We start from the raw sequence: 56,968 nt of genomic DNA, 5'->3' as shown, positions 1-56,968 counted from the left end.
GCACGACGTGTCGATCGCGACGGTGCGGCAGGGTTCGGCGAGTGGGTCGCCCGGCCGTGACGGCGACGCCGAGTTGGTCATCGTCACCCACGTCGCACCGGATGCCGCGCTCGCCGCGACAGTCGGAGAGCTGCGCGGTCTGGACATTGTCCGGTCCGTGACCAGTGTGTTGCGGGTCGAGGGCGGCGCCTGATTCGTTGACACCATGGGTGGGGCTGGCTCGCGCGTCCCGCCAGGTGGGTAAGCCGGGGTGTGCCCTTGACCACTCCGGCAGGCTGGTCCAAGGTGGCCCGATGCGCGGGTCGGCGCAGTGTCAGAGGCGAGGAGAACGACATGTGGCGGGGTCTGATCGAGGCGTACCGGGATCGGCTGCCGGTCACCGCGGCCACGCCGGTCGTCACGCTGCACGAGGGCAACACCCCGCTGTTGCCCGCGCCGGTGCTGTCCGCGCGGATCGGCTGCGACGTGCACCTCAAGGTGGAGGGTGCCAACCCGACCGGCTCCTTCAAGGACCGGGGGATGACCCTCGCGGTGTCCAAGGCGGTCGAGGCCGGCAACAAGGCCATCATCTGCGCCTCCACCGGCAACACCAGCGCCTCCGCCGCGGCGTACGCGGCGCGGGCCGGGCTGACCTGCGCGGTGCTGGTGCCGCAGGGCAAGATCGCGTTGGGCAAGCTGGCCCAGGCCCTGGTGCACGGCGCGAAGCTGCTCCAGGTCAGTGGCAACTTCGACGACTGCCTGTCGCTCGCCGCGAAGCTCGCTCAGGACCACCCGGTCGCGTTGGTCAACTCGGTCAACATCGACCGGCTGCACGGCCAGAAGACCGCCGCCTTCGAGATCGTCGAGGCGCTCGGTGATGCGCCCGACATCCACTGCCTGCCGGTCGGCAACGCCGGCAACATCTCCGCCTACTGGATGGGCTACGCGGAGGAGCGGGCCGCCGGCGCCACCACCCGCGCGCCGAAGATGTACGGCTTCCAGGCCTCCGGTGCGGCCCCGATCGTGACCGGCCAGGTGGTGCCGGAGCCGTCGACGATCGCCACCGCCATCCGGATCGGCAACCCGGCGAGCTGGACCAAGGCGTTGGACGCCCGGGAGGCCTCCGGTGGTCTGATCGCCGCGGTGACCGACCGGGAGATCCTCTCCGCGTACCGGCTGCTCGCCCGCGAGGTGGGTGTCTTCGTGGAGTTGGGCAGCGCGGCCAGCGTGGCCGGCCTGCTCCAGCAGGCCGCGGCGGGCGCGGTGCCGCCCGGGTCGACCGTGGTCTGCACGGTGACCGGTCACGGCCTGAAGGACCCGGAGTGGGCGATCTCCACGGCCCCGGCGCCGCTGACCATCGCGAACGACCCGATGGCCGCCGCCCGCGCCCTCGACCTGGCCTGAGCGCGCCACCGTCCGGCTGCTGATCGGCGGCGGGCCGGCGGCGGGACGGCCCGGGGGCGGCGGGGGTCGGGCTATGTGAGTCCGGCACACTTTCGGGTATCCCCGCCCGCATTCTCGTTCAGGAGTGAACCAGGCCGATGTCGCTGCTCGCCAGATTCAGCCTCGCCAACCGAGGGCTGATCGCCCTCATCGCGGTGGTGACCACGGCGTTCGGAGCGTTCGCCGTTCCGTCGCTGAAGCAGCAACTGCTGCCGTCGCTCGAGTTCCCGGCCGCGTTCATCGTGGCCGCCTATCCCGGTGCCGGCCCCGAGATCGTCGAGTCGCAGGTGACCGAGCCGATCGAGAACGCCCTCCAGGGCATCCCGGGGTTGGACGAGGTCACCTCCACGTCCCGCGAGGGGTCGGCCACCGTCCAGGTGACGTACGAGTTCGGCACCGACCTGGACGACGTGGTCAACAAGATGCAGACCGCGCTGAGCCGGATCGACGCCCAGCTGCCGTCGAGCGTCGACCCCCAGGTCATCGCGGGTAGCACCGACGACCTGCCGGCGGTGGTGCTGGCCGCGGCCGGCGCGGCGGACGAGCGGGCGCTGGCCGAGAAGCTGCGGGCGACAGTGGTGCCGGAGCTGGAGGGCATCGAGGGGGTCCGCACGGTCGAGGTGACCGGCGCCCGCGACGACCTCGTGGTGGTCACCCCGGACCCGGCGAAGCTGGCCGCGGCGCAGGTGCAGCCGACGGCGATCGGCGCGGCACTGAAGACGAACGGTGTGGCGGTTCCGGCCGGCGCGGTGACCGACGACGGGCTGACCCTTCCGGTGCAGGTCGGTACGCCGATCGCCAGCCTGGAGGATCTGCGCGGCATCGTCATCACCCCGGGCGCGTCACCGGTCCGCCTCGGTGATGTGGCGAGTGTCGAGCAGCAGCTCGCGCCGGCCACCGCGATCACCCGGACCAACGGCAGGGACAGCCTCGGCATCGCGGTCACCGCCGCGCCGGACGGCAACGCCGTGCAGATCTCGCACGAGATCCGCGACCGGCTCGCCGACCTGAGGGACGCCTCCGGCGCGGAGCTGACGGTGGTCTTCGACCAGGCGCCGTTCGTGGAGAAGTCGATCGAGTCGTTGACCACCGAGGGCCTGCTCGGCCTGGTGATGGCGGTCCTCGTCATCCTCGTCTTCCTGCTGTCGGTGCGGTCGACGGTGGTCACCGCGGTCTCCATCCCCCTCTCCGTGCTGGTGGCGTTGATCGCCCTGTGGATCGGCGACTACTCGCTCAACCTGCTCACCCTCGGCGCGCTGACCATCGCGGTGGGCCGGGTGGTGGACGACTCGATCGTGGTGTTGGAGAACATCAAACGACATCTGGAGTACGGCGAGGAGAAGCGGCACGCCATCGTCACCGCCGTCCGCGAGGTGGCCGGTGCCGTGACCGCGTCCACCCTCACCACGGTGGCGGTGTTCGCGCCGATCGCGCTGGTCGGCGGGTTCGTGGGTCAGCTCTTCGCACCGTTCGCGATCACCGTGACGGTGGCGCTGCTCGCCTCGCTGCTGGTGTCGCTGACCGTGATCCCGGTGCTCGCGTACTGGTTCCTCAAGCCGCGTGGCGGCACCGCGGACGACGAGGCGGTGCGACGTGTCGCGGAGGAGAAGGAGCTGCGCAGCCCGTTGCAGCGGGCGTACCTGCCGGTGGTCGGGTTCGCCACCCGCAAGCGGTCGACCCGGTGGATCACCGTGGGGCTCGGTCTGCTGGTGCTCTTCGGCACCTTCGGCCTGGCTCAGAAGCTGGAGACCAACTTCCTGGACGACTCCGGCCAGGACACCCTGAACATGAGTCAGGAGTTGCCGGCCGGCAGTGGCCTGGCGGCCACCGACGCGGCGGCCAAGCAGGTCGAGTCGGTGCTGTCGGCCACCAAGGGCGTCGAGACGTACCAGGTGAGCGTGGGCAGTGGGGACAACCCGTGGGCCGGCGGTGGCGGCAACAACGTCGCCAACTGGTCGTTGGCGCTCGACGGTGACACGGACGCGAAGCAGATGCGTGAGGTGCTGCGCAAGGAGTTCGACAGGCTCGGCGCCGGTGTGGGTGAGATCAGCTTCGGTGGCGGGCAGGAGGCGTCGACCAGCCAGCTGGAGGTGATCGTCCAGGCCGGCGACCCGGAGGCACTGACCAGGGCCACCGAGGAGGCTCGGGCGGCGATGGCCGGTGTCCCGGACGTCGAGGACGTCTCCACCAGCCTGGCCGAGCGGGTGCCGCGGGTCGACGTGACTGTCGACCGGGTCGCCGCCGGTCGGGCTGGGCTCACCGAGGCCGCCGTGGGGCAGCTCGTGTCGCAGGCGTTCCGGGGAGCGCCGCTGGGTGAGGTAGCGCTCGACGGCCAGCAGCAGAACGTCGTCCTGCGGCTGGGCTCGCAGCCGCCGCTGACGGTGGAGGAGTTGCGGGCGCTGCCGGTGGGTTCGGTCAAGCTGGACGACATCGCGGACGTCACCCAGAGCGAGGGGCCGCAGCAGGTCACCCGGATCGACGGTGAACGCAGCGTGTCGGTGACCGGTGCGGCGACCGGCTCGAACCTGGGCGCGACGAGCAAGGAGCTGCAGAAGCGGCTGGACGGCATCGACGTGCCGGGCGCGAGTTTCACGATCGGTGGCGTCAGCGCGGACCAGGCGGACGCCTTCGGTGATCTGGGCCTGGCGGTGCTGGTGGCGATCGCGATCGTCTTCCTGATCATGGTGGCCACGTTCCGCAGCCTCACCCAGGCGCTGATCCTGCTGATCTCCATCCCGTTCGCGTCGACAGGCGCGATCGGCCTGCTGCTGGTCACCGGGACGCCGCTCGGCGTGCCGGCGTTGATCGGTGTGCTGATGCTCGTCGGCATCGTGGTGACGAACGCGATCGTGCTGCTCGATCTGATCAACCAGTACCGGGCGCAGGGCATGGGGGTCGGCGAGGCGGTGGTCGAGGGCGGCCGGCGTCGACTGCGCCCGATCCTGATGACCGCCGTGGCGACCATCTTCGCGCTGCTGCCGATGGCCTTCGGGCTGACCGGCGAGGGCGGCTTCATCTCGCAGCCGCTGGCGGTGGTGGTGATCGGCGGTCTGCTCAGCTCCACGCTGCTCACCCTGATCCTGGTGCCGACGCTCTACACGATGGTGGAGCACACCAAGGAGTCGCTGCGGGCCCGACGCGACCGGCGGCGCTCCGGCGAGCCGGCGGTGACGGCTGCGGAGACCGACGAGGCGACGAGCCCGAACCAGGTGGCGGTGCCCGGTGACGTGTCCGCACCGGCGACGGCCGGGGCCGCACCGTCGGGTGCGCTGGTGGACGGCACGGACCAGTTCGAGGTGCTGCGGCTGCCCCGTAGCCGTACCTCGCCGCTGCCTCCGTCGGAGCCGACCGAGTAGGGCCTGACTCCGACAGGCACTGCGCAACGCCCCCGGTGGTCTCCGCCGGGGGCGTTGCGGCTACCCGGCTCGGGGGACACTCCGATGGGAGAATCCGGACCTGCACTTTGCGTCACATCTTGCATACTCCTAGTGGTCTGTTGGATGTGCTGTGCGGAGTGGGGCGGACGGATGAGCGAGGGCGCGCGCGGCTGGTCCCGGCGCGACCTGCTGCGCCGGAGCACCCTGGTGGTGGGCGGCGTGGCCGTCGGCGTGGGGGCAGCCGAGGCGTGGCGGAGCACCCGTCGGCGGTTGCCGCTCGCCGGAGGCCCGGCCAGCGCCACGCTCGGCAACGGGCGGGGAGTCGACTCCGGTGAGGTGGCGGTCATCTGGTCGGTGCCGACCGGGCAACGGCTTGTGGCACTCACCTTCGACGACGGCCCGGCGCCACAGTGGACCCCGATGGTCCTGGACGCCCTGGCCCAGCACCGGGTGCCGGCCACCTTCTTCCTGGTCGGGGCACAGGCCAAGCGGCACGCCGACGTCGTCCGCGGTCGGCTCGCCGACCACGAGGTGGGCAACCACAGCTGGAGACACCGCGATCTGGCCCAGATGGACGCCGCCGAGGTGTACGACGACCTGAGCCGCAGCCACGACGCGATCGTCGACGCGACCGGAAGCGCACCCCAACTGGTCCGCCCGCCGTACGGTCACCTGGGTGGGGCGGTGCTGCACGCCGCGGCGCGGCTCGACTATCGACTGGTGCTCTGGTCGTTACAGATGGTGGAGCGCGAGTTTCCGGACGACCCGGCCGGCCATGCCCGGCGGATCACGACCGAGGTCCGGCCGGGGACGATCGTGCTCGGGCACGACGTCGGTGACCGGCGACGTCTGGTCGCGCTCCGCGGCCTGCCGGACATGATCAACGGGCTGCGGGCGCGGGGTTTCACGTTCGTCACCGTCTCCGCGCTGCTCGCAGCGGGTGCGCGGCCGACACCCTCACCGGCCCGGTAGGGTCCCGCTCCGTGGCGTCCACCCTCTCGGTCCTGACCGGCAATCGAAGCTTCCGCAATCTCTTCCTGGCCGAACTGGTGGTCTTCGGCGCCGACTGGTTCGTCATGGTGCCGCTGCTGGTGCTGCTGCCGCAGCTGACCGGCAGCGGGGTCTGGGGCGCGCTGGTGTTGGCGGTGGACACCGGCATCGTGGCGCTGCTGCTGCCGTACACCGGCACCATCGCCGACCGCGTCGACCGCCGGAAGATCATGATCGGCGCCAACGTGGCCACCCTGGTGGGTGTGTTGTTGCTGCTCGGCGTGCGCAGCGCCGGAACGGCGTGGCTGGCGCTTGTCGCGATCGGGGTGGTCGCGGTGGCCAAGGCGTTCTACTCGCCGGCCGCCCAGGCCGCGCTGCCCAACGTGCTGGAGCCGCACGAGTTGGCCGCCGGCAACGCCGTGGCCGGCTCGGCCTGGGGCACCATGACCGTGGTCGGTGCCTCGCTCGGCGGCGTCCTCAGCACCGCTGCCGGCCCGTACGCCTGCTTCTGGGTGGCGGCGGTGGGCCTGGTGCTGGCCGCGGCCCTCGCCACGCGGATCCGCCGGCCGTTGCAGGCACCACGCGACACCGACCTGCCGCCCCAGCGGACCTGGGCCGCGGTCCGCGAGGCGCTCGGCTACATCGGTCACCGCCCCCGGGTGCTCGCGCTGGTCACGGTGAAGTCGGCGGTGGGCCTGGGCAACGGCGTGCTTACCGTGTTTCCGTTGCTGGCCGGCGTGTACGGCGTCGGCTCGCTCGGCGCCGGCCTGCTCTTCGCGGTGCGCGGCGCCGGGGCGCTGGTGGGGCCGATCCTGATGCGCCGGGTGCTCACCAGGCGGGCGTGGCTGCTGCCGGGGCTCGCGCTGTCGATGTCGCTCTACGGGCTGTCCTATCTGGGCGCATCGGTGGCGCGTTGGTTTCCGCTGGTGCTGCTGCTGGTCTTCGTGGCGCACTTCGCCGGCGGCAGCAACTGGGTGATGTCGAACTTCGCCCTCCAGGGCGAGGTTCCGGACCGCCTGCGGGGGCGTGTCTTCGCCACCGACATGATGCTCGCGACGTTGGCGATCTCGGTGAGTCAGCTGGCGGTGGCCCTGGTGGTGGACGTGGTGGACGAACGGGTGGTGCTCGCCGGCTGCGGGTTGATCACCCTCGTGTACGCGGTTGGCTGGCGGATCGCCACCCGCCGGCTCACGCTCAGCGATCCGGCTGCGGAGCAGGTGCCGAGCCCGGCCGGCTGAGTCTGTCGATCCCCGGGCCGCGGGCAGCCGACCTCGACCGAGGACCTTGACACACCTAGCATGAGCGCGTGCCGACGAACTTCACCGCCGGGCCGGTCCGTGTCCGGGTCCCCGCGACCAGCGCCAACCTGGGTCCGGGCTTCGACGCGTTGGGTCTCGCCCTCGGGCTCTACGACGACGTGGCCGCCGAGGTCGCGTCGGGCGGGGTCCGGGTGACGGTGAGCGGGCAGGGCGCCGGTGAGCTGCCGGCCGACGACCGACACCTGGTGGTGCGGGCCATGCGGGCCGCGTTCGACGTGCTCGGCGCCCACCCCGAGGGCCTGCGCGTGGAGTGCGTCAACCGGATCCCCCAGGCGCGCGGTCTGGGCTCCTCGTCCGCCGCGATCGTCGCCGGGGTGCTACTGGCCCGTGCCCTGGTCACCGACGGGGAGCACCGGCTGGACGACCCGGCCGCGCTCCGGCTGGCCGCCGAGATCGAGGGGCATCCCGACAACGTCGCACCGTGCCTGCTCGGCGGCTTCACGGTGGCCTGGTCCGAGCCGGAGGGCGCGCGGGCGGTCTCCCTGCCGGTCGCGGACGGGGTCCGGCCCACCGTTTTCGTTCCGGCGGAGCACGGGCTGACCGCGGTCGCGCGGGCCGCGTTGCCGGCCACCGTGCCGCATCAGGACGCCGCGTTGACCGCGGGGCGGGCGGCGCTGCTGGTGCACGCGCTCACCGCCGACCCGACCCTGTTGCTGCCGGCGACCGTCGACCGGCTCCACCAGGACTACCGCGCACCCGGGATGCCGGGCACATCGTCCCTGGTCAGAGCGTTGCGAGCGGCGGATGTGGCGGCTGTGGTCAGTGGTGCCGGGCCGACCGTGCTGGCGTTCAGCGAGCCTCCGGCGGGCTTCCCGGTGGGAACAGACTGGCAGATTTGGCAGTTACCGATAGACGTCAGCGGTGCGCGGGTTGCTCGGGGTAGACTGGGACACGCCGAGCGGGACCCTGTTGCCGCAGGTCGGAAGAGTTGATTACGCTCTAGACCTAGCACAGCCGCGAAGCACGCGATCTCCTGCGAGGCGGCGCACCCCCGAAGCTCTCGGCGGTCAGCCCGTCACACCCCTGCCAAAGGCCACGCCGCACCGCAGATTCCACAGGTCGCCGCAGACGGCGAGACCTGCTCACCGACGCTGGTGAGTCGGGATACCGACCGGCTGCTGTGTCACAGACTCCCGCGACGCGTCCTTGCGAGGCGGGTGCACCGAGGCCGCCCGGCCACCTGAGCTCCGACTCCGGGCAGTCCCGGCCTTTATCGAGGGAAGGAATCCATTGAGCGACACCACCGACGTGACGTCGGATGTTTCCAACGTCGCTGGCGATGCCACCGCCGCCGCTCCCGCCCGTCGGCGGCGTAGCGGCACCGGTCTGTCGGCGATGCTGCTGCCAGAGCTGCAGAGCCTGGCTGCGTCGCTCGGCATCTCCGGCACGGCTCGCATGCGCAAGGGCGAGCTGATCGCCGCGATCTCCGAGCGGCAGGGCGGCAACGCCGCCGGGACCCCTCGACCGCGGGCCGAGGTCGCGGCCGCGGCCGCCCCGACCCGCGAGGGGGTGCGTGCCGAGGTGCGGGAGACCGCCGACCGGCCGGCAGCCGAAGGGCGTAGCGCCGAGCCGGCGCCCGCCGAGCCGGCCGCCGAGACCGAGGGCCGCACTCGCACCCGGCGGAGCCGGACCGCGGCAGCGGAGACCCGTCCGACCGAGACGCGTCCCGCTGAGGCACGTCCGACCGAGGCACGTCCGACCGAGGTCCGTACCGAAGAGGCGCGTACCGAAGAGGCTGGCGCCGGCGAGCGGACCGACCGCGGCGAGAATCGCCGCGACCGGGCCGAGCGTCCGGAGCGTGCCGAGCGGGGCGAGCGCAACGACCGGGGCGAGCGTACCGAGCGGGGCGAGCGCAACGACCGGGGCGAGCGTGCCGAGCGGGGCGAGCGCAACGACCGGGGCGACCGCGCCGACCGGGGCGAGCGCAACGACCGCGCGGAGCGTTCCGACCGGGGCGAACGTGCCGAGCGCAACGATCGTCCGGAGCGCAACGACCGCGCTGACCGCAACGACCGCAACGACCGTGGTCAGCGTGTCGAGCGGGACAGCGACGGCGACGACGAGGAGGGCGGCGGCCGGCGCGGTCGGCGCAGCCGCTTCCGGGACCGTCGCCGCGGGCGCGGCGAGCGCACCGAGACCGGTGCCGACACCGGCGGCCGTGAGCCGCAGGTCAGCGAGGACGACGTGCTCGTCCCGGTGGCCGGCATCATCGACGTGCTCGACAACTACGCCTTCGTCCGGACCACCGGCTACCTGGCCGGCCCGAACGACGTGTACGTCTCGATGTCCCAGATCAAGAAGTACGGCCTGCGCCGCGGTGACGCGATCACCGGTGCGGTGCGGGCGGCCCGCGAGGGCGGCAACAGCGGCGACCAGCGGCGCGACAAGTACAACCCGCTGATGCGGCTGGACACCATCAACGGGATGGAGCCGGAGGAGGCGCGGCGCCGGCCGGAGTTCTACAAGCTCACCCCGCTCTACCCGCAGGAGCGCCTGCGCCTGGAGACCGAGCCGCACATCCTGACCACCCGGGTCATCGACCTGGTCATGCCGATCGGCAAGGGCCAGCGGGCACTCATCCAGTCACCGCCGAAGGCGGGTAAGACGATGGTGCTGCAGGCGATCGCGAACGCGATCACCCGCAACAACCCGGAGTGCCACCTCATGGTGGTGCTCGTGGACGAGCGGCCCGAAGAGGTCACCGACATGCAGCGGTCGATCAAGGGCGAGGTCATCGCGGCCACGTTCGACCGTCCGCCGCAGGACCACACCACCGTGGCCGAGCTGGCCATCGAGCGGGCCAAGCGCCTGGTCGAGCTTGGCCACGACGTGGTCGTGCTGCTCGACTCGGTGACCCGGCTGGGTCGGTCGTACAACCTGGCCGCTCCGGCCAGCGGTCGGATCATGTCGGGTGGTATCGACTCCACGGCGCTCTACCCGCCGAAGCGCTTCCTCGGCGCGGCCCGCAACATCGAGAACGGCGGGTCGCTGACCATCATCGCCACGGCGCTGGTGGAGACCGGGTCCATGGCGGACACGGTCATCTTCGAGGAGTTCAAGGGCACCGGCAACGCGGAGCTGAAGCTGGACCGGAAGATCGCCGACAAGCGGACCTTCCCGGCCATCGACATCAACCCGTCCGGTACGCGTAAGGAAGAGGTCCTGCTCGCACCCGAAGAGCTGGCCATCATCCACAAGCTCCGGAAGGTGCTGCACTCGCTGGACTCGCAGGCGGCGATGGATCTCCTGCTGGACCGGCTCAAGCAGTCCCGCACCAACATCGAGTTCCTGATGCAGATCGCGAAGTCGACGCCGGGGGAGTAACAGGTCCCGGGTGACCGACGACGAAGGGGCACGGCCGTCCGGGCCGTGCCCCTTCGTCGTACCCGAGAGGCCGCCCTCAGAAGTCGCCGTCGGCCACCTGGAAGACGGTGAGGCCGAGCTCTCGCCACATCTGGACCACCTGGACCCGGTCGTCGAAGACACCGACGACCCGGAACCGGTCCCGGATCTCCCGGTCGTAGATCTCCCGCTTCACGACCGAGTCCTTCCGGGAGTCGCCGACGGCACGCAGGTGCAGGCCGAGGTACGGGATCCGCACGTGCCGGGCCAGCCACGCCTCGGTGGCCGGGCGGGCGGAGGCGTCCCGCCCGGAGCAGAAGACCACCCCGTACCCGGCGGCGTGCATCGCCCGGACCGCCGCGATCACCGCCGTGTTCGGCTGGTCCTCGCCCACCCGCGTCATGTCGTACGGGCTGCGGGAGACGGCCAGCGCGACGGTGCCGTCGATGTCCACCAGGACGATCTCCGGTGGCTCACTCGACGGCGTGTGCACGGCGGCGGGGCTTCCGGTGCGGGCCTGCGGCACCGGCAGCGGCAGTGCGCGCCCCTTCAGGTAACGCTCGTGCAGCCGGAGGATCGCGTCCGCACCTACCTGCTCGGCGGACGGACGCGCGGCGTCGCGCCGGAGGCACTCGTCCAGCGGCACGTCGGTGAAGTCGTGCACCTCGAAATCAGCACCGTGCCGGGCGGCCAGGTCGGCCCAGCCCCGCAGCGTCCGCCCGCGCAGGTTGGTGTCGTCCACGCAGACGTCCGCCCGGGCCCGCAGCAGGGCCTCGACCTGGGCCCGCTGGACGACTGTCACCTGCGCCTCGGCCCACTGGGTGAAGAGCCGCTCGCCGTGCAACATCCGGCGCAGGTCGTCCCGGTTGACCCGGAGGACGGACGGCTGGAGCGTACGGGCGAAGGTCGTCTTGCCCGAGGCGGGCAGTCCTCGGGTGGCGATCAGTCGGGTCATCGGCGCCCCTCCGGGTCGGTGCGTCTTGCGGACGTGTCGGGCGAGTCGACACGTCCGGAACGCGCACTGTTGCGCGTACCCCCGGTGGGGCACGTGGCGGCGGTCCGCCGGGTGGGCGAATGCCCCGCCGGGCGGTGGGAATGCGGAGGGGGGAGCACGTGTTGACGATGCCGGACGAGGTGTGCGGCCCGATTACCGGGTCGGCTCAGGCCCATGGCACACTGGTCAATCGGCCACCGGTTCCGGTTCACGCCCGAGCCCGTCGTGTACGGCGCGACGAGTGTTGACGGCGACCCGGCGACCACCAACGAGAGGACCGAGGCGAGATGAAGGCAAACATCCACCCGGAGTACGTGACCACCGAGGTCAGCTGCTCCTGTGGCAACACGTTCACGACCCGCAGCACCGCCAAGGGCGGGGCGATCCACGTCGAGACCTGCAGCGCCTGCCACCCGTTCTACACCGGTAAGCAGCGCGTTCTCGACACCGCCGGCCGGGTCGCGAAGTTCCAGCAGAAGTACGCCAAGGTTCAGGCCAAGAAGGCCAAGTAACTCCTCGTTCGGCGCCCGCGTCCGGTTTTCCACCGGGCGCGGGCGCCGTCCGCGTTGTGCCCTGTTTCGCACCCGGCGGTCGGCCTTCGGCCCGACCATGCCGGCGTCACACCGTCGAAGGAGCATCCGCAGCATGAGCAGCGAGCGTCTGGCCGGCCTCCTCGACGAGTACGCCGAGTTGGAGAAGCGGTTGGCCGATCCGGCCATCCACGCCGACCAGGCCACCGCGCGCAGGGTGGGTCGCCGGTACGCGGCGCTGGTGCCGCTGCACAAAGCCGCCGACGAGTTGGAGCAGGCCCGTGCCGACCTGGCCGCGGCCCGTGAGTTGGCCGCCGAGGACCCGTCCTTCGCGGCCGAGACCGAGGCGATCGCGGCGTCCCTGCCGATGCTGGAGGAGCGCCTCGCCGAGTTGCTCATCCCGCGTGACCCGCACGACGCCAAGGACGTGATCGTCGAGATCAAGGCCGGTGAGGGTGGTGAGGAGTCGGCGCTCTTCGCCGCTGACCTGCTGCGGATGTACACCCGGTACGCCGAGCGGCACGGCTGGATCACCGAGGTGATCGACGCACAGGACTCCGACCTCGGCGGGGTCAAGGACGTCTCGCTGTCGATCAAGACCAAGGGTGTGCCGGAGGGTGGCAACGGCGTCTGGTCCCGACTCAAGTGGGAGGGCGGCGTGCACCGGGTGCAGCGGGTCCCGGTCACCGAGTCGCAGGGCCGCATCCACACCAGCGCCGCCGGGGTGCTGGTGCTGCCCGAGGCCGAGGACGTCGACGTCACCATCGACGCCAACGACCTGCGGATCGACGTGTTCCGGTCGTCCGGCCCGGGTGGTCAGTCGGTGAACACCACGGACTCGGCGGTGCGGATCACCCACCTGCCGACCGGCATCGTCGTCTCCTGCCAGAACGAGAAGTCCCAGTTGCAGAACCGGGAGCAGGCGATGCGGATCCTGCGGGCCCGGCTGCTCGCCGCCGCCCAGGAGCAGGCCGACGCCGCCGCCTCGGACGCCCGGAAGGCGCAGGTGCGCACCGTGGACCGTTCGGAGCGGATCCGCACCTACAACTTCCCGCAGAACCGGATCAGCGACCACCGGATCGGCTACACGGCGTACAACCTGGATCTGGCACTCGCCGGCGACCTGGACGGGGTGCTGGACGCGCTCGCCGAGGCCGACCGCGCGGCCCGGCTGGCCGGCGACACCGAACTGACCCGCCGCTGACGGCACCCGGCGGCCATCCGGCCGGACGCGCCGCCGTGGGCGGCGCGCGGGCGATCAGCTCGCGCGGGGGCGGGACTTGGCGCGGAGCATCTCCCGGTCGGCCTGCTCGAAGGCGACGCTGAGCGCGTCCCGCAGCCCGCCGCCGGAGACCTCCGCGAAGCCGATGCTCACCCCCACCGGGGTCCCCGGCACCAGCGACTCCCAGTCTTCGAGTCGGACGGCGGCCTCGATCCGGCGGGCCACCTCGGCGGCCTCGGTCATGCCGGTGTCCGGCAGCACCACCACGAACTCGTCACCGCCGTAGCGGGCCACGAAGTCGCCCCGGCGCATCACCCGGTTGATCACCCCGGAGATGCGTTGCAGCACGAGGTCACCGGAGTGGTGCCCGTGACGGGTGTTGACCGCCTTGAAGCCGTCCAGATCGCACACACCGATCACCACCCGCTCGCCCCGCCTGACCACGGCGGTGATGTAGCGCTCCAGCCGGCGTCGGTTGGGCAGCCCGGTGAGCGGGTCGGTCAACGCCTCGCCCTCGAACCGTGCCGCCTCGCGGCGCATCTCCTCGTGGTCGATCCGGGCGGCGATGCCGTCGATGTAGACGTCACGCAGCCGATCGTTGCGCTGGGCGGCGAGCCGGAACGCCAGCCGGTCGGCCCGGTGCGCCGCCGGGTGGTCTCCGGCACAGGCCAGCGCGATGCTGCGCAGACGGGCCGGCTCGGCCGCCCCGAGCGTCTCGTTGGACACGTGGATGGTGTCCAGTCGGGTGACCGCCTCGATCGGCCGCCCGTCGGCGACGGCGAGGCACACCTGCCCGAGCTGACGCATGTCACGGGCGCGGGCGCTGTCCCCACCGTGGCTGATCAGGCGGGCCGGCTCGGTCTTCCGGTCGGTCTCCAGTTGGTCGCCGAGCGCGGCCTGCCGGGCCGCCGCGTAGCCGTACGCGGCGAGGCTGCTCGGGCGTAGCCGTCCGGCCCGCCCGGAGCGGACGAAGCGGGCCAGGTCGGCGGCCACGTCCCGGAGCACCCGCAGGCAGCCGTCGCTGTCGCCGTTGTGGTCCAGTGCCACGGCGTTGCGCAGCCGGATGCCCGGCGCGGCGAACGTCTCCTCGGGGATCCCGGCGGTGAGCCCGAGTTGCCGGGCCCGCTCGATGGCCCCCAGGGCGTACCCGTGGAAGCTGAGGTAGCTGTACGCCATCGCCAGGTCGTGCCAACCCCAGGCGGTGTCCCGGTCCGGGTCCTCGACGGCGCCCAGCGCCCGGGCGGCTCGGACGAGGTGTGTGACGCAACGGTCCAGTGCGCCCTGGTGGTGTGCGGCGAGGGCGGCGAGTGCGTTGAGGTGCCCGTGCAGGTACGGCTCGGCGAGATCACGGACGGCCGCCGACGCCTCCTCGATGGCCCGGGTGTACTCCGCCGTCCGACCGAGATTGATCAGCGCGGAGAGGCGCTGCACCATCGCGTCCGCCCGCGCCGCCGGGTCGTTCGTGGTGCGGATCACACGCTCCAGCAGCACGTACGACTCCGCGGAGCGGCTGGCCTCCTGCAACGCGCGGGCGCGCGTGAGGGCATCAACCTGGTCATCGACCCGGTCGAGCCAGCCCACCCGCCAACCTCCTGTCGTGTGCGCCGTCCCGCGCACCCGTTGGTCGCGCCGCCCGCGACGCATCATGATTATCGCGTGACCACTCTGCCGCAACACCCCCCCGAAGGGACAGGTCCCGTCCGCCCGTCGGCCGCGGTGGCCCGAGCGGCCCGCGCGCTCGCCGCCGCCGGGGTCGGCTCGGCCCGGGTGGAGGCCGAGGTGCTGGCGGCGTACGTGCTGGGGGTGCCCCGCGGTCGGCTGGCGCTCGCCGACGACCTCAGCGGCGACCAGGTGGCGCGGCTCGACGGCCTGACACGTCGGCGTGCCGCGCGCGAGCCGTTGCAGCACCTGACCGGCCGGGCCGGGTTCCGGCACCTCGAACTGTCGGTCGGCCCGGGTGTCTTCGTGCCCCGGCCGGAGACCGAGTTGTTGGCCGGCTGGGGCATCGAGCAGGCCCGGGGGCGGGTCGACCCGGTGGTGGTCGACCTCTGCAGCGGCTCGGGCGCGATCGCGCTGGCGGTGGCGCAGGAGGTGCCGGGTGCGCGGGTGATCGCGGTGGAGCGGTCCCCGCAGGCGCTGGCCTGGCTGCGGCGCAACGCGGCGGAGCGGGCCGGGGCCGGGGACCGGCCGATCGAGGTGGTCGAGGCCGACGTGACCGCGCCGGACCTGCTGGCGGCTCTGGTGGGCTCGGTGGACGTGCTGCTCTGCAACCCGCCGTACGTGCCCGACGACGTCGTGGTCCCGCCGGAGGTGGCCGGGCACGACCCCGCCGAGGCGGTCTTCGGCGGCGCGGACGGCCTGGCGGTGATCCGTCCGGTCGTCGGCCGGGCGGCGGTGCTGCTGCGCGCGGGCGGCGTCTTCGGGGTCGAGCACGACGACACCCACGGCGCGGCGGTCCCCGGCCTGCTGGCCGAGGACTGCGGATTCACCGCCGTCACGGCACATCTGGACCTCACCGGACGCCCCCGTTACGCCACCGCGTCCCGACGGGCGGACGGCCAGCACGCCCCGCTCGGGGCGGCGTGGCAGACTGACTCCTCGTGATGCTCTACGACTGCCGGTCGCCCGCCGATCGGGACCGCGGCATCGCTGCGGCGATCGAGGCGGTCAAGAACGGCGAGCTTGTCGTCCTCCCCACCGACACCGTCTACGGGATCGGCGCGGACGCGTTCACCCCGTACGCGGTCAAGGCCCTGCTGGATGCCAAGGGCCGGGGTCGGCAGATGCCGCCGCCGGTGCTGATCGGCTCGCGGCACACCCTGGACGGGTTGGTCTTCTCGCTGCCCACCGCCGCCCGGGACCTGGTGGAGGCGTTCTGGCCGGGTGCGCTGACGATCGTGGTCGAGCACTCGCCGAGCCTGCAGTGGGATCTGGGCGACAAGACGGGCACGGTGGCGGTGCGGATGCCGCTGCACCCGGTGGCCCTGGAGGTGCTGCGCGAGACCGGCCCGATGGCGGTCTCGTCGGCCAACAAGACCGGCCAGCCCGCCGCGGTGACCGCCGAGGAGGCACGGGACCAGCTCAGCTACTCGGTGCGGGCCTACCTGGAGGCCGGGCCGTGCCCGGACCCGGTGCCCAGCACGATCGTGGATCTGACCGGTGAGGTGCCGCAACTGCTGCGGGCCGGTGCGATCCCGTTGGAGAAGCTGCGCGACGTCGTGCCGGACCTCGTCGACGGCCGGGGGGTCTGAGTGCCCCCGTTCACGGTCCTGCACGTCTGCATGGGCAACATCTGTCGCTCTCCGATGGCGGAGCGGCTGCTCGCCCTCGCGGTGCGGGAGCGGTTGACCCGGCGTGCGCAGGATCCGACCCAGGCCGACGGGCTGGTGCACAGCCACAGCGCCGGCACGGGTGGTTGGCACGCGGGTGAGGAGATGAACCCGCCGGCGGCCCGGCAGGTCACCGGCCGTGGTGGGGACGTGGAGGGGTTCGCCGCGCGCAAGCTGCGCTCGGACCACATCGACGCCGCCGACCTGGTCCTGACCGCCACTGCCGACCAGCAGGAGTACGTGGTGGCGCTGCGACCGGACGCGGCGGCCCGCACGTTCGTCCTGGGCGAGTTCGGCCGGCTGCTGGCCGCGGTGGACGCCGCCGCGTTGCCGCCGGGCGACGCGACCCCGGAGGCCGTGTACGCCCGGGGTGTGGCCCTGGTGGCCGCCGCTCACGATGCCCGGGTGGGCGCCTCGACGCTGCCGACGGACGATCTGGACGACCCGTGGGGTCGTGGTGACCAGTGCTTCAGCCGGGTCGCCGACGAGATCGAGGAGACGGTCCACCCGCTGGCCGGCGCGCTGCTGCCCTGAGCGCGGTGCGAGTTTCCTCCGGGTTTGGGGAAAACCCGGGGCGAAAGGGGCGTTGCGGGTCATTCTGAACGGGTCCTAGCGTGACCGGCTCCTGCGGGGAGAGCTGATGATCCGGGCCCATTTCCACAAACTGCTGACCGTGGTGATCGCCGGCGTACTCGCCGGGTTGGTCCTGGCCGCGGCCGCCCTGCCGGCGGCGCTGGTGTTCGGGATCGGCTTCAGTGCCCTGTCCACGCCGTACTCGGAGCTGCCGAACACGCTCCGCACGCCGCCCACCGCCCAGCGCTCCAACCTCTACGCCAACGACGGCACCACCCTGATCACCTCCTTCTACCAGGAGGACCGGGTGGACGTGCCGCTGCACGAGGTGGCCCCGGTGATGCGCCAGGCGATCGTGGCCGCCGAGGACGTCCGGTTCTACAAGCACAGCGGTGTGGACCTGCGGGGCGTGGTACGCGCGTTCACCGTCAACCGGCGCGACGGCCAGACCCGGCAGGGCGCCTCCACGCTGACCATGCAGTACGTCCGCAACGTGCTCAGCAGCGACCCCCGGCTGACCGAGGCGCAGCGCGTGGCGGCCACCGAGGTCACCACCGCCCGCAAACTCCAGGAGATGCGGTACGCGCTCGCGTTGGAGCGCGAACTCGACAAGGAGGAGATCCTCACCCGCTACCTCAACATCGCCTACTTCGGCGCCGGGGCGTACGGCATCGCGGCGGCCAGCAAGCGCTACTTCTCCCGGTCTCCGGCCGAGCTGACCCTGGCCCAGGCGGCACTGCTGGCCGGTCTGGTCCGCTCGCCGGACAGCGACGACCCGATCAACGGCGACGCCGACAGCGCGCTGGCGCGGCGGTCGTACGTGTTGGAGCGGCTGGTGGAGTCGGGGCAGGTGCCGGCGGACGCGGCGGCGGCGGCGCGGGCCGAGCCACTGCAGCTACGGCCCAGCGAGACCCCCAACGACTGCACCGCGGTTCCCGAGACACACAACGACTGGGGGTTCTTCTGCGACTGGTTCACCCGCTGGTGGAGCAGCCAGTCCGCGTTCGGGGCGACGGCCGACGAGCGGCAGCGGGCGCTGCGCCGGGGCGGCTTCTCCATCGTGTCGTCGCTGGACCCCGGGGTGCAGCGGGCCACCACCGAGCAGGTGCTCAAGATCTATCAGCCGAGCGATGCCGAGACGGTGCCGACCGTGGTGGTGCAACCGGGCACCGGGCGGGTGCTGGCGATGTCGGTGAACCGCGCCTACAGCGTGCGGGACAACCCGGTCGGGCAGAAGAACCGCCCCAACACCGTCAACCAGTTGATCGCCGGTGGCGGTGCGATCGAGGGGTACCAGGGCGGTTCGACGTTCAAGCTCTTCACCATGCTGGCCGCGCTGGAGGCGGGCCTGCCGCTGTCGACCGACTTCGTGGCCCCCACCCGGTTGCTCACCCGCTTCCCGGTGACCGGGGAGGCGAGCTGTGACGGCCACTGGTGCCCGGCGAACGCCAGCCCCTCCTCGATGGACGGCCCCCGCACCATGTGGAGCGCGTTCGGCCGGTCGGTGAACACGTACTTCGCCTGGCTCACCGAGAAGGTCGGCGCCGACCGGGTGGTGGAGATGGCCGAGCGACTCGGCATCGTGCTCCGGGCCGACGCCGACGCCCGACTGGCCCGCTACGGCGCGAAGGACTGGGGTCCGTTCACCCTGGGCGTGGCCGCGACGACGCCGCTGGACCTGGCCACCGCGTACGCCACGGTGGCGGCCGAGGGGATCCGGTGCGCGCCGCTGCCGGTGGTGTCGATCACCGACTCGGGCGGCCGACCGGTCGACGCCGCCAAGCCGGACTGCCGACAGGTGCTCGACGCCGACGTGGCGCGGGCGGCCACCGACGCGGCCCGCTGCCCGGTCGGCGACCAGTCGATGTACGGGCGTTGCGACGGTGCCACCGCACCCGGCCTGCGGGCGCGACTCGGCCGACCGGTGGCGGGCAAGACCGGCAGCTCGGAACGGTACGAGACGGAGACGGTCGTGGCGTTCACACCGCAACTCGCGGTCGCCTCGATGGCGGCGAACCCGGACGACCCCCGGGACGCGGTCGGTCAGGCCGTGCAGGCCCGAATGGTGGACGCGGTAGGCGAGGTGCTAGCCACTGCCCTGCGCGACCAACCGATCCGCGACTTCGTCCCCCCCAGCGAACGCACGGCCTACCAGGTAACCGAAGCCCGCACCGGCAACTGACTCGACAGCGAACCGTACGTAAGAGGCGACAGGGACCACCCTCCACCGTTCCCTTTGCTCTGCACCCGCGGATGCGACGGCTACGTTCCGTGGTCGGTGCATATCGGGGTGCAGAGCAAAGGGGTCAGGGGTGGGGGTGGCTGCCGTGCCCCTTCGCCGCGCGGCAGGGACCAACCCGACCCGACTGCCGATCAGGGAGTTTGTTCGGCGTTGCGGGCTATGTTGCGGGCCATTCCGCCGAAGACCAGCGCGTGGAAGGGAGCTACCGAGCCCCAGTAGGCGTGGCCGGCCAGGCCGCGGGGCAGGAAGACCGCGCGTTGCTGGTAGCGGCTGCGGCCACCCTCGGCCGGCAGCACCCGCATCTCCAGCCAGGCTCGGCCGGGCAGCCGCATCTCGGCGCGCAGGCGCAGCAGCTCGCCGGGGACGATCTCCTCGACCCGCCAGAAGTCCAGCGCCTCACCGACCTGGAGGCGGTGCGGGTCCCGTCGGCCTCGACGCAGCCCGACCCCGCCGACCAGGCGGTCCAGCCAGCCGCGCACCGACCAGGCGAGCGGGAACGAGTACCAGCCGTGTTCGCCGCCGACCCCCTCGATGACCCGCCAGAGCGCGGCGGCCGGCGCGTCCACAGTTCTTTCCCGGACGTCGGTGTAGGCGGTGCCGCCGGACCAGCCCGGGTCGCTGGGCAGTGGCTCGGCGGGCGCGTCCGGGCCGCTCGCGGTCGACCAGCGGGTCTCCACCTGGGCGTCCCGGACCTTGGCGAGCGCCAGCGCCACCGCGTCGTCGAAGCCGGTCAGCCCGCCGGACGGGTCGGGAACGTACCGGACGATGTCGTGTTCGTGGGCGACCGCCTCGTGGACCAGGCTCTCCACCAGGGGGCGGGCGATCGCGTTCGGCACCGGGGTGATCAGGCCGACCCAGTGTGCGGACAGCGACGGGGTGAGCGGGCGGACCGGCACGATGATCCGCCGGCGCAGCCCGGCAACCCGGGCGTAGCGCTGCATCATCTCGCGGAAGGTCAGCACGTCCGGGCCGGCGATGTCGAAGCCCCGGTTGACATCCGGCGGCAGGTCGACGCAGCCGGCCAGGTAGCGCAGCACGTCGCGGACCGCGATGGGTTGGATCCGGTTGCGCACCCAACGGGGGGTGACCATGGCGGGCAGCCGCTCGGTGAGGTACCGCAGCATCTCGAACGACGCCGAGCCGGAGCCGATGATCACCGCGGCCCGGAGCACCGCCGTGGGCACACCGCTGGTCAGCAGGATCCGGCCCACCTCGGCGCGGGACCGCAGGTGCGGGGAGGGGACCTCCGCGTCGGACGCCGGCTCCGGCCCACCCAGGTAGACGATCCGGCGTATGCCGGCCGCGCGGGCCGCCGCCGCGAAGTTCGTCGCCGCCGCCCGGTCGGCCGCCTCGAAGTCGGGCCGGCCGAGCGAGTGCACCAGGAAGTACGCGACGTCCACGTCGGCGAAGGCGGCGGGCAACGTGTCCGGCCGGCTCAGGTCCCCCTCGACGATCTGGGCCGCCGAGGCCCAGGGCACATCGCGCAGCCGGACCGCCTTGCGGGCCAGGCACCGCACGGTGTGACCCTCGGCGAGCAGCAGCGGCGTCAACCGCCCGCCGATGTATCCGGTGGCCCCGGTGACCAGGCATCTCACAGGTCCCAGTGTGCGGCCCCCTAGACTCGTTCGCTGTGGAGACCGAGACGAGCACCTTCTGGGGGCCGGATTTCGCCCAGCTCAGGGCCACCGACCCGGAGATCGCCGGGGTGGTCCTCGGCGAGCTGGACCGGTTGCGGGGTGGCCTGCAGCTCATCGCCAGCGAAAATCTGACCTCGCCGGCGGTGCTTGCCGCGCTCGGGTCGACGCTCACCAACAAGTACGCCGAGGGTTACCCCGGCCGGCGCTACTACGGCGGCTGCGCCGAGGTGGACCGGGCCGAGGAGATCGGCATCGCCCGGGCCAAGGAGCTCTTCGGGGCCGAGCACGCCAACCTCCAGCCGCACTCCGGGGCGAGCGCCAACCTGGCCGCGTACGCCGCGTTGGTGCAGCCGGGGGACACGGTGCTGGCGATGGACCTGCCGCACGGTGGGCACCTCACCCACGGCAGTCGGGTGAACTTCTCCGGCAAGTGGTTCCACCCGGTCGGTTACCCGGTCCGCCCGGACACCGAGCTGGTCGACTACGACGAGGTACGCGATCTGGCGCGGACGCACCGACCCAAGCTGATCATCTGTGGCGCGACCGCGTACCCCCGTCTGATCGACTTCGCCCGGTTCCGGGAGATCGCCGACGAGGTGGGGGCGTACCTGATGGTGGACGCCGCGCACTTCATCGGCCTGGTCGCCGGCCGGGCGATCCCGTCCCCGGTGCCCTACGCGGACGTCGTCTGCGCCACCACCCACAAGGTGTTGCGCGGCCCGCACGGCGGCATGATCCTCTGCCGGGAGTCGCTGGCCCAGCGGATCGACAAGGCGGTCTTCCCGTTCACCCAGGGTGGCCCGCTGATGCACGCCGTCGCGGCCAAGGCGGTCGCGCTGCGCGAGGCCGCCCAGCCCGAGTTCCAGACGTACGCCAAGCAGGTGGTCAGCAACGCCCAGGCGCTCGCGGCCGGGCTGGCCGACGAGGGGATGCGCCCGGTGTCCGGTGGCACGGACACCCACCTGGCCCTGATCGACCTGCGGGAGGTGGGGGTGACCGGCGCGGAGGCCGAGCGACGCTGCGACGCCGCGTCGATCACCCTGAACAAGAACGCCATCCCGTACGACCCGCAGCCGCCGATGGTGGCCTCCGGCCTGCGGGTGGGCACCCCGAGCGTGACCACCCAGGGCATGCGGGAGGGGGAGCTGCGCCAGGTGGCGACGCTGATCGCCCGTGCGGTGCGCACCGATCCCGCCGCTGCGGGCGGGGCCGACGAGTTGACCCGGATCGGTGCCGAGGTGGCCGAGCTGGTCGCGGCGTTCCCGGCGTACCCCCGTGGCTGAGCCCGGGGTGGCCGAGCCCGGCACCGACCGGCGGTGGCGGTTGCGACACCTGCCGGTGTTGCTGGCGGCGTCGGCGGCGCTGGCCGTGGTGGCCGCAGTGGTGGGCGGGGTGACAGGTGGTGCGACGGCCGCGCTCGGCGCGGCGGCCGGCGTGGGCGTCACGGTGTTCAGCTACACGCTCACCACCGTGGTGTTGGCCCGGGCCGACCAGGTCAACCCGCAGTTGCTGTTGCCGCTCGGCCTGGGCCTGTACGTGCTGAAGTTCAGCCTTCTGGGTGCGGTGCTGGTGGCGGTGGCGTCGACCGGTTGGGCCGGTTTGGTCCCTCTTTGCCTTGGCATCGTCGCCGGGGTGGCAGTGTGGACAGCGGTGCACCTCTGGTGGCTGACCACGGTGCACGCTCGCCGGTCGCGCGGCTGACCCGGCGGTCGTCCCAACCAGCGGACGCGCCGCAATGTGTCGGCCTCCGGTCATTTTCCGACGGGCGGAAGGGGAGTAGCGTGCCCACAGACGACGGCGCCCACGAGAAGCCCACACAACGATGGTTGTGCGGGGGGTGAGGCACAGCCTCGTCTTCCCGGCTGATATCGTTCGCCCCGTCATGGCTGATGACCAAACCCCCCGTCCCCCCGGTCGACCGGACGATTATCCGTCCGGTGCCGGTCAGGGCTGGACCGCACTTAGCTACCTCATCGGAGGCATGCTCGTGTGGGGTTTCATCGGCTGGCTGGTCGACCAGTGGCTCGACACCGGTGGCGTTGCCACCGGGATCGGCTTCGTGCTCGGCATGGCCGGGGGAGTCATCCTGGTCATCCGCCGACTCGGCACGCCTACTTAGGAAGGGACGCGGTGTTCGGACAGGCGAATGTCCTGGCAGCTGGCCAGGCAGAATTCCCACCTAGCAAGGAGGATTTCTACCTGCCCAGCATCCTGCCCTGGGGTGCGCACGACTCGTACTGGGTCACCAAGTTCACGTTGATGGTCTGGATCGCGGTCGGCGTTCTGATCATCTTCTTCCTGGCGACCTACCGGAACCCGAAGCTGGTGCCGACCAAGAAGCAGTGGTTCGCCGAGTCGATCTACGGCTTCGTGCGCAACAACATCTCGGTCGACATGATCGGTCACCAGGGCGTGCGGTTCGCTCCGTACTTCACGACGCTGTTCTGCTTCGTGCTGGTGACCAACGCGTTCGCGATCATCCCGTTCTTCCAGATCTCGCCGAACTCGCACATCGCCTTCCCGGCGATCCTCGCGGTGATCAGCTACGTGCTGTTCAACTACATCGGCATCCGGCACCACGGCTTCGTCAAATACTTCAAGCACGCCCTGATCCCGCCGGCACCGTGGTACATCCTGCCGCTGCTGATCCCGATCGAGGCGTTCTCGACCTTCATCATCCGGCCTTTCTCGCTGGCCGTTCGTCTCTTCGCGAACATGTTCGCCGGCCACATGCTCCTGCTGGTCTTCACGCTCGGCGGCTTCGCGATGATCAACGCCAACGCCTGGCTGGCACCGATCTCGGTGGTGTCCTGGGTGATGACCGTGGCGCTGACCCTTCTCGAAGCGCTGGTCATCGTCCTACAGGCATACGTCTTCACGGTGCTGAGCGCCAGCTACATCCAGGGCGCGCTCGCCGAAGAGCACTGATCCACGCACCATCCGTTGTCGTCCCGCGTGAGAGACACGCGTGATAACCAGGAGGAACCACTAATGGATTACGTCGCCGCCGCAGAAGGTGTCGTTGGCAGCACCGCAGCCATCGGCTACGGCCTCGCGGCCATCGGCCCGGGCATCGGCGTTGGTCTGGTCTTCGCCGCCTACATCCAGTCGACCGCCCGCCAGCCCGAGTCGTCGCGGATGACCCTGCCGTACGTCTGGATCGGCTTCGCCGTCATCGAGGCGCTCGCGCTGTTCGGCATCGCCTTCGGCTTCATCTGGCAGGGAGAGCTCTAATCCGCTCGTCGACCGGGAGGTCACCTATGTACTTCCTCGCCGCTGAGGGTGGTGAGTCAGACCACAACCCGATCATCCCCATTCCCGAGGAGATCGTGGTCGGCGTTGTCGCCTTCGCCGTGCTCTGCTTCGTACTGATCAAGTTCGTCTTCCCCCGTATGGAGCAGACGTTCCAGGCCCGCGTCGACGCGATCGAGGGCGGCATCAAGCGCGCCGAGGCCGCCCAGGCCGAGGCGAACCAGCTGCTCGAGCAGTACCGTGCCCAGCTCGCTGAGGCCCGCACCGACGCCGCCAAGATCCGTGACGACGCGCGGGCCGACGCCGAGGGGATCCGGCAGGACATCCTCGCCAAGGCGCGGGAAGAGTCCGACCGGGTCATCCAGGCGGGTAAGGACGCGCTCGCCGCCGAGCGGGCCACCATCGTGCGTGAGCTGCGTGCCGAGGTAGGCACCATCGCGGTGGACCTGGCCAGCAAGATCGTGGGCGAGTCGCTGGCCGACGAGGCGCGACGCAAGGGCACCGTCGACCGGTTCCTGAGCGGCCTTGAGAGCACGGGGGCCCGCTGATGCAGGCCGCCAGCCGGGAGTCGTACAAGGTCGCGGCCGAGCGCCTCGACGCGTACGTCCGCGGCGCGGAGCCGTCGGCGGTGGCCTCCACCGCCGACGCCATCCTCTCCGTGGCGACCCTGCTGCGGCGTGAGCCGCGGCTGCGCCGGGCGCTCTCCGAGCCGTCCCGGTCCGGTGAGGACCGCGGCGCCCTGCTCGGCGACATGCTGGGCGGGCGGATCGGCGCCGACGCGCTCGACCTGCTCGTGGCGTTGGTCTCCGGCCGCTGGTCGGCACCGTCGGAGTTGCTCGACGGCGCCGAGCGCCTCGGCGTGGAGGCGCTGCTCGCCAGCGCCGACTCCGCCGGCGAGCTGGGCGAGGTCGAGGACGAGCTGTTCCGCTTCGGCCAGGTCGTGGCCGGTCAGTCGGCGCTGAGCAACACGCTGGCCGACCCGGTCGCCCCGGTCGAGCAGCGGGCCACCCTGGCCCGCGAACTGCTCGCCGACAAGGCCCGCCCGGTCACCGTCCGCCTCGTCGAGGTGGCGCTCGGCGGGTTCGGGGGGCGCTCCTTCACCGGCGCGCTGACCCGGCTGGTGGAACTCGCCGCCGAGCGACGCGACCGGCAGGTGGCGTACGTGACCGTCGCGGCCCCGTTGAGTGACGCGGACGAGCGTCGGCTGGGCGCGAGCCTCACCGCGATATACGGTCGAGAGGTGTCCGTCAAGCAGACGGTCGACCCCGCCGTCCTGGGTGGCGTCAGCGTCCGGGTCGGCTCCGACCTGTACGACGGCACCATCCTGCGCCGCCTCAACGAGACCCGCAACGCGCTCGCGAAGCGCTGAACGGCTCGCCGTCCAGCGGCTGAGCGGCATCGCCGCCCAGCATCGGGGCGGCGGCTCCGCCGCCCAGCGCCCGGATTGACAGACGCCATTCGGACCGGTTGGTACTAGGTATCCCGGGCCCCTGAATTTTAAGGAAGCAGAGGATGGCCGAGCTGACCATCTCGACGGAGGAGATCCGCGGCGCCCTGGAGCGCTACGTCTCTTCCTACTCGTCCGACGTCTCCCGCGAGGAGGTCGGCACCGTCGCCGACACCGGTGACGGCATCGCCCACGTCGAGGGCCTGCCCTCGACCATGACCAACGAGCTCCTGGAGTTCGAGGACGGCACGCTCGGCGTGGCGTTGAACCTCGACGTCCGGGAGATCGGTGTCGTCGTTCTCGGTGACTCCGCCAAGTTGGAGGAGGGGCAGCGCGTCAAGCGCACCGAGCGGGTTCTCTCCGTTCCGGTCGGCGATGCCTTCCTCGGCCGCGTGGTCGACGCGCTCGGCAAGCCGATCGACGGGCTCGGCGACATCGCCAACGAGGGCTTCCGCGAGCTGGAGCTGCAGGCTCCGAACGTGATGTCCCGCCAGTCGGTGTTCGAGCCGCTGCAGACCGGCATCAAGGCCATCGACGCGATGACCCCGATCGGTCGGGGCCAGCGGCAGCTGATCATCGGTGACCGTAAGACCGGTAAGACCACTGTCGCCCTGGACGCGATCCTCAACCAGCGGGACAACTGGCGCACCGGCGACCCGAAGAAGCAGGTCCGCTGCATCTACGTCGCCATCGGTCAGAAGGCCTCCACGATCGCCTCGATCAAGGGCCAGCTGGAAGAGGCCGGCGCGATGGAGTACACGACCATCGTGGCCTCCCCGGCGTCCGACCCGGCCGGCTTCAAGTACCTGGCCCCGTACACCGGCTCGTCCATCGGGCAGCACTGGATGTACGGCGGCAAGCACGTCCTGATCGTCTTCGACGACCTGAGCAAGCAGGCCGAGGCGTACCGCGCCGTGTCGCTGCTGCTGCGTCGCCCGCCGGGCCGTGAGGCGTACCCGGGTGACGTCTTCTACCTGCACTCCCGCCTGCTGGAGCGCTGCGCGAAGCTCTCCGACGAGCTGGGTGGCGGCTCGATGACCGGTCTGCCGATCATCGAGACGAAGGCCAACGACATCTCGGCCTTCATCCCGACCAACGTCATCTCGATCACCGACGGCCAGATCTTCCTGGAGACGGACCTGTTCAACCAGGGCGTCCGTCCGGCGATCAACGTTGGCACCTCGGTCTCCCGGGTCGGCGGCGCCGCGCAGGTGAAGCCGATGCGCAAGGTCGCCGGTTCGCTGCGGCTCAACCTCGCCCAGTACCGCGAGCTGGAGGCGTTCGCCGCCTTCGCCTCCGACCTGGACCGGGCCTCCCGGGCCCAGCTCGACCGCGGTGTACGCCTCGTCGAGCTGCTCAAGCAGCCGAACTACTCGCCGTTCCCGGTCGAGCAGGAGGTCGTCTCGGTCTGGGCCGGTGTCGAGGGCAAGCTCGACGACATCCCGGTGGGCGAGGTTCGTCGTTTCGAGGCGGAGTTCCTCCAGTACCTGCGGCACAAGCACCAGGGTGTGCTGGACGGGATCGCCGACAACCAGTGGGGCGACGACATCGTCGGCTCGCTGGACGCGGCGATCAGCGAGTTCAAGCAGGTCTTCCTCAACAAGGACGACGAGCGCAAGGTCAACGACGCGCCGGCCGCACCGCTTGAGGGCGACGAGAACCGCGAGACGGTGACCCGCTTCCGCGACAGCGCGGCCGACCGCCCGGCCGAGAGCTGATCTGATGGCCGCCCAGGTACGCGTTCTTCGTCAACGGATCCGCTCGGCGAAGTCGATGAAGAAGATCACCAAGGCGATGGAGCTCGTGGCGACGAGCCGGATCGCCAAGGCTCAGGCCCGGGTGCAGGCGTCCCTGCCGTACGCCCAGGCCATCACCGGTGTGCTCACGGCGCTGGCGTCCAACGCTCGGATCGACCACCCGCTGCTCACCCCGCGCGAGCGGGTGCGGCGGGCGGGCGTCCTGCTGGTCACCAGTGACCGTGGTCTGGCCGGCGGCTACAGCTCCAACGCGATCAGGATGGCGGAGTCGCTGATCGCGCGGCTCAAGGCGGACGGCAAGGAGCCGGTGCTCTACGTGATCGGGCGTAAGGGCGTCGGGTTCTACCGGTTCCGCAACCGGCCGATCGAGGCGAACTGGACGGGCTTCAGTGAGCAGCCGTCGTTCGAGGACGCCCGTACCGTCGGTGAGACGCTGATCAAGGCGTTCACGTCCGGTGCGGACGACGCCGACGGCAGCGCCGGGGCGGACGGGGTGCTCGGCGTCGACGAGTTGCACATCGTCTACACCGAGTTCCACTCGCTGATGACGCAGAACCCGGTTACCAAGATCATTGGTCCGATGCAGGTGGAGGACCGGCCCAGCTCCGAGGGGCTGCTGCCGGCGTACGAGTTCGAGCCGGAGGCGGAGGCGCTGCTCGACGCGCTCCTGCCGAGGTACATCAACACGCGGATCTACGCGGCGTTGATCGAGTCGGCGGCGAGTGAGTCGGCGGCACGGCGGCGGGCGATGAAGAGCGCCACCGACAACGCCGAAGAGATGATCGAGAAGTACACGCGCGAGATGAACTCGGCTCGCCAGGCCGGGATCACCCAGGAGATCAGCGAGATCGTCGGCGGCGCCAACGCGCTGGCCGCGTCGGGAAGTGAAGTGTGATGACTGCACCAGTAGAGACCAAGACGGCCACGGGTCGCGTGGTCCGGGTCATCGGCCCGGTCGTCGACGCCGAATTCCCGCGCGACGCCATGCCGCCCCTGTTCAACGCCCTCAACGTCACGGTGAACCTGTCCGGCGGTGAGAAGACGCTGACCCTGGAGGTCGCCCAGCACCTGGGTGACAACCTGGTCCGTGCCATCTCGATGCAGCCGACCGACGGTCTGGTCCGTGGCGCCGAGGTGCGCGACCGCGGTGAGCCGATCACGGTGCCGGTGGGCGACGCGGTCAAGGGCAAGGTGTTCAACGCGATCGGCGAGGTGCTCAACCTCAAAGAGGGCGAGACGTTCGAGGCCGACGACCGGTGGGGCATCCACCGCAAGGCCCCGGCCTTCGCGGACCTGGAGCCGAAGACCGAGATGCTGGAGACCGGCATCAAGGTCATCGACCTGCTCGCCCCGTACGTCAAGGGCGGCAAGATCGGCCTGTTCGGCGGCGCGGGTGTGGGCAAGACGGTGCTCATCCAGGAGATGATCACCCGGGTTGCCCGCAACTTCGGTGGTACCTCGGTGTTCGCCGGCGTGGGTGAGCGCACCCGTGAGGGCAACGACCTCATCGCCGAGATGACCGAGTCCGGCGTCATCGACAAGACCGCGCTCGTCTACGGCCAGATGGACGAGCCGCCGGGCACCCGACTGCGGGTCGCCCTCTCCGCGCTGACCATGGCGGAGTACTTCCGGGACGTGAAGAAGCAGGAGGTGCTGCTCTTCATCGACAACATCTTCCGCTTCACGCAGGCCGGTTCGGAGGTGTCCACCCTGCTCGGCCGGATGCCGAGCGCCGTGGGTTACCAGCCGACCCTGGCCGACGAGATGGGCGAGCTCCAGGAGCGGATCACCTCCGTCCGGGGCCAGGCCATCACCTCCATGCAGGCGATCTACGTGCCGGCGGACGACTACACCGACCCCGCCCCGGCCACCACGTTCGCCCACCTGGACGCGACCACCAACCTGGAGCGGTCGATCTCCGACAAGGGCATCTACCCGGCGGTCGACCCGCTGGCGTCCTCGTCCCGGATCCTCGCCCCGGAGTTCGTCGGCGCCGAGCACTTCCAGGTCGCCACCGAGGTGAAGCGGATCCTGCAGCGCTACCGCGACCTGCAGGACATCATCGCCATCCTCGGCATCGAGGAGCTCTCCGAGGAAGACAAGATCACCGTGGCGCGGGCCCGGCGGATCGAGCGCTTCCTCTCGCAGAACACCTACGCGGCGGAGCAGTTCACCGGCGTACCGGGCTCGACGGTCCCGATCAAGGAGACCATCGAGGCGTTCCGGAAGATCAGCGAGGGTGAGTACGATCACTTCCCCGAGCAGGCGTTCTTCATGTGCGGCGGTCTCGAGGACCTGGAGCGCAAGGCTGAGGAGCTGATGAAGGGCTGATGAGGCCTCGATTCGACCTGTAACAAAAAGACTGCCCCGGCAATGCCGGGGCAGTCTTTTGTTCACCTTCGCGCCTTACCATCGTCGCGGTCCGTTACTCGGGGTCGTTCGTTGCGCGTCACCCGAGATACGGTCGATCCGCACGCTCACCCGACGAGCGTTGATCTTTGCAACCTTTCGACGACGTGCGCCCGTCTTCCCTCGTGTGGGCGTAACGAACGGAGCTGCTCGTGGGTAAGGCCGGCAAGCGTGGCCGCAGGTCGTCCGTCTGGCGGGGCGTCCCGCGCTGGGCCAGGATCTGCACGGTGTTCGGCACCGTGCTGGTCGTGCTCAGCGGAGCGGTGCTGGTCGGCGCGGAGGTCCTGATGGCCCGCTACGAGGGCGCCGTCGGCAAGGCTGACCTGTTCGGCGACCAGGCGGCCGGCGCCCAGCCGAAGAAGAGCGACATCAAGGGCCCACTCAACATCCTGCTGGTCGGCATCGACCCGCGTACGCCGACGGCCGCGCCGTTGGCCGACTCGATCATGGTGCTGCACGTGCCGACATCGATGGACCGGGCCTACCTGTTCTCCCTGCCGCGCGACCTCTACGTGCCGATCCCGGCGTTCAAGAGGGCCGACTTTCCCGGCGAGACCACGAAGATCAACGCTGCCATGTCGTTCGGCAGCAAGGTGCCGGGGGCCAACCCCGACGCGGCGCGTGGCTTCGAGCTGCTGGCCACCACCGTGCAGAACGTGACAGGCATCAAGCGGTTCGACGCTGGCGCCATCATCAACTTCTCCGGTTTCCAGAAGATCGTCGACGCGATGGGCGGCGTCGACATGTACATCGAGCGCGACGTCAAGTCCGAGCACAAGCAGCCGGACGGCAAGCCGCGGCCGGGCAAGACGTACGGCGAGGGTTACGTCGGCCCGCAGGCGGTCTACAAGAAGGGCAACCAACACCTCAGCGGGTGGCAGGCCCTGGACTACGTCCGGCAGCGCTACCCGAAGAACGGTGTCCCGGACTCCGACTACGGCCGGCAGCGCCACCAGCAGCAGTTCGTCAAGGCCATGGTCGGCCAGGCGTTCAGCGCCGACGTGGTGGCCAACCCGATCAAGTTGGACAAGGTGCTTCGCGCCGCCGGCCAGTCGCTGATCTTCAACGGTCGGGGCAGCAGCGTTGTCGACTTCGGGCTCGCCCTGAAGGACATCCGCCCCAACACCATCCAAATGATCAAGCTCGCCGGTGGTGAACTCACGAACAACAGGGGCGTCTATCTCGGCGAGCAGTTCCAGCCGGCCGTTGCGGACTTCTTCACCGCCCTGCACAACGAGCAGCTCGATCCGTTCCTGCTGGAGCATCCGGACTTCGTCAACAAGACCAAGTAGTCCTGACGCGGTTCTCGCCACCCGCGTTGGGAGCGCCTGCGCGTCAGGCTAGACTTTCGGCAATCCGTCGCCGCAGCAAGGAGACAGCGTGGCAAAGCAGCTTCACGTCGAGCTCGTCGCCGTCGAGGAGAAGGTCTGGTCCGGTGACGCAGAGATGCTCGTCGCCCGGACGACCGAAGGCGAGCTTGGTGTCCTGCCGGGGCACGCGCCGCTGCTCGGCCAGCTCGCGGAGCCCGGTCAGGTCCGCATCAAGCTCGCCGGCGGTGAGCAGGTCTCCTACGAGGTGGCCGGCGGCTTCCTCTCGGTGAGCGCCGACGGCGTCATCGTGCTGGCCGAGAGCGCAACCCCGGTCTCCGCGCAGAGCCGCTGAGCCACACCGGGGATGGACATCGTCGAAGGAATCGGGATCGGCGTTGTCGTCATCCTCGGCGCGCTTCTCACCCTCTTCGTCCGGCGAGCCCTGGTCACCCGCAGCGGTGGCATCATCCGGCTCAGCGTCCGCGTCACCACCGTGCTAGACGGCCGTGGCTGGTCGCCCGGCTTCGGCCGGTTCGCCGGTGACGAGCTGCGGTGGTACAGGATGTTCAGCTTCGCGATCCGACCCAAGCGGGTTCTCTGCCGCAAAGATCTGGCGGTCGAGCGCCGACGACTCCCGGAGGGCCAGGAACGGCTCTCCATGCCGGCCGACTGGGTGATCCTCCGCTGTACCAGTCACCACGCACCGGTGGAGATCGCCATGGCACGGTCGACCGTCACCGGTTTCCTGTCTTGGCTCGAGGCCGCCCCTCCGGGGGCGGTCTCGCCGCGTATGGCCTCCCAGGATTGGCCGGCTGCCTGATCGGGTCGTCCGTGGTTGCTCCTGGGGTTTCCGGGGGCCCGCCTGGCTCGTTTGTGGTTGCGCTCGGGGTTTCCGGGGGAGCCCACCCGGCTCCGGGCGGTCAGGCTTGATCCCTGCGCCGGGCCGGCTCCCCCGGAAACCCGTTGTTGCCGCTGTGCGTCGGTCTGGCGCGGTTTTCAGCACCTGCCGTTGCCGGTTTGGTGGAGTTTCGCCTTCTCGGTGGTCGGGGTGCCGGCCGGTCGCGTCGTGGCGGCTGAGCAGGCCGGTTGATCGACTCGACTTTCTTGATGTCGGGGTGTTCTGGTGGGCTGGATGCCGCGGTTTTCATGATCCCGAGTGGATCATGGGGGCGGCAAGCCCTGGGCGCGTTGAGCCCTGGCCAGCCAGGCCGCGTCGAGCCCGCCGCTGACCAGAATCGGCGCCGGGTCTGCGGCGCGCCTCGGGTGCCGCGAGCCCGCTGGGGCGAGCCCCGCTTCGGCACGCCTCGCTGCGACGGAGCCTGGTTCGACGAGCCTGCTGGGGCGAGCCCCGCCGCCGCCCCGCCCGCCCCGCCGCCCCGCCGCCGCGCCCGCCCCGCCCGCGCCGCGCCCGCCCCGCCCGCCGAGCGTGCTGCGGCGAGCGCGGTGTGGTGTGGTGCCTGCTGCTTGGGAGTCGTCCCTGCTACGCGTGGTGGCGGGCAGATTGGGAACCCATACCTCGACGTGGTGCGGTGCGCCGACGTTCTAGCGCTTGCCGCCCGGCACCCATAGCACGTCTCCCGCCGGATTTGCCGTTCTTGACAGGATAAAGAGCAGATCGGAGAGCCGGTTGAGATACTTTGCCGGGAGCGTGCTGGTTCGTTCCGGATCGTGGCTGACCAGCGCCCACGCTGCCCGTTCGGCGCGCCGGGCGGTGGTCCGCGCCACGTGGAGCAGCGCCGCGCCCGCGGTGCCGCCGGGGAGGATGAAGGAGTCGAGCTTGCTCAGGCGTGCGTTGTACTCGTCGCACCAGCCTTCCAGGCGCTCGACGTACTTCTCGGTCACCCGCAGCGGCGGGTACTTCGGCTCCGGTTCGACCGGGGTGGACAGGTCGGCGCCGACGTCGAACAGGTCGTTCTGCACCGACCCCAGCACGGCCCGCAGTTCCTCGTCGAGCCCGCCCAGGGCGAGCGCGACGCCGATCGCCGCGTTGCACTCGTCGACATCCGCGTACGCGGCGATCCGTGGATCGGTCTTCGGCACCTGCTCGTTGTTGCTCAGCCTGGTCATGCCGGCGTCGCCGGCCTTGGTGTAGATGCGCGTGAGGTGGACGGCCATGACGCACAGCCTACGGATTCCCGACCTGACGATCCCGGCGCGGCCGGACAGCGCCCCCAGTTGGCCGGTGGTGGTGGGCCCCGGCGACGCGGGCGACCCGGCGGTCAACGATGTCGACGTCATTCGGGTCCACGGTGAGGTCCGGCTGGCCGGCACCGTGCACGTGGTCGGCGCCAAGAACTCGGCCCTGAAGTTGATGGCCGCCGCGCTGCTCGCCCCGGGCCGCAGCGTGATCACGAACGTTCCCCGGATCACCGACATCGCGATCATGGGCGAGGTGCTGCGTCGGCTGGGCTGCGACGTCCGGTTCGACGCGGACGACCCGGTCGACCCGATGGTCGCCCGCGGCGGCGTGGCCCGCTCCCGTTCGGTGACCATCGACGTGCCCGAGCAGCCCGGCGCGGACGCCGACTACGACCTGGTTCGCCGGTTGCGCGCGTCGATCTGTGTGCTCGGCCCGCTGCTGGCCCGCCGGGGGTACGTGCGGGTGGCCCATCCCGGCGGCGACGCCATCGGGTCACGGGGGCTGGACATGCACATCTCCGGGCTGACCCGGATGGGCGCGGAGATCTCCGGTGAGCACGGCTTCGTCATCGCCTCCGCTCCGCACGGGCTGCGTGGCGCGGAGATCGTGCTGGACTTTCCCAGCGTCGGCGCGACCGAGAACCTGGTGATGGCGGCGGTGCTGGCCCAGGGCGTCACGATGATCGACAACGCGGCCCGGGAGCCGGAGATCGTCGACATCTGCACGATGCTCAACCAGATGGGCGCCCGGATCTCCGGCGCGGGCACGTCCACCTTGCGGATCACCGGCGTGCCGGGTCTGCACCCCGTCCGGCACGCCACGGTGGGGGACCGGATCGTCGCCGGAACCTGGGCGTTCGGGGCGGCGATGACCCGCGGAGACGTGACGGTGACCGGGCTGGACCCGGCGTACCTGGAGGTCGCGCTGGACAAGGTGGTCGCGGCCGGCGGCCTGGTGGAGACCCGGGGGGACGGCTTCCGGGTACGGATGGACGACCGACCCCGGGCGGTGGACGTGGTGACGTTGCCGTACCCCGGCTTCGCCACCGACCTGCTGCCGATGGCGATCGGGCTGGCCGCGGTCAGCGACGGCGCCTCCCTGATCACCGAGAACATCTTCGACGGCCGGTTCATGTTCGCCAACGAGATGATGCGGCTCGGCGCGGACATCAAGACCGACGGGCACCACGCGGTGGTCCGTGGGCGGGGTCGGCTCTCCGGTGCCCCGGTCCAGGCGACCGACATCCGTGCCGGTGCCGGGCTGATCATCGCCGGGTTGTGTGCGCAGGGGGCCACCGAGGTCTCCCACGTGCATCACGTCGACCGGGGCTATCCGGACTTCGTGGCCGACCTGCGGGCACTCGGGGTGGCGGTGGAGCGGGGCACCACACCGCAGGAACCGTCGCTGGAGATCTGACGCCGACCGGGCTTAGCCATCGTTCAGGCTCGCCGACTAGGGTGTTTGCAGGCACTCAATCGCAGCGAGGGAGAAGTAGATGGCGGGTCGACTCGCAGTCGTCGGGGCTGGGTTGATGGGCTCCGGCATCGCCCAGGTGGCAGCGCAGGCGGGCTGGCAGGTGACGCTGCGCGACCTGGACGACGCGGCCACCACCCGAGGGCTCGGCGGCATCCGGAAGTCACTGGAGAAGTTCGCCGAGAAGGGCAAGATCGAGGCGTCCGAGGTCGAGTCGACGCTGGCCCGGATCACCCCGACCACCGATCTGGAAGCGGCGGCGGACGCGGACATCGTGGTCGAGGCCGTCTTCGAGCGACTGGAGATCAAGCACGAGGTGTTCCGCGCCCTCGACAAGATCTGCAAGGACGACGCGGTGCTCGCCACCAACACCTCGGCCATTCCGGTCACCCGGATCGCCGCGGTGACCGAGCGCCCGGAGGCGGTCGTCGGCACCCACTTCTTCTCCCCGGTGCCGATGATGCAGCTCTGCGAGCTGGTCCGCGGTTACAAGACGAGCGACGCCACGCTGGACACCGCACGGGCCTTCGCCGAGGAGGTCGGCAAGACGGTGGTGGTGGTCAACCGGGACATCGCCGGCTTCGTCACGACCCGGCTGATCTCCGTTCTGGTCATGGAGGCGGCCAAGCTTGTGGAGTCCGGCGTGGTGTCCGCCGAGGACCTGGACACCGCCTGCCGCCTGGGCTTCGGGCACGCGATGGGCCCGCTGGCCACCATCGACCTGACCGGCGTGGACGTGCTGCTGCACGCCATGAAGAACATCTACGCCGACACGGCCGACGAGAAGTTCTTCCCGCCGGAGCTGCTCCAGCGGATGGTCACCGCCGGCGACCTGGGCCGCAAGACCGGCAAGGGCTTCTACACGTACTGAGACCGGCAGCCGCGGGGGCCGTTCGCGGGCCCCCGCGGTCGGCTCAGGTGGGGCCGGCCGGCGCGTCCAGCGCCGCCGCGACGAAGTCCAACGCGCTGGGGATGACCGAGCCCCAGTAGCGGAAGTCGTGTCGGCCGTCGGCGTACTCCGCGCGGACCGCCGGCTCCGGCAGGGCCCGCTCCAGCGCCTGCACGTCGTCGAGGAAGTCGTCCTGCCGACCGCACCAGAGGCCGAGCGGGGTGCCGCGCAGCCGGTCGACACCGGCGAAGACGGCGTCGCCGGACGTGACGGCAGGGGAGAAGGCCGCGACCGCCCGGAGCAGGCCCGGCCAGGTCTCGGCGAGCAACAGTGAGCCGTAGCCCCCCATCGACCAGCCCCAGGCCGCCAGCCGGGTGGTGTCGAAGCCCCGCTCGGCGCACCAGGCCGGCAACTCCTCCCGCACCATCCGTTGCGGGTCGTCCCGTCCGGCGGGGCGCCAGGAGAGGCGATCGCCTGTCGCTCCGGCGAGCACGAACGGCGGTGCGCCTCGACGTACCGCGTCGGTCAGGAAGCGCCCCAGGCCGAGCCCGGGGAAGTCGCGTGCGGTGGTGGACGCGCCGTGCAGCACCAGGCAGACCGGCAGCCCCTGGCCGTCGCCGTGCCCGTCCGGGACGGCCGTGTAGAAGTCGACCGAGCGGCCCCGTGCTGCGGACGGCCGGCTGGTCAGGCGCTCGTCACCGGCCGGCGCGTCCGGGGGCGTCGGCCGTGCCGGCGACGGACGGATCAGGTCGCGGGCCGCCCAGCCGAGCCCGACCGCCAGCGCCGTCGCTCCCGCACCCGCGAGCAGGAGACCACGCCGGGTCGGTCGAGCTGCCATCGGCAAAGTCTGGCAGGCCCCGGGGTGATTCGGGGCCCCGGGAACGGGTCAGCCGTCGCGCTTGGTGGTCCAGCGGAAGGTGGTCAGGCAGAGCACCACACCGATCACGCACCACAGGGCCAGCACCAGGGCAACCCGCCCCAGCTCGAACGAGCCGCCCGGCTCCTGGGCACCGAAGCTCTCCGGCAGGAAGACCGATCGCAGGCCCTGGCACATCCACTTGAGCGGGAACAGCGCCGCGACCTGCTGCATCCAGGTGGGCAGGTCGGTGAAGACGAAGAACACCCCGGAGATGAACTGGAGCACCAGGGCGACCGGGGTGACCACCGCCGAGCCGCTGCGGGCGGTGCGGGCCAGCGAAGAGATGGCGATGCCGCACAGGGTGCAGGCGGTCACCCCGAGCACGGCGACCCAACCGAAGGTCAACCACTTGCCGGCGGTGCCCGGCAGGTCGAGGTCGAACAGCGCCACCGCGACGGCCAGCAGCAGTGCGGTCTCGGCGATGCCGATCGCCACCACCATGATCACCTTGCCGGCGAACCAGACCCACTTGGGCATCGGGGTGCCCCGGTAGCGCTTGAGCACACCCCGGTCCCGTTCGATCGGGATCCAGATGCCGAGGTTCTGGAAGCTCACCGTCATCAGGCCGGTCGCGATCATGCCGGTGATGAAGTACTGCGTGAACTTGACCCCGCCGCCGATCGTCCCGTCGAAGATCGACGCGAAGATCAGGATCATGATGATGGGGAAACCCATCGTGAAGACCACGGACTCCCGGCTGCGCAGGAACTGGGTGATCTCCAGCCGACCCTGGCGCAGGGCGAGCGCGCCAGCGTTCGGCCGCTGGCCCCGAGGAGCGGCGACCGCGGCGGCCGGTTTCGTCGTGGTCGTCATCGCGCGTGTCCGATCATCTTCAGGTAGACGTCCTCCAGGGTCGGCCGGGTCACCGTGAGCCCCGGCACCTCACCGCCGTGGCGCGCGGCCAGATCGGCCACGAGGGCCGTCGGCGTCGCGCTCTGCGTGCTCTCCAGGGCCCCATCCGGGGTACGCCAGGAAACCGTGGCCAGGGCCTCCTGCCGGTTGCCCAGCTGGTTGGGGGCGGCCACCGCGACCAGCCGGCCGCCGGCGATCACGCCGACGCGGTCGGCGAGCGCCTCCGCCTCGTCCAGGTAGTGGGTGGTCAACACGATGGTGGTGCCGGCGGCGGCGAGGTCGCGGATCAGCTCCCAGAACTCGCGGCGGGCCTCCGGGTCGAAACCGGTGGTCGGCTCGTCGAGGAAGAGCAGCTCGGGGCGACCGATGATGCCCAGCGCCACGTCCAGGCGACGCCGCTGCCCGCCGGAGAGGCTGTGCGTACGCGCCCTCGCCTTGTCGGCCAGCCCGACCCGCTCGATCACCTTGTCCGGGTCGTCCGCGTCCGGATAGAAGCCGGAGAAGTGCCGGATCACCTCGGCCACGGTCAGCTCGTCGAACTCGCCGGTGCCCTGGAGCACGATGCCGACGCGGGAGCGCCAGTCGGCGTCCGGGTGCGCCGGGTCGCTGCCGAGCACGGTGACCTCGCCGGCGTCGCGGCGTCGAAAACCCTCCAGGATCTCCACCGTGGTGGTCTTGCCCGCGCCGTTCGGGCCGAGCAACGCGAACACCTCACCGCGGTGGACGTCGAGGTCCACGCCTGCCACCGCGACGTTGTCGCCGTACGCCTTGCGCAGCCCCCGGACCGAGATGGCCAGCTCGTCATCCATGTCGTCAAGTGTGCGCCTGACCAGCCCGGCCGGGTGCCCCGGGGTGTGGCGGTGGGCGCCACCTCGTGCGTTTCCCACCCGGACGTCCCCGACATGGACGTGTGTGGTTTTCCACAACCCGTTTTACCGGTGGGTAACTTAAACTCCGGCCATGGATGAGACGGCATATCCGGGGCGGCTGCCCGAGCGGGACCGGCCGTGGGTGATGCGCACCTACGCCGGCCACTCGTCGGCCGCCGCGACCAACGCCCTCTTCCGCCGCAACCTGGCGAAGGGGCAGACCGGCCTCTCGGTCGCCTTCGACCTGCCCACCCAGACCGGGTACGACCCGGACCACGAGCTGGCCGCCGGTGAGGTCGGTCGGGTCGGCGTGCCGGTGGCCCACCTCGGCGACATGCGGGCGCTCTTCGACGGTCTCCCGCTCGCCGACACGAACACCTCGATGACCATCAACGCCCCGGCGATGTGGATGCTCGCCCTCTACGGCACCGTGGGGCTGGAACAGGGCGCCGACCTGGCCCGCTGTGCCGGCACCACGCAGAACGACATCGTCAAGGAGTACCTGTCCCGGGGGACGTACATTTTCCCGCCAGCGGCGTCGCTGCGGCTGACCGCCGACGTGGTGGCGTACACGCTGCGGGAGATGCCCCGGTGGAACCCGGTCAACATCTGCTCGTACCACCTCCAGGAGGCCGGCGCGACTCCCGTGCAGGAGGTCGGTTTCGCACTGGCCACCGCGGTCGCCGTGCTCGACGCGGTCCGCGACTCCGGTCAGGTCCCGGCCGAGCGGATGGGCGACGTGGTGCAGCGGGTCTCGTTCTTCGTCAACGCCGGGGTGCGCTTCGTCGAGGAGATCGCCAAGATGCGCGCGTTCGGCGTGCTCTGGGACGAGATCACCCGGGACCGGTACGCGGTCACCGAGGCCAGACAGCGGCGGTTCCGCTACGGGGTGCAGGTCAACTCGCTGGGCCTCACCGAGGCGCAGCCGGAGAACAACATCCAGCGCATCGTGCTGGAGATGCTCGGGGTGACGATGTCCCGCGACGCGCGGGCCCGCGCCGTGCAACTGCCCGCCTGGAACGAGGCGCTCGGCCTGCCCCGCCCGTGGGACCAGCAGTGGTCGCTGCGGATGCAGCAGGTCGTGGCGTACGAGTCGGACCTGCTCGAATACCCCGACCTCTTCGCCGGCTCGCACGTGATGACCGCACTCGTGGACGAGATCGTCACCGGGGCGCGGGTCGAGCTGGACAAGGTGTTGGAGTCGGGTGGCGTGGTCGCCGCCGTGGAGTCCGGCTACCTCAAGAGCGCGCTTGTCGCCTCGCTGGCCGAGCGCCGCCGCCGGATGGAGTCCGGGGCCGACGTGGTCGTCGGGGTCAACAGGTACGCCGAGACCGAGCCCTCCCCGCTGACCGACGCCGGTGCGCAGGCCGTCGAGCGGGTGGACCCCGCGGTCGAGGCGGCCGCCGCTGCCGGCGTACACCTGTGGCGTGCCGACCGGGACGCGGACGCCGTCGACGCGGCCCTGGCCCGGCTCCGCGCGGACGCCGCGACCACCACCAGTCTGATGCCCGCCACCCTGGAGTGCGTGCGGGTCGGGGTGACCACCGGCGAGTGGGCCGGAGCGTTGCGGCAGGTCTTCGGCGAGTACCGGGCGCCGACCGGCCTGGCCGGTGCCGCCGGCAGCGGTGGCGACCCGGGCTTGGCCGCCGTCCGCGAGCGGGTCACCGCCACCGCCCGGGAGTTGGGCAGCGGCCGGCTGCGGCTGCTGGTCGGCAAACCCGGGCTGGACGGGCACTCCAACGGCGCGGAGCAGATCGCGGTACGTGCCCGCGACGCCGGTTTCGAGGTCGTCTACCAGGGCATCCGGCTGACCGCGGGGCAGATCGTCGCCGCCGCCGTCGAGGAGGACGTCGACCTGGTCGGGCTGTCCGTGCTCTCCGGATCGCACCTGGCCGCCGTGCCTGCCGTGCTGGACGGGCTGCGCGCCGCCGGCCGGGCCGACCTGCCGGTGGTCGTGGGCGGCATCATCCCCGCCAGTGACGCGGACACCCTGCGGGCAGCCGGTGTGGCCCGGGTGTTCACCCCGAAGGACTTCGCCCTCACCGGCATCATCGACGACCTGGTGACTGTCATCCGACGCGCCAACGACCTGCCCTGATCGCGCGGTTTGGCCGGTCAGCGAACGGCGTAGGTCATGCAGTCGGCCAGGTCGTTGTCCGGGCCGACCCTGATCGACGACGCGTGGCACTCCAACTGCTCGTTGTGCCGACAGTCGGCACGCTGGCAGGCGCCGACCTGGGCGGTCAGGCCGTCCACTCCACCGCGGATGGGCGACTCGACGAAGGTGTGGCAGTGCGCGTGATCCATGCTGCCGATCGTGATCGCGAAGGCGTGGCAGTCACCCGACTGGTTGTACGCGCACGCGGCGACCACACACTCCTGGACCCGGGGCATCTCCAACGCTGCGGTCATGCCAACCTCCTCTAGGTCTTTGCCCCGATCCTAGGCTTTTGTCGAGTCGGCCATCCCTCGATTCGCCCGCCCGCCGGTCGGCGTGATCGACTCGGGTCTCCGGACGGCGGGGTGTCCCGCCGCGGGGGATGGCCCGGTCTGCAGGAACCCGAGTCGATCGAGCATCAGACGCGGAAGCCGGCGGCGCGGGCCGCCTCGCGTTCCCGGCGGCGTTCGGAGCGCCGTCGGAGGAACCAGTAGACGAAGACCACCAGGCCGAGCAGGAACGCCAGCACCAGCACCGGAAGGATGATCGCCACCAGGGAGACCACCACGCTTGTGGCGTCCTCGGCGGTGCTGGCCACGGGCGCACCGAACCCGGCGGTGCTGGCGTTGATGACCGGACGTGCCGCGGACTTGAGCAGGTGCACGCCCAGGGCCAGCAGCACGCCGGTGGCGACCGGCACCCACTGGTGGGACGAGAAGAAGCTCCCCGGGTCGCTGACCGTCACCGTCTCCGACGAGGAGCCGGCGCCGAAGGCCAGGCCGCCGGCGGTGGGTCGGACCACGGTCTGCACCACGTCGTTGACGTGGTCGACCACTGGCACCTTGTCGGCCACCATCTCCACGGCGAGCAACACGGCCAGGATGACGATGACCCAGCCGTTGCCGAGCCAGGTCCAGCCGCTGGGAAGGTCGATCAGGTCGGTGTAGCGACCGAGCAGACCGAGGGCGAGCAGGGGTATGTAGGCGTTCAACCCCGCTGAGGCGGCGAGGCCGGTGCCGGTGAGGACTTCGAACACGATCTCAGCATCGCATCGACGCGCCAGTGCCGCTCGGTGGCGACCGGTGGGTCCTCGGCTACCCTCGTCGGGTGCGGTTGGTCATTGCGAAGTGCTCGGTGGACTACGTCGGACGGCTCTCGGCTCACCTGCCGCCGGCCACCCGGTTGCTGATGGTGAAGGCGGACGGGTCGGTGTCGATCCATGCCGACGACCGGGCCTACAAGCCGTTGAACTGGATGAGCCCGCCCTGTCGGCTGGAGGAGGCCCCCGGCGTGTGGCGGGTCGTCAACAAGGCCGGCGAGGAGCTGCGGATCACCCTGGAGGAGATCTTCCAGGACACCTCGTACGAGCTGGGTGTGGACCCGGGCCTGCGCAAGGACGGGGTGGAGGCGCACCTACAGGAGTTGTTGGCCGCCAACCCGGGTGCGTTGGGTGAGGGGTTCACGCTGGTCCGCCGGGAGTACATGACGGCGATCGGCCCGGTCGACCTGCTGTGCCGCGACGCCAACGCCGGCGCGGTCGCCGTCGAGGTCAAGCGGCGCGGCGACATCGACGGTGTGGAGCAGTTGACCCGGTATCTCGAGTTGATGAACCGTGACCCGCTGCTCAGCCCGGTGGTCGGGGTGTTCGCCGCCCAGGAGATCAAGCCGCAGGCCCGGGTGCTCGCCGCCGACCGGGGCATCCGGTGCGTGGTCGTGAACTACGACCGGCTGCGGGGCATCGAGAAGGACGAGCTGACGCTCTTCTGATCGGCTCACCCGCCGTTACGCACCGCGATCAACGACTTGGGCAGGCCGAACGCCCGCTCGATCAGCATTGTCGAGTCGGGGAAGTAGTGGCGCATCTGCGAACGGTCCAGTAGCTCGGTCCAGAGGACCTGGTGGATGGCCGCGTCGTGGCTGCGGGTCGGCTTGTGCCCCAACGGCCACCGTCGGGCGAGCGCGGTGCGCAGGCGCACCGGCAGGAACTGCATCCCGGGCGCGATCCAGTGTGGCTCGATGGGGAAGTAGCGGTAGGGCGTCTGCACCCAGTGCCGGTCGGCCATCGCCCGGGCGGCGGCGGAGAAGCGCAGCCGACGTTCGTGCCCACCCACATGCTCCAGCACCGAGTTGGAGAAGACCAGGTCGTAGCCACCCTTGGCGATGCGCGGGGGCAGGTCGCAGGCATCGGCCTGCTCGACGTGGGCCCAGTCCGGCACGACGGCGGGCGGCTGCTCCAGGTTGACGACTGTCACCCGAGCCGGCCGGACTGTCGCGCGGTGCCAGGTGCCGAGCCGGCCGCCGAGATCGACCACGTGCATGTCGCCGATCTCGGGAAAGGTGCGTGCCAGCCAGTCCGAGCGATGCTGGCGCCGCCGCGCACTCCACGACTGCTCGCTGTCGACAAGGCGGTAGCGCAATCGATTGGGGCCCATTTAACGCAATGTACCGCCGTGGACACCGCGTATAAACATGTGGATACGCTGATCTTCGCCGAGATCGGTTATCCGACACTCATCTCCCGTACATCACCTTGATGGCCTTGACGAGTCGCGCCACGTCGGTCGGGGTGCGTTCGAAGGTCATCGACGGCAACAGCGACCGGGCCCGACGGCGGGTGACCGCCTTGGCCCGGCCGAACTCGCGCAGCCCGTCCTCCCCGTGGATCCGCCCGAAGCCGGAGTCACCGACCCCGCCGAACGGCAGGGTGGACATGCCGGCGAAGGTCAGTGAAGAGTTGATCGAGGCCATTCCGGAGCGCAGCCGCCGCGCGATGGACACCGCGCGGCGCCGGCCGAAGACCGAACCTCCCAGGCCGTACGGCAGGGCGTTGGCACGGCTGACGGCCTCGTCGGCGTCGCGGACCCGGCTGATGGTCAGCGTGGGGCCGAAGGTCTCCTCGCGGACGGCGGCCGACTCCTCCGGGACGTCCACCAGCACGGTCGGGTGGACGTAGGGCGGCTGCACCGCGCTCGGACCGCCGAGCACGGCGCGCCCGCCCGAGGTGATCGCGGCGTCGATGTGCCGGCGGATCACGTCGATCTGCCGGGGCATGGTGATCGGGCCGATGTCGGTGCCCTCCGGGCCGACGGTCAGCCGACCGGCGCGGGTGACCACCTTGTCGACGAAGGCGTCGAAGACCGAGTCGACGACGTAGACCCGCTCGATGCCGATGCAGGTCTGGCCCGCGTTGGTCATGCCGCCCCAGACGCACGCCTCGGCGGCGGCGTCCAGGTCGGCGTCGCTGTCGACGATCATGGCGTCCTTGCCGCCGCCCTCGATCAGCACCGGGGTCAACGTCTCGGCGCAGGCCGCCATCACCGTGCGGGCGGTGGCTGTCGATCCGGTGAAGGCCAGCTTGTCGACCCCGCAGTGGCACAGCGCGGCGCCCACGTCGCCCAGCCCGTGCACAGCGGCGAACACCGGCTGCTCGGGCACCACCTCGGCGAAGCTGTCCACCAGCCACTGGCCGGCGGCGGGCGTGTACTCGCTCGGCTTGAGCACCACACCATTGCCGGCGGCCAACGCGTACGCGGCGGAACCGATCGGTGTGAAGACCGGGTAGTTCCACGGGCCGATCACGCCGACCACGCCGTACGGCTGGTATTCGAGGTGCCCGGAGAACTCGGCGAGGATGAGCCGGGACCGCACCCGGCGCGGGCCGAGCACGCGGTTGGCGTTGCGGGCGGCCCAGTCGATGTGCTCGATCGCGGTGACGATCTCGACGATGGCGTCGGCGATCGGCTTGCCGCCCTCGACGTGCACCAGCTCGGCCAGCTCTTCGATGCGTTTGGCCAGCAGGGCACGCCACCGCAGCATCCGTTCGCGGCGGTCGGCGAAGCCGAGCCCGGCCCACCATCCGCCGGCGGCGCGGGCGCCCTCGACGGCCCGCCGCACGTCGGCCTCGGTCGCCACCGGGAAGCGGCCGGCCTCGGCGCCGGTGGCCGGGTTGGTGGAGACCAGCCGGCCCGCCTCGATGATCGGAAGACCCGGGACATGCACAGCCGTCATGGCGGAAGTCTAGACCCGAGGATTACTCGCCGGTAGATCCGGATCGTAACCGAGCGGCCCGGCGTCGTGCCGCTTCGCCTGATCGTTTGTCAGGGCAGGTCAGGCCATTGATGGCGAACGCGGTCCGCCCGAATCGTCGAACGGCAGGTGGCCGGGAGGTGACGAGGAGTTGACCGGCCGGTCGGTATCGATGATTACCGTCTGGTGGCAGGCTGGCGCGCGGAGTGACGGTGTGGGGTGGAGGGCTGACTGTCCATGGAGGAACTTCCAGAACTTATGCCGCTGTTGACGGTGGCGGGTGGGCCGATGCGCGGAGCGAGCTTCCGACTTCGAGTCGCACCGCAGGTGGTCGGTCGAGCGCCGACCGGTCACGTCGTCATCAGCGACCCGCATCTGAGCCGCCGCCACGCGGAGGTGTGGCTGGCCCCGGAGGGCCCGTCGCTGCGGGACCTTGGCTCAACGAACGGCACCTGGCTCAACGACCGCCGGATCACCGAGGTGGAGCGGCTCTCCGACGGTGACGTGATCCGACTCGGCCGTACCGAGCTGCGCCTTTTCGACCCGGGGGTGGCGCACACCGACCCGGTGGGGCTCAGCTTCGGGCCGTCCCGGCGGGACGTCCGACCGACCCTGCCGCTGCCGTTGGCCGCGCCGCCGGGCGTCCGGCGCTGACCGGCGACCCGGGTGCGGCCCACACCTGGGCCGCACCCGGGGTGGCCGCTCGGCACCTGGACCGGCACCGACGGGCGTGGCAGCATGCCGCGGATGGAAACCGAGCAGCGGATCGTGACGGCGAACGGCATCACCCAGGCGGTCCGGGTGGCCGGCCCGCCGGACGGCGCCCCGGTGCTGCTGATCCACGGCAACTGCTCGTCCGCGCTGTTCTGGGAGCCGCTGGTTCGTCGGCTGCCGCCGACGCTGCGGGTGGTCGCCCCCGACCTGCGGGGCTACGGCGACTCCGCGACGGCCCCGGTGGACGCCACCCGCGGCCTGCGGGACTTCGCCGACGACGTGGCCGCCCTGCTGGACGACCCGACGCTCTTCGGCGTCAGCGACACCCGCCCGGTCGTGGTCGGGCACTCCCTCGGTGGGGGAGTGGCGATGCGACTGCTCGTCGACAGTCCACACCGGGTGGGCGCGCTGCTGCTCGCGGCGCCGGTCTCCCCGTACGGCTTCGGTGGCACCCGCGACCTGACCGGCACGCCGACCACCCCCGACTTCGCCGGCACGGGCGCCGGCACGGCAAATCCGGACTTCGTCGCCCTGCTCGCCGCCGGCGACCGGAGCGCGGACACTCCGGCCAGCCCGCGCGCCGTCCTGCGAGCCACCTACGTGGCCGATCCCGCCGCGCTGGGCGCCGACGAGGACCTGCTGCTGGACACCGTGCTCTCCACCGCCACCGGGGACGACAACTACCCGGGCACGGCGGAGCCGTCGGAGAACTGGCCGGGCACCGCGCCGGGCACGCGCGGGGTGCTCAACGCCCTCGCGCCGACCCACTTCCGGCTCGCCGACGAGCTGGTGGCCGTCGCCGAGAAGCCTCCGATCACCTGGGTACGCGGCGACGCCGACGTCATCGTCTCGGACACCTCGCTGTTCGACCTGGCGTACCTGGGTTCGTTGGGTCTCGTGCCCGGCTGGCCGGGCGAGGAGGTCTGCCCGCCGCAGCCGATGATCGGCCAGACCCGGTCGGTGCTGGAGCGGTACGCGGCGGCCGGCGGCGCGTACCACGAGGTGGTGTTGCCCGGTTGCGGGCACAGCCCGCACCTGGAGCGCCCGGCGGAGTTCGTGGCGGAGCTGCTGGCCCTGACCACCGGTCCCGCCGCCTAGGCACGCGGCACGTCGCAGGCGGTGACATAGGCCACGGCGTCTCGACAACCAATCGTCACGTGGCAGACTCGCGCGCATAGCCTTAGCGGCCGTTCAGGGGCCGTGCGGAGTGTCTGGGGAGGCCGGTCGTGGCGCGCGAGTTCAGCACCGTGGGCGTGGTGGGGCTGGGCACCATGGGTGCCGGCATCGTCGAGGTTTTCGCCCGCAACGGTATCGACGTGGTGGCGGTGGAGATCTCCGAGCCGGCGCTGGAGCGTGGCCGAGCCACCCTGACCCGCTCCACCGACCGGGCGGTCGCCAAGGGCAAGCTCGCCGTGGCCGACCGCGACGCCCTGCACGGGCGGGTGCACTTCGCGGTCGGGCTGGACGCGCTGCACTCCGTCGACCTGGTCATCGAGGCGGTTCCCGAGCACCTGGACCTCAAGCAGCGGATCTTCGCGGAGCTGGACCGGGTCTGCCGGCCGGAGGCCATCCTCGCGACCAACACCTCGTCGCTGAGCGTCACCGAGATCTCGGTGGCCACCACCCGGCCCAACCAGGTGATCGGCATCCACTTCTTCAACCCCGCGCCGGTGATGAAGCTTGTCGAGGTGGTCCGCACGGTCGTCACCGCACCCGAGGTGGTCGCCGATGTCGAGGCGCTCTGCACCCGCCTCGGCAAGGTCGACGTCACCATCAACGACCGGGCCGGCTTCATCGCCAACGCGCTGCTCTTCGGCTACCTCAACCACGCGGTCGCCATGGTCGAGTCGCACTACGCCGCTCGGGAGGACATCGACGCCGCGATGAAGCTCGGCTGCGGCCTGCCGATGGGCCCGCTCGCGTTGATGGACCTGATCGGCCTGGACACCGCGTACGAGATCCTGGACACCATGTACCGGCGCGGCGGGCGGGACCGCCGGCACGCCCCGGTGCCGCTGCTCAAGCAGATGGTGACCGCGGGGCTGCTCGGCCGGAAGTCCGGTCGGGGCTTCTACACCTACGAACGGCCCGGCTCGCCGGTGGTCGTACCGGACGAGGCGACGCCGCTGGCCACGGAGTCGGCGCTCGCCGACGGCGCGCGGGTGATCACCAAGGTTGGCGTTGTCGGTTCCGGAACGATGGCCACCGGGATCGTCGAGGTCTTCGCGAGGGCCGGCTACGAGGTCGTGTCGGTGGCCCGGGGCCTGGAGAAGTCGGCGACGCTCCGCGAGGCGGTGCGGACCTCGCTGGACAAGGGCGTGGCGCGCGGCAAGCTCGCCGAGGCCGACCGGGACGCCGCGCTCGGCCGGATCAGCTGGTCGGCCACGCTCGACCACCTCGCCGACGTCGACCTGGTGGTCGAGGCGGTCGTCGAGGAGTTGAGCGTCAAGAAGGCCCTCTTCGCGAGCCTCGACGAGATCTGCAAGCCGGGCGTCGTGCTGGCGACCACCACCTCGTCCCTGCCGGTGATCGACGTGGCGATGGCCAGCCACCGACCGGCCGACGTGGTGGGGCTGCACTTCTTCAACCCGGCGCCGGTCATGCCCCTGGTCGAGGTGGTCCGCACGATCCGCACCTCCCCGGAGGCCACCGCCACCGCCCGCGGCGTCTGCGCCACGCTCGGCAAGACCGGTGTGGTCTGCGCGGACCGGTCCGGGTTCATCGTCAACGCGCTGCTCTTCCCCTACCTCAACGACGCGGTGAAGATGCTGGAGGCCAGCTACTCGACGGCCGACGACATCGACCACGCCATGAAGCTGGGCTGCGGCTACCCGATGGGCCCGTTCGAGCTGCTCGACGTGGTCGGTCTGGACGTCGCGCTGGCGATCCAGCGCGAGCTGTACCTGGAGTTGCGCGAGCCGGGCTTCGCGCCCGCGCCGCTGCTGGAGCATCTGGTCACCGCCGGCTACCTGGGTCGCAAGGCCCGTCGCGGTTTCCGCGACCACTCGCACCACTGAGCGGGTAAACGCCGCGGGGTGCCCAGGGCGTCTGCAGGGCGTGACCTTCGAGGAGTACGTCAGCAGCCGGGGACCGGCGCTGGTCCGGCTCGCCCGGCTGCTGACCGGTGACGAACACCGGGCCGAGGACCTCACCCAGGAGGTGCTGTCCCAGGCGTACGTGCAGTGGCGCAGGATCGTCCGCGCCGACCGGCCCGACGTGTACGTGCGTCGCATGCTGGTCAACGCCAACAACTCCTGGTGGCGCCGCCGATCGAGCCGTGAGCTGGTCGTCGGGTCCTTCGCCGAGCGGGCGCACCGTGGCGACCTCGGCGGCGAGGCGGCCGACCGCGACGAGATGTGGCGGCTGATCCTCGGCCTGCCCGACCGGCAGCGGGCGGTGCTGGTGCTGCGCTACTACGAGGACCTCGACGACCAGACCATCGCCCAGATCCTGGACTGCTCACCGGTCACCGTCCGCACCCACGCGATGCGGGCGCTCGCCAACCTTCGGGAGCGCTGCGGTGCCCCGGCCACGAACGGGAGCCGACCGTGACAGACCTCGACCAGCGGATCGACCAGACGCTGCGCGAGCGCGCCGAGGGCACTGTGGACACCGACCGGCTGCTGGCCGTCGCGGTGTCCCGGGGTCGGGCCCGGATCCGCCGCCGACGCACCACCGCCTCGGTGCTGGGGGTGGTGGCCGTGCTCGGCGCGGGCGTGGCCCTTGGCCCGGCGAGTCTCTCCGGCTCCGGCCTGGACGTCGTCATTCCAGGGCTGGGCCCGCCGAGTGACGCAATGCAGGCCGTGACGCCGCCCCGGCTCGACGGCGTACCGGGTGCGGCCGCCCGACCCGACCTGGTCGGCACGGACCCGAACGTGCTGCATTTCGGGTTCGCCCCGGACGGGCCCCGATATCTTTCCTGGTCGGTGCAGAGCGGCGTGGAGATGGCGCGGCTCGACGTCGGCGGACGCACAGTCACCGTGGAACTGGCCGCCTCCGCGGACGCCCTGCCCATGCGCGCCCAGGGGCTGCCGGCCCTGGTCCCGGAGCTGGTCAAGGACGGCGTCTACGACGGGTCGGTGTCGCACGCCGAGGGGCCCTACGGCGTGCTGGCGTGGCTGCGACACTGGCAACCCGCCCCCGGGGTGTACGCCCGGGCCAGCGGCAGCGGGCCGGACGAGCGGGACCTGTTCGACGTGGCCGCCGCGCTGCGGCTCGACCAGGCGCACCGTTGCGGTGGCCCGCTGCGGCTCACCACGCTGCCGGCGGGCACACGGCTCACGAGGTGCGAGGTGACTGTGGCACCGTTCCCGGCGGCGTTCGGCGTGCAGATGATGGTCTCCGGGAGCAACCCGGGCGCGATCAAGGTCGAGTTGCAGTACGCGATCGGCATCGCCGGGACCCGCGCCGAGGGGAACCGGACTGTCGGCGGCAAACCGGCGCATATCGATCGCCAGGGCGGCGAACTTGAGCTGCTGGGCTTCCCCAGGGCCCACCTGACCGCCAACTTCGGCTGGCCGGCACAGGGGTACGACGAGGAGGACGCGGCCACGGTGCTGGGCGGGGCGCAGGTCAGCGAGCCACTGGACGAGCCCGCGTCCTGGTGACCGGCCGGGCCGCCGCACCAGACGGACCGTACGCTTGGTGACTGTGAGCCCCCGTCGCAATCGCCCTCGCCGGGACGAGAACGCCAACCTGGACGCCGACCGGGTCCGGCAGGGTGTCGCCTCGGTGCAGCAGTGGTCCGACGGCGCCTGGCAGGTACGCGGGATCGGCGCCGGGGCGTCCGTCAAGACGTACCGCTGCCCCGGCTGTGACCAGGAGATCCCACCCGGAGTGGCGCACCTGGTGGCCTGGCCGGCCGACGGCCTGGGTGACCTGACCGACCGGCGGCACTGGCACAGCGGCTGCTGGCGAGCCCGGGATCGGCGCGGGCCGGCGGTGCAACGCGGCCGGGGCACCCCCCGCTACTGAGCGGCCCGGCCGGGGTGTTCCACGGCTCGGCGGCACGGTCGGGGTGTCGCACACCTCGGCGGGCCGGTCGGGGTGTCGCGGCTTGGCGGCCCGGGTGTCCCGCGCGATGGCTGGCCCGCCAGGGGGTGTCGCTCGGCACGGCTTAGCGACCTGGATCACGCTGTTTGTGCCTGGGCGGGCGGCGGCGGTGACTTCGCGACAGACTTGGGCGGTGAGCACAGCGATTCGCGCGTCGTCGATCCTGCCCGGCCGCCGGGAGGACATCGAGCTGCACACCGCCGACGGGCTGCGGCTGGTCGGTGAGCTGGCCCTGCCGGCCGACCGACCGCCGGTGGCCACCCTGGTCTGCCTGCATCCGCTGCCCACCCACGGCGGAATGATGGACAGCCACGTCTTCCGTAAGGCGGCCTGGCGGCTGCCCGCCCTCGCCGACCTGGCCGTCCTGCGGTTCAACACCCGGGGCACCAGCAGCCTGCGCGGCACCAGCGAGGGAGCGTTCGACGGCGCGGTGGGGGAGCGGTACGACGTGGCCGCCGCCATCGAGTACGCCGAGTTCGCCGAGCTGCCCAACATCTGGCTCGTCGGCTGGTCGTTCGGCACCGACCTGGCCCTGAGGTACGGCTGCGACCCGGCGATCGCCGGGGCCATCCTGCTCTCCCCGCCGCTGCGCTTCTCGACACCTGCGGACCTGATCACCTGGGCCACCTCGGGTCGGCCACTGACGGCGCTGGTGCCGGAGTTCGACGACTACCTGCGCCCGGCCGAGGCACGGGAGCGGTTCGCCGCGGTGCCGCAGGCCGAGGTGGTCGGTGTGCCGGGTGCCAAGCACCTCTGGGTGGGCGACGCGGAGACGGTGCTCGACGAGATCGTCCGGCGGGTCAACCCGGCCGTCGAGGTGCCGCTGCCGACGACCTGGGACGGCCCGATGGAGTCCGGCGACGTCAGCGCGTACGCCGACCGGACGGTGGCCTCGTTCGCCGACACGCCCGTCCCCGGCCCCGCCGCCGGCAAGGCCGACTGACCGTCGATCGCCGACGAGGCGGGTCTGTCCTGCGGTGCGTGCGGGTCAGCGCCGTCTGCCTGACGGCGTGCGGGGTCGGCGGGTCTGGTCCGCGGCGTGCGGGCTCAGCGGGTCTGGTCCGCGGCGTGCGGGGTCAGCGGGTCTCCTGGCGGGGCAGCACCACCTCGCGCAGGATCAGTTGCAGCGCGGCCACCGTGGGGATGGCGATCAGCGCGCCCACCACGCCCAGCAGCGCCACCCCGAGCAGCGCGGCCAGCAGGGCGGCCACCTCGTTGACCTCCACCGAGCGCCGCATCACCTTCGGGTAGATCAGGTAGTTCTCCACCTGCTGGTAGATGAGGAAGAAAACCGCGCAGGCGATGCCCGCCCGCAGGTCGGTGGCGAAGCCGACCAGACTCACGATCACCGCGCCGAGGGTGGCGCCGATCTGCGGGATCAGGTCGGTCACCGCGACCACCACGGCCAGTGCGAACGGGTACGGCAGATCGACGATCAGCGCGAAGACGAAGGTGGTCGCGCCGGCCAGCACCGCGATGCTCAACGCCCCGACCATGTAGGCCCCGACCTTGGCCAGGATCTCGTCGCCGATCAGCTGCACCCGCTCCCGCCGCGACCGAGGCACCAACGAGTAGCCCAGGGAACGCAGCTTGTTGAAGTAGGCCAGGAAGTAGATCGTCAGCACCAGCACGGTCAGCGTCCGGAACACCGTGCCGAAGATCAGTTGAGCGCCGCCCAACACCCCGCCGAGCGCCCGGCCGACGGTGTCCGCGTTGGCAGCGCCCTGCACGCGCTCCACCACGTCGTACCGTTCCATCAGGTCATTGACCGTCGGACTGCGCCGCAACTCCGCGAGCAGGCTCGGGATCTGGTCGATGAACTGCCCCGACTGCGTCACGATCGGCGGGACCAGCGCCCACACGCCCCCGCAGAGCAGCAGCACCACGGTCAGCGCGACCGCCGCCACCGCCAGGCCGTGCGGCAGGCCCCAGCGGCGTAGCCGGACCACCGCCGGGTTGAGGCCGACCGCCAGGAAGAGCGCGATCACCACCAGCACCAGGATGCCGCCGGCATTGCGAATCCCCAGATAGAGGGTGTACGCCAGCAGCACGCCCAGCCCACCGGTGAAGCCGATCAGGAAACTGTTGCGGCGCAGCGGGCGCCCCGGCGTGCCGAACTTGCCGGACGGGACCGCCGGTGCCTCATCCGGGTCGGTTCCCGGAGCGGGGACCGGCACCGGCGGTGGTGTCTCCGCCGAAGCTGGCGTCTCCGCTGGTAGGGGGTCCGGGGTCAGATCCGGGTTGTCGCCGGACGGGTCGTGCTGCGGCACCAGGGACCTCCCGGCTCAGGGGGTGGGACGACGGGCGGCGGTCACGATCGCCCGCCACGCGGCCGGCGCGAACACCAGCACCGGGCCGCTCGGGTCCTTGCGGTCCCGCACCTCGACACACTCTCCGTTGCCGCTACGGCTGGGCGTGCGCCAGCGTGCACCGGTCAGGTCCATCAGTTCACGACTTCCTTCATCAGTTCGATCGACTGGCGGCGGGACAACGCACCGTTTCTGATCATCTCCCAGTGCGCCAGCAGCGTAGCCACCTCATGGTCGCCATCGACCACGAGACCGTCAATCTGATGCTCCATGTGCCCCACCCAACCACCGTCGCCACCTCGGGCCAGATCCACTCGCGTTTCAGGAAATCGGGGTGTCCGGGTAACCCGGACACCCCGATTTCACTGATGTCGTGTCGATCATGCGGCTGGCGGCGTACCCGTCAGTCCTTCTCGATGGTGACCTTGCTGGGCTTGGCGCTGCGCTCGTCGGTGGTCGGCTTGCTGGGTCGCTTGCCGTTCTCACCGGTGCTGGTGATCTTGGTCGGCTTGGCGCCCCGGCCGCCCTCGCCCGGAACGGCGGCCACGGTCGGCTCCCCGTCCACCCCGGCGCTGGCCGCGCCTCCGTCGACGGTGGTCACCGGCTCGGCCACCGGCCGGGTCGTGGACTGCCCCTCGGCTGCGGCGTTCACCGGCTGCCGGGTGTCGGCGGGCTCGGTCTTGAGGCCGGTGGCCGCACCCGACCCGGGCGACGAGCCGTCGTTGGCCGAACCCGACGCGGGCGACGAGCCTTCGTCGGCGGTCGCCGTGCCGGAGCCGGTTGCGCCCGTGTTGGCGGTCGCCGTGCCGGAGGTGGTTGCGCCCGCGGCACCACTGTCGGCCGCGCTCCTGCTCACCCCATCGCCAGCGGTCGGGCCGTCGATCGGGCCGGCGACGCTCTGCAACCGCAGCTCGGCCATCTGCCGCTGGAGCTCGTCGGACTCCTGCCGGGACTTCCAGGTCTCCTGCCGCAGGTCCGCGAGTTGCTGCTGGGCCTGGGCGATCTCCAACATCACCTGGGCCAACTGCTGCCGACCCGCCGCCGACTCCTGCTGGGTGGCCGCCAGGTGCTGCTGGGTGGTGGCCAGGTGCTGCTGCGTCGTGGCCGCGTACTCCTCGAACTGCCGACGCGACGCCGCGACATGCTCGTCGGCCTCGCGGCGCTTGTCGCCGGCCTCGGTCGCGGCCCGGCTCAGCAGCTCGGCGGCCTCCGCCTCGGACCGCTGGCGGAGCGCCGCCGCGTCCTGCTCGGCGGCCTGGCGAACCCCGGCCGCGCCCTGCTCGATCTCGTTCTTACGCGTGGAGTATTCGGTTTCCAGCTCGTTCTTACGGCTCGTGTACTCGGTTTCCAGCTCGTCGCGGCGGGTGGTGAAACCCGCCTCCAGCTCCTGCTGGCGGCTGGCGAACCCGGTCTCCAGCTCCTGCTGGCGGGACTCGTGCTGCCGGTCCAGCTCGTCGCGGCGCTTGGCGAACTCCTGCTCGGCAGTGGACCGTCGCTGCGCCAACTCCCGGTCGGCCGCCTCGCGACGCGAGTTGACCTCCTGCTCCACGCCGGCCCGCCACGCGCCCAGCTCCTGCTGGGTCTGCGCACGGGTCTGCTGCACGTACGCCTCGGTCTCCGCGCGCATCCGCTGCACGTACGCCTCGGTCTCGGCGCGGCTGCGCTTGGCCGCCTCGGAGGCCTGCGTTGTCAGTCGCTCCGCCTCCTGCTGCGCCTTGGCGCGGGTGGCCCGGCCCGCCATCGACGCGTCGTCGATGATCTGCTTGGCCTCCTGCTGCGCCTTCGCGTGCGTGGCCCGACCGGCCTCGGTCGCGGTGTCGGTGAGCCGCTTGGCCTCCTGGAGGGCCTTGGCGTGCATCTCCTTGGCGGCCTCGCGCAGGTCGCTGGCCTCCTGCCGGGCGTTGGCCAACGTCTCGCGGGCCGACTCGCGCAGCTTGGTCGACTCCTGCTGGGCCCGCGTGTGGATCTCCTTGGCGGTGTCCCGGAGTTGGGTGGCCTCCTGCTGCGCCTTCGCCAGCGCGTCCTGCGCCGCCTTGCGCAACTGCGCCGCCTCGTCCTTGGCGGACCGCAGGGTGGCCTCCGCCTCGGCCCGGCGGGCGGCGCTGTGCCGCTCCTCCTCCGAGCGCCGCGCGGCGAGGGCGATCTCGAAGTCCTTCAGCGCCCGCGCGGACTGCTCGCGGGCCTCCTCGATGATGTGCTCGGCCGCGGCACGACGGGCCTCGATCTCCACGTTCGCATCGGCCACGATCTTCTCGGCCAGCTCTTCGGACTGCGTGACGATCGAGTCGACGAGCGGACCGAGATGCTTGAACGAGGCCCGGTCGACCACGTTCATCTGCTTGCGCACCTGGGTCAGGTCACGCTGGAGCACCTCGACCTGACCGGCGAGCTTGTGGATCTGTGTATACGCCTGTTCCCGTTCGGACGCGAGGGTCGCGATCTCGTGCTCGGCACGCGCGACATACCGATCAACCTGTTTCTTCTCGTACCCCCGCAGAGCGGACTCGAAGCTGGGCTCCGTCGTCACGTCCCCGCCGAGAGCGAACAGTTCCTCGCCGTGCGACATGCCCCCATCCTCACACGCAACAGGGCCTGCTGGGGCGATACGGACGCGCCTTGTGCGAGCTACTTCACTCCGTTGCGAGCACGGGATACCACGAACTGGGAAACGCATACGGCGCGAGGTTGCACCGGTTACCCGGTGTCACCTCGCGCCGTCGATGCCCCTACCTGACGCCGCGCGTCAGCCGGCGGTTTCCGCCGTCACCCGCTCCTGACCGCCCTCGGTCTTCTTGGCCTCCGGCTTGGCCGCCGGAGCGGCCGCCGGCATCCCCGGCACGATGCCGGCGAGCCCGGAGAGCATCTGGCCCAGCTGCGAGGTGACCGCGTCCTTCTGCCGGGTGAGGTCCTCGACCTCGCGGCGGGCCGCCTGCGTGGTCAGCTCCGCCTCGGTGCGCGCCTCGGTGAGCAGGCGCTGCGACTCGGCCTTGGCCTCGTTGAGCGTCTTCTCGGAGTGCGCCTTGGCCTTGTCGACAGTCTCGGCGGCGTTGCGCTCGGACTCGACCCGGCGGGCCTCGGCGCGCTGCTCGATCTCCTTCGCGCGCTCCTGGGCGGCGCGGGCGCGCTGCTCGGCCTCACTGACCATCTTCTGGGTCTGCGCGACCTGGGCGGCGTGCCGCTCGGACTCCTCGCGCTCCGCCTTCTCGCGGCGCTCGGCCAGCTGCAGCTCCAGGGCCTGGAGGTCCTTGTCGCGCTTGTCCCGCGCGTCGGTGAGCAGCTTGGTGGCCTCGGCGCGCTTCTCCTCGGCCTCGCGGGCGGCCTTGGCCCGCTGCTGGGTGATCTCCCGCTCGGCGGTGGCCCGGAGGGTGGCCACCTCCCGCTCGACTGTCGACTTCAGCTCGGCCACCTCGTGCGCGGTGACCGTACGCAGCTGCTTGGTCTCGCGGTCGGCGTCGGCGCGCAGCGTGTCAGCCTCGCGGCGGGCCTGCACCCGGACCTCGGCGGCCTCGCGCTCGGCGGCCGTGCGCAGGTTGCCCGCCTCGCGCTCGGCGCTGGCCTTCATGGCTGCGGCCTCGGCACGCGCCTTGTCGGTGATCTCGCGGGCCTCCAGGCGGGCGGCGGAGAGGATGCCCTCCGACTCGCGCTTGGCCTCGTTGCGGTGGTCGTTGGCCTGCTCCTCGGCGAGCCGGAGGATCTGCTCGACGCGGGTGCCGAGGCCGGAGAGAGTGGGCCGGCTGTTCTCTTCGAGCTGCTTGTTCGTGTCGGTGAGCTTCTGCTCCAGCGCACTCATGCGCTGTTCGGCTTGGCGGAGCCGACGCTGGGCGTCGTTCATCCGCTGCTCGGCCTCGGCACGGGCCTGCTCGGACTGGGTCAGCGCGGCGGTCATCCGGCCGAGGAAGTCATCGACCTGGTGAGTGTTGTAACCGCGCAGGCCGACGGTGAAGTCTGGCTGCGAGTTCGCGTTATCGAAGAACGCGAGAGGGGAGGACTGCTGCTGGGGCATTGGGACATACTGGCAGACGCCCCAGGGTGCTTCGCAAGAGCGGTGCGCAGCTTTCGTTGCCTCTTTACATGGTCAACTGCCACCATCGACGGGGCGGGACCAATCGGCGATCTTGGCAGGTCCCGGGCGGGTCGGGCGCCACGCAGCGTGACGTGAAAAAGGGCCCCGGGGTTACCCCGAGGCCCTTTGTTCGATCCGGCCGGGTTTTCCGCTAATGGGAGCGGAAGAACAATGTCCGATCACCGCAATGGACATCGAGGGCTCACCCGTCCGGCCGGTGGCCGGGCTCAGTGCCCTCGGAGACCGGCGGTGCCGGTCAGTGCCCTCGGAGACCGGCGGTGCCGGTCAGTGCCCTCGGAGACCGGCGGTGCCGGTCAGTGCCCTCGGAGACCGGCGGTGCCGGTCAGTGCCC

At 71.2% G+C, this 56,968-nt stretch carries 52 protein-coding genes and 1 pseudogene (1 of these 53 cut by a window edge); 37 read left to right on the top strand and 16 right to left on the bottom strand.

Annotated features, from left to right (window positions below; translation table 11 throughout):
* From ACGFIQ_RS11150 to rho, 7 genes are all read left to right on the top strand, one after another.
* Positions 1-193: the 3' end of a homoserine dehydrogenase gene (locus tag ACGFIQ_RS11150; protein WP_393243183.1), read on the top strand. Its footprint begins 1,118 nt before the window's first position; the window shows 193 of its 1,311 coding nt (coding positions 1,119-1,311); the start codon falls outside the window, past its left edge; its stop codon occupies positions 191-193.
* Positions 194-333: 140 nt separating this feature from the next.
* Positions 334-1,383: a threonine synthase gene (gene thrC / locus ACGFIQ_RS11145; RefSeq protein ID WP_393242590.1), complete on the top strand. Its 1,050-nt coding sequence runs from the start codon at positions 334-336 to the stop codon at positions 1,381-1,383.
* A 137-nt stretch (positions 1,384-1,520) separates the two neighbouring features.
* Positions 1,521-4,778, top strand: coding sequence for an efflux RND transporter permease subunit (locus tag ACGFIQ_RS11140; RefSeq protein WP_393242589.1), 3,258 nt, complete (start codon positions 1,521-1,523; stop codon positions 4,776-4,778).
* A gap of 171 nt (positions 4,779-4,949) precedes the next feature.
* Complete coding sequence (locus ACGFIQ_RS11135) at positions 4,950-5,771, top strand: polysaccharide deacetylase family protein (protein WP_393242587.1); 822 nt, start codon at positions 4,950-4,952, stop codon at positions 5,769-5,771.
* An 11-nt stretch (positions 5,772-5,782) separates the two neighbouring features.
* On the top strand, positions 5,783-7,027 hold the full coding sequence (locus ACGFIQ_RS11130; RefSeq protein WP_393242585.1) for an MFS transporter: 1,245 nt from the start codon (positions 5,783-5,785) through the stop codon (positions 7,025-7,027).
* A 68-nt stretch (positions 7,028-7,095) separates the two neighbouring features.
* On the top strand, positions 7,096-8,040 hold the full coding sequence (thrB, locus tag ACGFIQ_RS11125; RefSeq protein WP_393242583.1) for a homoserine kinase: 945 nt from the start codon (positions 7,096-7,098) through the stop codon (positions 8,038-8,040).
* Positions 8,041-8,338: 298 nt separating this feature from the next.
* Complete coding sequence (gene rho, locus ACGFIQ_RS11120; RefSeq protein WP_393242581.1) at positions 8,339-10,432, top strand: transcription termination factor Rho; 2,094 nt, start codon at positions 8,339-8,341, stop codon at positions 10,430-10,432.
* A 76-nt stretch (positions 10,433-10,508) separates the two neighbouring features.
* On the opposite strand, the gene ACGFIQ_RS11115 is transcribed toward rho, so the two are convergent.
* Positions 10,509-11,405: an AAA family ATPase gene (locus ACGFIQ_RS11115; RefSeq protein WP_393242579.1), complete on the bottom strand. Its 897-nt coding sequence runs from the start codon at positions 11,403-11,405 to the stop codon at positions 10,509-10,511.
* Positions 11,406-11,731: 326 nt separating this feature from the next.
* Between ACGFIQ_RS11115 and rpmE the strand changes: the two genes are divergently transcribed.
* Positions 11,732-11,956 (top strand): 50S ribosomal protein L31, encoded by a 225-nt coding sequence (gene rpmE, locus ACGFIQ_RS11110; protein ID WP_007464546.1) that lies wholly within the window; start codon positions 11,732-11,734, stop codon positions 11,954-11,956.
* A 133-nt stretch (positions 11,957-12,089) separates the two neighbouring features.
* Entirely contained in the window at positions 12,090-13,178 is a 1,089-nt protein-coding gene (gene prfA / locus ACGFIQ_RS11105; RefSeq protein ID WP_393242577.1) for a peptide chain release factor 1, read from the top strand.
* Between the two features lie 54 nt (positions 13,179-13,232).
* Here prfA and ACGFIQ_RS11100 read toward each other — a convergent pair whose 3' ends face one another.
* A complete protein-coding gene (locus ACGFIQ_RS11100) occupies positions 13,233-14,777 on the bottom strand; it encodes a diguanylate cyclase domain-containing protein (protein ID WP_393242575.1) in 1,545 nt (514 codons plus the stop codon).
* Positions 14,778-14,852: 75 nt separating this feature from the next.
* Here ACGFIQ_RS11100 and prmC point away from each other — a divergent pair, with 75 nt between their 5' ends.
* From prmC to ACGFIQ_RS11080, 4 genes are all read left to right on the top strand, one after another.
* Positions 14,853-15,800 (top strand): peptide chain release factor N(5)-glutamine methyltransferase, encoded by a 948-nt coding sequence (prmC, locus tag ACGFIQ_RS11095; RefSeq protein WP_393242573.1) that lies wholly within the window; start codon positions 14,853-14,855, stop codon positions 15,798-15,800.
* On the top strand, positions 15,800-16,447 hold the full coding sequence (locus ACGFIQ_RS11090) for an L-threonylcarbamoyladenylate synthase (protein ID WP_204945979.1): 648 nt from the start codon (positions 15,800-15,802) through the stop codon (positions 16,445-16,447). Before prmC ends, ACGFIQ_RS11090 begins: the two co-directional genes overlap by 1 nt.
* Positions 16,448-17,059, top strand: coding sequence for a phosphotyrosine protein phosphatase (locus ACGFIQ_RS11085; protein ID WP_393242571.1), 612 nt, complete (start codon positions 16,448-16,450; stop codon positions 17,057-17,059).
* 106 nt (positions 17,060-17,165) lie between these two features.
* A complete protein-coding gene (locus ACGFIQ_RS11080; RefSeq protein ID WP_393242569.1) occupies positions 17,166-19,280 on the top strand; it encodes a transglycosylase domain-containing protein in 2,115 nt (704 codons plus the stop codon).
* A gap of 191 nt (positions 19,281-19,471) precedes the next feature.
* On the opposite strand, the gene ACGFIQ_RS11075 is transcribed toward ACGFIQ_RS11080, so the two are convergent.
* Positions 19,472-20,935, bottom strand: a complete 1,464-nt coding sequence (locus ACGFIQ_RS11075) for an SDR family oxidoreductase (RefSeq protein ID WP_393242567.1) — start codon at positions 20,933-20,935, stop codon at positions 19,472-19,474.
* 35 nt (positions 20,936-20,970) lie between these two features.
* Between ACGFIQ_RS11075 and glyA the strand changes: the two genes are divergently transcribed.
* The 13 genes from glyA to ACGFIQ_RS11010 all read left to right on the top strand — a co-directional run bounded on the left by glyA (position 20,971) and on the right by ACGFIQ_RS11010 (position 31,972).
* Positions 20,971-22,260: a serine hydroxymethyltransferase gene (gene glyA / locus ACGFIQ_RS11070; RefSeq protein WP_393242565.1), complete on the top strand. Its 1,290-nt coding sequence runs from the start codon at positions 20,971-20,973 to the stop codon at positions 22,258-22,260.
* Entirely contained in the window at positions 22,253-22,678 is a 426-nt protein-coding gene (locus ACGFIQ_RS11065) for a hypothetical protein (protein ID WP_393242563.1), read from the top strand. The genes glyA and ACGFIQ_RS11065 overlap by 8 nt, the downstream gene beginning before the upstream one ends.
* A gap of 181 nt (positions 22,679-22,859) precedes the next feature.
* A complete protein-coding gene (locus ACGFIQ_RS11060) occupies positions 22,860-23,096 on the top strand; it encodes a hypothetical protein (RefSeq protein WP_393242562.1) in 237 nt (78 codons plus the stop codon).
* An 11-nt stretch (positions 23,097-23,107) separates the two neighbouring features.
* A complete protein-coding gene (atpB, locus tag ACGFIQ_RS11055; protein WP_393242560.1) occupies positions 23,108-23,905 on the top strand; it encodes a F0F1 ATP synthase subunit A in 798 nt (265 codons plus the stop codon).
* Positions 23,906-23,968: 63 nt separating this feature from the next.
* Complete coding sequence (locus tag ACGFIQ_RS11050) at positions 23,969-24,211, top strand: ATP synthase F0 subunit C (RefSeq protein ID WP_357246371.1); 243 nt, start codon at positions 23,969-23,971, stop codon at positions 24,209-24,211.
* A 26-nt stretch (positions 24,212-24,237) separates the two neighbouring features.
* On the top strand, positions 24,238-24,777 hold the full coding sequence (locus tag ACGFIQ_RS11045) for a F0F1 ATP synthase subunit B (protein WP_357373834.1): 540 nt from the start codon (positions 24,238-24,240) through the stop codon (positions 24,775-24,777).
* Complete coding sequence (locus ACGFIQ_RS11040) at positions 24,777-25,598, top strand: F0F1 ATP synthase subunit delta (protein WP_393242559.1); 822 nt, start codon at positions 24,777-24,779, stop codon at positions 25,596-25,598. The genes ACGFIQ_RS11045 and ACGFIQ_RS11040 overlap by 1 nt, the downstream gene beginning before the upstream one ends.
* 143 nt (positions 25,599-25,741) lie before the next feature.
* On the top strand, positions 25,742-27,394 hold the full coding sequence (gene atpA / locus ACGFIQ_RS11035; protein WP_393242557.1) for a F0F1 ATP synthase subunit alpha: 1,653 nt from the start codon (positions 25,742-25,744) through the stop codon (positions 27,392-27,394).
* A gap of 4 nt (positions 27,395-27,398) precedes the next feature.
* The gene (locus tag ACGFIQ_RS11030; RefSeq protein ID WP_393242555.1) at positions 27,399-28,328 is read left to right on the top strand and encodes a F0F1 ATP synthase subunit gamma; all 930 of its coding nucleotides are present in this window, start codon (positions 27,399-27,401) and stop codon (positions 28,326-28,328) included.
* Positions 28,328-29,764 carry a F0F1 ATP synthase subunit beta gene (gene atpD / locus ACGFIQ_RS11025; protein WP_393242553.1) on the top strand — a complete coding sequence of 479 codons (1,437 nt, stop codon included), beginning with the start codon at positions 28,328-28,330 and terminating at the stop codon, positions 29,762-29,764. Before ACGFIQ_RS11030 ends, atpD begins: the two co-directional genes overlap by 1 nt.
* A gap of 224 nt (positions 29,765-29,988) precedes the next feature.
* On the top strand, positions 29,989-31,134 hold the full coding sequence (locus tag ACGFIQ_RS11020) for an LCP family protein (RefSeq protein WP_393243180.1): 1,146 nt from the start codon (positions 29,989-29,991) through the stop codon (positions 31,132-31,134).
* A gap of 88 nt (positions 31,135-31,222) precedes the next feature.
* Positions 31,223-31,504: a F0F1 ATP synthase subunit epsilon gene (locus ACGFIQ_RS11015; protein ID WP_357066889.1), complete on the top strand. Its 282-nt coding sequence runs from the start codon at positions 31,223-31,225 to the stop codon at positions 31,502-31,504.
* A gap of 12 nt (positions 31,505-31,516) precedes the next feature.
* On the top strand, positions 31,517-31,972 hold the full coding sequence (locus ACGFIQ_RS11010; RefSeq protein ID WP_393242550.1) for a DUF2550 domain-containing protein: 456 nt from the start codon (positions 31,517-31,519) through the stop codon (positions 31,970-31,972).
* Between the two features lie 722 nt (positions 31,973-32,694).
* Here the strand turns inward: ACGFIQ_RS11010 and ACGFIQ_RS11005 are convergent.
* Positions 32,695-33,267: a cob(I)yrinic acid a,c-diamide adenosyltransferase gene (locus ACGFIQ_RS11005; RefSeq protein ID WP_393242548.1), complete on the bottom strand. Its 573-nt coding sequence runs from the start codon at positions 33,265-33,267 to the stop codon at positions 32,695-32,697.
* Between ACGFIQ_RS11005 and murA the strand changes: the two genes are divergently transcribed.
* Positions 33,266-34,708 (top strand): UDP-N-acetylglucosamine 1-carboxyvinyltransferase, encoded by a 1,443-nt coding sequence (murA, locus tag ACGFIQ_RS11000; RefSeq protein WP_393242546.1) that lies wholly within the window; start codon positions 33,266-33,268, stop codon positions 34,706-34,708. The genes ACGFIQ_RS11005 and murA overlap by 2 nt on opposite strands.
* Positions 34,709-34,787: 79 nt before the next feature.
* The gene (locus ACGFIQ_RS10995) at positions 34,788-35,636 is read left to right on the top strand and encodes a 3-hydroxyacyl-CoA dehydrogenase family protein (protein ID WP_393242544.1); all 849 of its coding nucleotides are present in this window, start codon (positions 34,788-34,790) and stop codon (positions 35,634-35,636) included.
* Positions 35,637-35,679: 43 nt separating this feature from the next.
* On the opposite strand, the gene ACGFIQ_RS10990 is transcribed toward ACGFIQ_RS10995, so the two are convergent.
* Genes ACGFIQ_RS10990 through ACGFIQ_RS10980 form a run of 3 tightly spaced genes read right to left on the bottom strand, consistent with a single transcriptional unit; the run spans position 35,680 to position 38,234 of the window.
* Positions 35,680-36,492 (bottom strand): alpha/beta hydrolase, encoded by an 813-nt coding sequence (locus tag ACGFIQ_RS10990; RefSeq protein WP_393242542.1) that lies wholly within the window; start codon positions 36,490-36,492, stop codon positions 35,680-35,682.
* A gap of 48 nt (positions 36,493-36,540) precedes the next feature.
* Positions 36,541-37,386 (bottom strand): ABC transporter permease, encoded by an 846-nt coding sequence (locus ACGFIQ_RS10985; protein ID WP_393242540.1) that lies wholly within the window; start codon positions 37,384-37,386, stop codon positions 36,541-36,543.
* Complete coding sequence (locus tag ACGFIQ_RS10980; RefSeq protein ID WP_393242538.1) at positions 37,383-38,234, bottom strand: ABC transporter ATP-binding protein; 852 nt, start codon at positions 38,232-38,234, stop codon at positions 37,383-37,385. Before ACGFIQ_RS10980 ends, ACGFIQ_RS10985 begins: the two co-directional genes overlap by 4 nt.
* A gap of 151 nt (positions 38,235-38,385) precedes the next feature.
* Here ACGFIQ_RS10980 and ACGFIQ_RS10975 point away from each other — a divergent pair, with 151 nt between their 5' ends.
* On the top strand, positions 38,386-40,392 hold the full coding sequence (locus ACGFIQ_RS10975; RefSeq protein ID WP_393242536.1) for a protein meaA: 2,007 nt from the start codon (positions 38,386-38,388) through the stop codon (positions 40,390-40,392).
* A 17-nt stretch (positions 40,393-40,409) separates the two neighbouring features.
* On the opposite strand, the gene ACGFIQ_RS10970 is transcribed toward ACGFIQ_RS10975, so the two are convergent.
* Both ACGFIQ_RS10970 and ACGFIQ_RS10965 read right to left on the bottom strand, forming a co-directional pair.
* Positions 40,410-40,706 carry a DUF1540 domain-containing protein gene (locus ACGFIQ_RS10970; RefSeq protein WP_393242534.1) on the bottom strand — a complete coding sequence of 99 codons (297 nt, stop codon included), beginning with the start codon at positions 40,704-40,706 and terminating at the stop codon, positions 40,410-40,412.
* 164 nt (positions 40,707-40,870) lie between these two features.
* Entirely contained in the window at positions 40,871-41,488 is a 618-nt protein-coding gene (locus ACGFIQ_RS10965) for a DUF4126 domain-containing protein (RefSeq protein ID WP_393242532.1), read from the bottom strand.
* Between the two features lie 71 nt (positions 41,489-41,559).
* Between ACGFIQ_RS10965 and nucS the strand changes: the two genes are divergently transcribed.
* Positions 41,560-42,219: an endonuclease NucS gene (nucS, locus tag ACGFIQ_RS10960; RefSeq protein WP_393242530.1), complete on the top strand. Its 660-nt coding sequence runs from the start codon at positions 41,560-41,562 to the stop codon at positions 42,217-42,219.
* Positions 42,220-42,224: 5 nt separating this feature from the next.
* Here nucS and ACGFIQ_RS10955 read toward each other — a convergent pair whose 3' ends face one another.
* Positions 42,225-42,884, bottom strand: coding sequence for a class I SAM-dependent methyltransferase (locus tag ACGFIQ_RS10955; RefSeq protein ID WP_393242528.1), 660 nt, complete (start codon positions 42,882-42,884; stop codon positions 42,225-42,227).
* A 79-nt stretch (positions 42,885-42,963) separates the two neighbouring features.
* Positions 42,964-44,460, bottom strand: a complete 1,497-nt coding sequence (locus tag ACGFIQ_RS10950; RefSeq protein WP_393242526.1) for an aldehyde dehydrogenase family protein — start codon at positions 44,458-44,460, stop codon at positions 42,964-42,966.
* A gap of 306 nt (positions 44,461-44,766) precedes the next feature.
* On the opposite strand from ACGFIQ_RS10950, the gene ACGFIQ_RS10945 reads away from it, so the two are divergent.
* From ACGFIQ_RS10945 to ACGFIQ_RS10915, 7 genes are all read left to right on the top strand, one after another.
* Positions 44,767-45,132: an FHA domain-containing protein gene (locus ACGFIQ_RS10945; RefSeq protein WP_393242524.1), complete on the top strand. Its 366-nt coding sequence runs from the start codon at positions 44,767-44,769 to the stop codon at positions 45,130-45,132.
* A gap of 84 nt (positions 45,133-45,216) precedes the next feature.
* Positions 45,217-46,290 (top strand): alpha/beta hydrolase, encoded by a 1,074-nt coding sequence (locus ACGFIQ_RS10940; protein ID WP_393242523.1) that lies wholly within the window; start codon positions 45,217-45,219, stop codon positions 46,288-46,290.
* Positions 46,291-46,418: 128 nt separating this feature from the next.
* Positions 46,419-48,209, top strand: coding sequence for a 3-hydroxyacyl-CoA dehydrogenase family protein (locus ACGFIQ_RS10935; RefSeq protein ID WP_393242522.1), 1,791 nt, complete (start codon positions 46,419-46,421; stop codon positions 48,207-48,209).
* A 40-nt stretch (positions 48,210-48,249) separates the two neighbouring features.
* On the top strand, positions 48,250-48,744 hold the full coding sequence (locus ACGFIQ_RS10930; protein ID WP_393242520.1) for a SigE family RNA polymerase sigma factor: 495 nt from the start codon (positions 48,250-48,252) through the stop codon (positions 48,742-48,744).
* The gene (locus ACGFIQ_RS10925) at positions 48,741-49,799 is read left to right on the top strand and encodes a hypothetical protein (RefSeq protein ID WP_393242518.1); all 1,059 of its coding nucleotides are present in this window, start codon (positions 48,741-48,743) and stop codon (positions 49,797-49,799) included. The genes ACGFIQ_RS10930 and ACGFIQ_RS10925 overlap by 4 nt, the downstream gene beginning before the upstream one ends.
* Positions 49,800-49,836: 37 nt before the next feature.
* Positions 49,837-50,166 carry a hypothetical protein gene (locus tag ACGFIQ_RS10920; protein WP_393242516.1) on the top strand — a complete coding sequence of 110 codons (330 nt, stop codon included), beginning with the start codon at positions 49,837-49,839 and terminating at the stop codon, positions 50,164-50,166.
* A 211-nt stretch (positions 50,167-50,377) separates the two neighbouring features.
* Complete coding sequence (locus ACGFIQ_RS10915; protein ID WP_393242514.1) at positions 50,378-51,187, top strand: alpha/beta hydrolase; 810 nt, start codon at positions 50,378-50,380, stop codon at positions 51,185-51,187.
* 133 nt (positions 51,188-51,320) lie between these two features.
* Here ACGFIQ_RS10915 and ACGFIQ_RS10910 read toward each other — a convergent pair whose 3' ends face one another.
* From ACGFIQ_RS10910 to ACGFIQ_RS10890, 5 genes and pseudogenes are all read right to left on the bottom strand, one after another.
* The gene (locus ACGFIQ_RS10910; protein WP_393242512.1) at positions 51,321-52,514 is read right to left on the bottom strand and encodes an AI-2E family transporter; all 1,194 of its coding nucleotides are present in this window, start codon (positions 52,512-52,514) and stop codon (positions 51,321-51,323) included.
* A gap of 15 nt (positions 52,515-52,529) precedes the next feature.
* Positions 52,530-52,688 (bottom strand): DUF397 domain-containing protein, encoded by a 159-nt coding sequence (locus ACGFIQ_RS10905; RefSeq protein WP_393242511.1) that lies wholly within the window; start codon positions 52,686-52,688, stop codon positions 52,530-52,532.
* A pseudogene (locus tag ACGFIQ_RS10900) lies at positions 52,688-52,873 on the bottom strand (DNA-binding protein); the annotation flags it as partial. The gene ACGFIQ_RS10905 and the pseudogene ACGFIQ_RS10900, both read right to left, overlap by 1 nt.
* A gap of 83 nt (positions 52,874-52,956) precedes the next feature.
* A complete protein-coding gene (locus tag ACGFIQ_RS10895; protein ID WP_393242509.1) occupies positions 52,957-55,119 on the bottom strand; it encodes a hypothetical protein in 2,163 nt (720 codons plus the stop codon).
* Positions 55,120-55,296: 177 nt separating this feature from the next.
* Positions 55,297-56,556, bottom strand: coding sequence for a DivIVA domain-containing protein (locus ACGFIQ_RS10890; protein ID WP_393242507.1), 1,260 nt, complete (start codon positions 56,554-56,556; stop codon positions 55,297-55,299).
* Between the last annotated feature and the right edge of the window lie 412 nt (positions 56,557-56,968).

Source organism: Micromonospora sp. NPDC048898 (assembly GCF_043198035.1).
In the GTDB taxonomy this organism is placed as follows: domain Bacteria; phylum Actinomycetota; class Actinomycetes; order Mycobacteriales; family Micromonosporaceae; genus Micromonospora.
The sequence above is the reverse complement of the archived record's forward strand: the minus strand, read 5'-3'. Positions and strand labels throughout refer to the sequence as shown.

What these genes read in the sequence shown, in the direction of transcription:
- ACGFIQ_RS11030 (WP_393242555.1), top strand. Translation starts at nt 27,399, where the DNA reads ATGGCCGCCCAGGTACGCGTTCTTCGTCAACGGATCCGCTCGGCGAAG.
- ACGFIQ_RS10970 (WP_393242534.1), bottom strand. Translation starts at nt 40,706, where the DNA reads ATGACCGCAGCGTTGGAGATGCCCCGGGTCCAGGAGTGTGTGGTCGCC.
- ACGFIQ_RS11140 (WP_393242589.1), top strand. Translation starts at nt 1,521, where the DNA reads ATGTCGCTGCTCGCCAGATTCAGCCTCGCCAACCGAGGGCTGATCGCC.
- ACGFIQ_RS10990 (WP_393242542.1), bottom strand. Translation starts at nt 36,492, where the DNA reads ATGGCAGCTCGACCGACCCGGCGTGGTCTCCTGCTCGCGGGTGCGGGA.
- ACGFIQ_RS11080 (WP_393242569.1), top strand. Translation starts at nt 17,166, where the DNA reads ATGATCCGGGCCCATTTCCACAAACTGCTGACCGTGGTGATCGCCGGC.
- thrC (WP_393242590.1), top strand. Translation starts at nt 334, where the DNA reads ATGTGGCGGGGTCTGATCGAGGCGTACCGGGATCGGCTGCCGGTCACC.
- ACGFIQ_RS11040 (WP_393242559.1), top strand. Translation starts at nt 24,777, where the DNA reads ATGCAGGCCGCCAGCCGGGAGTCGTACAAGGTCGCGGCCGAGCGCCTC.
- ACGFIQ_RS11115 (WP_393242579.1), bottom strand. Translation starts at nt 11,405, where the DNA reads ATGACCCGACTGATCGCCACCCGAGGACTGCCCGCCTCGGGCAAGACG.
- ACGFIQ_RS11090 (WP_204945979.1), top strand. Translation starts at nt 15,800, where the DNA reads ATGCTCTACGACTGCCGGTCGCCCGCCGATCGGGACCGCGGCATCGCT.
- rpmE (WP_007464546.1), top strand. Translation starts at nt 11,732, where the DNA reads ATGAAGGCAAACATCCACCCGGAGTACGTGACCACCGAGGTCAGCTGC.
- ACGFIQ_RS10980 (WP_393242538.1), bottom strand. Translation starts at nt 38,234, where the DNA reads ATGGATGACGAGCTGGCCATCTCGGTCCGGGGGCTGCGCAAGGCGTAC.
- ACGFIQ_RS11010 (WP_393242550.1), top strand. Translation starts at nt 31,517, where the DNA reads ATGGACATCGTCGAAGGAATCGGGATCGGCGTTGTCGTCATCCTCGGC.
- ACGFIQ_RS10950 (WP_393242526.1), bottom strand. Translation starts at nt 44,460, where the DNA reads ATGACGGCTGTGCATGTCCCGGGTCTTCCGATCATCGAGGCGGGCCGG.
- ACGFIQ_RS10905 (WP_393242511.1), bottom strand. Translation starts at nt 52,688, where the DNA reads ATGGACCTGACCGGTGCACGCTGGCGCACGCCCAGCCGTAGCGGCAAC.
- ACGFIQ_RS10985 (WP_393242540.1), bottom strand. Translation starts at nt 37,386, where the DNA reads ATGACGACCACGACGAAACCGGCCGCCGCGGTCGCCGCTCCTCGGGGC.
- atpA (WP_393242557.1), top strand. Translation starts at nt 25,742, where the DNA reads ATGGCCGAGCTGACCATCTCGACGGAGGAGATCCGCGGCGCCCTGGAG.
- ACGFIQ_RS11135 (WP_393242587.1), top strand. Translation starts at nt 4,950, where the DNA reads ATGAGCGAGGGCGCGCGCGGCTGGTCCCGGCGCGACCTGCTGCGCCGG.
- ACGFIQ_RS10890 (WP_393242507.1), bottom strand. Translation starts at nt 56,556, where the DNA reads ATGCCCCAGCAGCAGTCCTCCCCTCTCGCGTTCTTCGATAACGCGAAC.
- ACGFIQ_RS11045 (WP_357373834.1), top strand. Translation starts at nt 24,238, where the DNA reads ATGTACTTCCTCGCCGCTGAGGGTGGTGAGTCAGACCACAACCCGATC.
- ACGFIQ_RS11005 (WP_393242548.1), bottom strand. Translation starts at nt 33,267, where the DNA reads ATGGCCGTCCACCTCACGCGCATCTACACCAAGGCCGGCGACGCCGGC.
- ACGFIQ_RS10945 (WP_393242524.1), top strand. Translation starts at nt 44,767, where the DNA reads ATGCGCGGAGCGAGCTTCCGACTTCGAGTCGCACCGCAGGTGGTCGGT.
- prfA (WP_393242577.1), top strand. Translation starts at nt 12,090, where the DNA reads ATGAGCAGCGAGCGTCTGGCCGGCCTCCTCGACGAGTACGCCGAGTTG.
- ACGFIQ_RS10895 (WP_393242509.1), bottom strand. Translation starts at nt 55,119, where the DNA reads ATGTCGCACGGCGAGGAACTGTTCGCTCTCGGCGGGGACGTGACGACG.
- ACGFIQ_RS10940 (WP_393242523.1), top strand. Translation starts at nt 45,217, where the DNA reads ATGCCGCGGATGGAAACCGAGCAGCGGATCGTGACGGCGAACGGCATC.
- ACGFIQ_RS11050 (WP_357246371.1), top strand. Translation starts at nt 23,969, where the DNA reads ATGGATTACGTCGCCGCCGCAGAAGGTGTCGTTGGCAGCACCGCAGCC.
- ACGFIQ_RS11060 (WP_393242562.1), top strand. Translation starts at nt 22,860, where the DNA reads ATGGCTGATGACCAAACCCCCCGTCCCCCCGGTCGACCGGACGATTAT.
- murA (WP_393242546.1), top strand. Translation starts at nt 33,266, where the DNA reads ATGACGCACAGCCTACGGATTCCCGACCTGACGATCCCGGCGCGGCCG.
- ACGFIQ_RS10955 (WP_393242528.1), bottom strand. Translation starts at nt 42,884, where the DNA reads ATGGGCCCCAATCGATTGCGCTACCGCCTTGTCGACAGCGAGCAGTCG.
- ACGFIQ_RS10995 (WP_393242544.1), top strand. Translation starts at nt 34,788, where the DNA reads ATGGCGGGTCGACTCGCAGTCGTCGGGGCTGGGTTGATGGGCTCCGGC.
- ACGFIQ_RS10975 (WP_393242536.1), top strand. Translation starts at nt 38,386, where the DNA reads ATGGATGAGACGGCATATCCGGGGCGGCTGCCCGAGCGGGACCGGCCG.
- atpD (WP_393242553.1), top strand. Translation starts at nt 28,328, where the DNA reads ATGACTGCACCAGTAGAGACCAAGACGGCCACGGGTCGCGTGGTCCGG.